Below are 46163 nucleotides of genomic sequence, written 5' to 3' on the forward strand. Positions count from 1 at the left end.
GATGTTTATAAAGTGGTATTGGTAACACTCTAGGCAAATTATTCATCCATTGCCTAGCGGTAGTAGAACTACATCCTGTAATCAAAACTATCTCTTCAGCACCATACATAATGGCATTTGTAGTCAGAGCTTTTTCAATCTGCACTTGCCAAAGACGAGGCAGCATTTCACCCCATTCAATTCGCTGCAAACTACTGCTTGTGGCTAAAACAATCAAGCGATCGCCTGCATCAAGCTTAACATCATACCAGGGCATTAAAGAGTAATTGTCTTGCTGATATTTCTGGTAGAGAATCGGTACAACACTGTAGCCAGATGCTATTTCAGATAAAAGCAAACCATTCAGGGTATCGCCATCTTCAATTTTGTATTCCGTCACCATGACTATTTGCTCATTCAAGTGAAACAAGCTCAGAACATTTTCTCCAAAAGCAGTACAAGCAAAGACTTCTGCCGCCAAAGCCGCGCCACATATAACTTGAGCATAGGGAAACAGAGGGGCGACATTATCACTAAATTGGCGGTCTTGAGAGCGGATAATCAAGGTAGTGGCAGGGTTCATTGCATGAGCCATCAAACCAATTTCTAGATTTTCCATATTATCGTCCCCAACTAAAATGATGCTTTTGGCATGGGAGAGATTTGCCTTAGTGAGTGCTTCGGTAGCATTACCAACGATAAGGGGCATATCGGGTAAAGTTTCTTGGTCGAGAGTGGTAGGGTGAATTCCTACTAACGGCTGGTTGAGTTCCTGCAAAAGAGCAGCTACTTTCTGTCCTAAGCGATTTAAGCCAATAATTATCAGATGGTTGCGTTGTGGGATGGGAGGGCGGGAATTGAAAAAATGAAATCTTGAAGTGACAAGAGCATCAGTCAGCAGCGCATATAATACTCCCACGAAAGCTTGCCCTGTCAACGTCATTCCCAGGCTAAAAAACCGCAACCACCAAGGGATAGCGTCTGAGGGCTTTGATTGTGATGCAAACTCAACACCGCCAAATAAATCTCCGTATCCTCCCAAAAGCAAAATTGCTGTTGCATAGAAAGCTTCTTGGATGGTGATGTCAGGATAATATAATCGGTAAAGAATTATTCCAACAAGCCACAGGATGAGTACAGTAATGGCATAGATTGTCGCAATTCGCCGGATTTGATTTTGGCTTTGGTAGTAAGATTGCCAAAATTGCACTATTTTATCCTTGAGATTTTTCGCTGTGATGCCTTGAACCAACTTTTGCCACTGCCACTTTTGGCTATGAGATTGCGAGTGTTGCTCAGATAAAGCCAGTTCGTATGCAACATCAATGTAAACTAGTGTGTCTCCTACCTGTACTTCTGCCTCTGGATTCCAGCCAAACAATTCTTTGAGTGGTTGAGATGAAACAGGTTTGTGACTCAAGATGCGGCGAGTTGTCAGATTCAGTCTATGTACTGGCTTGCCATTACACCAGCTATCCTTCGCTTGTACCTTATGCTTTATGACTTGCAACAGTTGCCCTTCTAAGGTGAAATATCCAATAGCTTCAGAACCAAGAGCTGTCAAAGCGAAGGCGTGAGCTGAAAGATGAGTAGGTTCAAAGGCAACAAAATTGCCGAGATTTTCCCACAAGAGTTTGTTGAAATTTTGTTTGTCAGAACGTACAATCAAGCGAACGTGCGGATTAAGACGCCGTGCTGCAAAGGCAGCTTCTATATTTATCCGCTCATTTCTGGTTACTAAAAGTATTGAACGACACTGCCTTATACCTGCCCGCTCTAAAACACTTGGCTGGCGACAGTCTCCTATGATTAACTTTTCTAGTAAGTTAGTTACTTCTGGGACTTCCCAATGTTCGGGCTGTACATCCTCTATTGCGCTGACTTTAACATCGTATTCCTTGAGGATTGCAACGCAATGTTGCCCTAAACTTTTGAGTCCGCATACTAAGAAAAGGTCTTGGGTTTTTTTTTGATTGCTGGTAGGAGGGGGATGCACTTTCTGTTGACGGTAGCATTAGATACTGCTAACAGGATGTGTTTAGTAGGGTTTTTACACTTTGGTAATTTCCAACAATTTTACCAGTTGGTTTCAAGATGAGTATCAAATAATAATAAACTGTATCGAATTCTGATACTTGATACCCAACTGAACGCAATTTTTGTTGAAAGCTTGGCTAGTTTTTGGGATTTCCCTGATTGATTGTGATGTAATTTACCAACTTTTTCCAACATATTCAAGCCAAAGTTGGTAAATTAGGGATTAGTTGAGCTAATTCTTCCCTACGCAACTATGCCATTGGATTTATCGCCTCTTTGGATATCACTTAAAACTTCATTACTTGCCACATTTATCACCTTCTTCTTGGGTATAGCTGCTGCCTACTGGATGCTGGGATATCGTGGCAAAGGTAAATCGTTGATTGAGGGTATCTTTATTGCGCCTCTAATTTTACCGCCCACAGTTGTCGGGTTCTTATTGCTGCTATTTTTTGGCAAAAATGGCCCTGTAGGGAAATTTATGGAGGCTTTTGACTTCAGCATCGTCTTTACTTGGTATGGTGCAGCGATCGCAGCCACGGTAGTTTCTTTGCCTTTAATGTATAAAACTGCACTAGGAGCCTTTGAACAAATAGATGGTAATCTGCTGCGAGTAGCTAGAACCCTTGGTGCAACTGAAACCACAATCTTTTGGCACATCAGTTTACCCCTGGCACTACCCGGCATTGTCGCCGCTACAATGTTAGCTTTTGCCCGTGCTTTGGGAGAATTCGGCGCAACGTTGATGCTGGCTGGTAATATTCCCGGACAAACGCAGACAATCCCAATGGCGATTTATTTTGCGGTGGAAGCGGGAGCAATGAACGAAGCTTGGTTTTGGGCGATCGCAATTATGGTGATTTCTCTCTCTGGAATTATTGCAGCCAACTTCTGGCAAGAATTGAGGGAAAAGGGGAGAGGAGAGGGAGCAGGGGGCAGGGGGCAGGGAGCAGGGGAAGAAAATTTTTATACTCCACAATCTAGCTTTGAATCTGGGGGATTGTTTGTCAACATTGAAAAAATACTTCCTAGCTTTGGTTTAAAAGTTGCTTTCACTACTGATGAGCAACCCTTGGGATTGTTAGGGGGTTCGGGAGCAGGTAAGAGTATGATTTTGCGCTGCCTTGCGGGGATAGAAACGCCCACAAATGGCCGCATAGTTTTAAATGACAGAGTTCTGTTTGACTCCGAACAAGGAATTAATTTGCCCAGCCGCGATCGCCGCATCGGTTTTTTAGTGCAGAATTATGCCCTGTTTCCGCACATGAGTGTGGCGCAGAATATCGCTTTCGGCTTGCCCAAAAAACTTTCTGCTGGGAATATTCGAGTACAGGTGGAGGAGCAACTAATAGCGATGCAGTTGCAGGGATTAGGCGATCGCTATCCGCACCAACTTTCAGGGGGTCAACAACAACGGGTAGCTTTGGCAAGAGCATTGGCAAGTCAACCGGAAGCATTACTTTTAGATGAGCCGTTTTCTGCACTTGACACCCATCTGCGTAGCCAATTAGAGCAACAAATGACAGAAACTCTAGCTGATTACCAAGGTGTGACTTTATTTGTCACCCATAATATGGAAGAAGCTTATCGGATTTGCCCAAATCTGTTGGTATTGGAGCATGGTAGAGCCGTGCATTATGGTAGCAAACATGAGATTTTCCAGCATCCTGCTACCGTTAGTGTCGCCCAACTTACTGGATGTAAAAACTTCTCCCGTGCTGTTCTCCAGTCATCACAACAGGTGCAAGCGACTGATTGGGGTTGTACCCTGAAAGTAATTGAACCAGTCAAGAGCGAATTATTTCACGTCGGCATTCGTGCCCATCAGTTCATTTTTACCAACGACTCATCACAGGAAAACACCTTTCCCTGCTGGGTGGTACGAACCAGTGAAACGCCTCATCGAATGACATTATTTCTCAAACTATATTCAGCTGGCAAGAATTCTCAAGATTATCATCTGCAAGCTGAAGTGTTTAAAGAAAAATGGGCGACGATGAAAGACCAACCTTTTCCTTGGTATGTGCGTTTAGATCCTCTGCGCTTGATTTTGATGGAGTGAACGCAGAGATACACATCGGAAATCGGAATCCCAATTCCACAAACACAACCAATATAGTAGACATCTCCGAAAAAGAATGTAGAGACGTGGCTGTGCTATGTCTCTACAAGGGTTATGGATAACGCATATTTAATTTCTGGAGAAGTCTAAGCTAAAAGCCTTTTCAAATCTCGTTTCTAGCCTCTGGGCTGGAAATGCTGCTTTTGGCGGTAGCCCCAACGAGACAGCTAACGGTTTTTTAACAAAGGGCGATCGCTCCAAGTGAGGCTGCGATCGCTATATTCAGGTACTTCAAAATGATATTTAGGTACTTCAACACAATATTTGGGTACTCCAACACGATATTTGGGTACTTCAACACGATATTTGGGTACTCCAACACAATATTTGGGTACTTCAACACAATATTTGGGTACTCCAACACGATATTTGGGTACTCCAACACAATATTTGGGTACTTCAACACGATATTTGGGTACTCCAACACAATATTTGGGTACTCCAACACAATATTTGGGTACTCCAACACAATATTAAGCAATACAGTTCAGTTAAGCTTTTTCCTTCTCTTTCTTCTCTCTGCGTCCTCTGCGCCTTCTCTACGAGACGCTGCGCGTTGGCGGAAGCCTCTCGTAGAGAAGGCGGTTCGTTAAAAAATTGACTTGGATAACAGAGTTTTAGCCTTAACCCAAGCGTATTGCAATATTAAGGACTCAATAGCAATGTATGTAAATTTTATACTTAATATTAGAATGATTCTCAGTAAAATTAGCAGATACATATTAGACCATACTGTATTTTTGGTTGTTTTTGCTCAGGGCAATGGGAATGGCAGATGGCTAGAGTGGAAATATAAGTATGTATTAATTTGCACATATTTTCTTTGAGAGCAGACGCATATATGGCAAGATTGAAACGCGGTTCTACGGTATTGGATAAGGCAACGCGACGGATTGCGGGGATGCGATCGATTAGTGAAACGCTGGAATTTGGTGATAGCTTGAATTTAACGGAGTATCAAAGGCGGATTCAAACCTTGCAAACCAAGCTATCAAGCTACAACACAATGCTTTCTACCTTAGATGAAGCGATGGGACAGATTCAATTATTAGAGGAAGATTTGAGCAGCTATTCGGAAAAGATGTTGATGAGTGTGGGGACACGCTACGGTAAAAACAGTTTGCAGTATGTGCAGGCGGGGGGAAAGCGGCGACGGCGCCAGAGCAATAAGGGTGCATCTAACACTGAACCGGCTACAACCGCGATCGCACCAAATGTAGAGAAGGCAACGACAAATGGCAAAAGTACAAAAACAGCAGTAAATTAGGGCTGTAGACTCATCGGTGCGTAGGCGTAGCCCGTCGTAGACATCGCCTGTCTACAAACCAATGCTTACAGTTGTATCATGTAGAGGCGATCGCCAACATACCATTTTAGTTAAATTTTTACTTCAAGCGCCCAGACTAAAAAAGTCTGAGCGCTTAAATATTAGGTTGCAGAGAAACTTCTGCTAGATTGTTATAGAATTATGCGGGCATCATCTGCATACTTCTGCAAGACTCTGCACACTTACGGCAAACAGCAGCACATTCCATCATTTTCGCGTCATCGCTCATCATCTCACACGCCATTGCAGTGCGATCGCACATTTCCGCACAAAGCATACAAGTGCGTTCCATGAACTCAGAACCGCTCATCATCATATTCATGCACATCATGCACATTTCAGAGCAATCGCGCATCATACTCATCATGCTCATCATGCTCTTGTCCATGTCCTTACCACTTTTGCTCATGCAGTAAGTCATAGTTTCCATGCACATTTTATGACAGTCCATACAAACATCCATGCAAGTTTGCATTTCTGGAGTCATGGTTTCAGTCATCATCATCATCATCGGAAATACCTCCTGATTTTTTGATGCATAAAATAGTGTCCCCGGAAGGACTACTCATCACATTAGTCCTATCCTTTTAAAGAGTCAATGGGGTTTTTAATCCAGAATTTTTAAGCCTACTTTCCCGATATAATTACCGGGAATTGGAACTAATTCTACAGTTATTTAGTGTTGTTTTTATGAGGAATACTATACATTAAGGCTTATAAACCCTCGCTTCAAAGTAGGGTTTAATTTGCCAAGTCAACTTTACGTCGGGGATCAAAAGTTAGAGTTAAATTTAACTCGAAAATGATGTTATCTTTTTTAACAAATGAATGCTTAAATCAAGTATTTGTAAAATTATATTAATCTAAATTTTATTAAATTATATTAACTTGAAGATAGATGGTCTGATAAATTCGTAATTTATAATGGAATTTAAACCGCACCTAAAACAAAAATGCCTCACAAAAAAGTAATTTTCACAACTTACATAAGAGAGGATAAGAAATATATATTATGATGTCGGTTATAAATTTAATTGTAATTTGAGTAAGCGATCGCTAGCTGCTTTTAATGTCTCAGGTCTTTTGCTGAAGCAAAATCTGATCAATGAATGTCCCTTTTCTGGTTGACTGAAAAAACTAGAACCGGGAACTACGGCAACACCGATATCTTTAATCAGATGGTAAGTGAATTCAACATCTGTTTTATAGCCAAATTTGGAAATATCTGCAAGTACGTAATAGGCTCCTTTGGGAACGAAATACGGAATTCCAACTAGGTCTAGAATTTGTAAAATGCTGTCTCGCTTCTGGTGATAAAGTTTGGCTAGTTCTTCATAATAAGATTGTGGCAGTTGCATGGCGGCAACTCCGGCTCGTTGCAATGGTGCGGGTGCGCCAACGGTAAGAAAATCATGGACTTTGCGAATCGCTCCTGTCAATTCGGGGTTTGCTAAAATGTAGCCGACTCGCCATCCAGTGACGCTGTAAGTTTTAGATAAACCGTTAATAGTAACGGTACGTTCTTCCATTCCGGGAAGAGTCGCTAGGGCAATATGTTGAGTGCCGTCATAGAGAATATGTTCATAGATTTCATCAGTGAACGCTAACACATCCCATTTTTGACAAAGTTCGGCAATTAGAGTGAGTTCTTCACGGGTGAAGACTTTACCTGTGGGGTTGTGGGGTGTGTTGATAATAATCGCTTTGGTATTGGCATTGAAAGCTTGACGCAACTGTGCTTCATCAAATGTCCAATGGGGAGGATGCAGTGTCACGTAGCGGGGTATAGCACCAGCTAAAATCGCATCGGGGCCATAGTTTTCGTAATATGGCTCAAATACAATTACTTCGTCACCGGGATCGACTGTCGCTAGCATCACAGATGCCATTGCTTCTGTGGAACCGCAGGTAACAGTAATTTGGGTTTCGGGATCAATATCTAAGCCAAGATACCAACGGACTTTATTGGCGATCGCATGACGAAATGGGCGATCGCCCCAAGTAATGGCATACTGATTAACATCTGCCTCTATTGCCTGATATGCCGCCTGTTTCAACTCCAAGGGACAAGGAAAATCAGGGAACCCCTGCGCCAGATTTACTGCATCGTGTTGCAGTGCTACCCGCGTCATTTCTCGAATCACCGACTCTGTAAACTGTTCTGCCTTCGCTGATATTTTTTGCCGCCCAATCTTACTCACCCCTATACCTCCGTATTTCCGTTATCCGGGAATTTCTGTAAACCAGATAAAACCATAATATTGATAGATTTATCGTAGTATACTCAAATTTCCGATCCAGAGGAAGAAGCAAGGGGGCAGAGGGGCAGGGGATGACAGGGGAGGCAGGATAATAACCAATGCCCAATGCCCAATGCCCCAATACGCTTGGGTTAAGGCTAAAACTCTTTGTCAAATTCAATTTTTTTAACGAACCGCCAAGGACGCCAAGGACGCAAAGAGAAGAAAGAAATGCTTAACTGAACTGTATTGCCCAATGCCCAATGCCCTTATTATCTATATACTTAATTATTGAGATTAATAGTCAATTATTGAAGTACTGATCCAGAATCATCATGAAATCTTTGCACCGTCCCGATCTGTATAGCTGGTCTAATTTCAATCCGGCAAGAAATATTGATTTCAATGGGATTGCCTGGATTCGCCCAGATGGCAACATCTTGATTGACCCAGTAGCCTTATCAAACCATGATTGGAATCATCTAAAATCCCTCGGCGGTGTGGTTTGGATTGTGCTGACGAATTCTGAGCATGTCAGGGCAAGTAAAGAAATTGCCGATCAAACCTATGCTAAGATTGCTGGCCCGATTGCAGAAAAAGACAGTTTTCCTATACCTTGCGATCGCTGGCTATCTGATGGTGAAGAATTTGTGCCAGGACTGGAGGTGATTGAACTCAATGGTTCTAAAACTCCCGGTGAGTTGGCTTTGTTACTGGAAGAGACAACTTTAATTACAGGGGATTTAGTACGGGCACGTAAAGCAGGTAGCTTGACAATTTTACCAGATGACAAGCTGCTGAATCGAGAGGAGGCTGTTGCTTCTGTTCGCAGGTTGGCTCAACTGAGTCGGGTAGAAGCAGTGTTGGTGGGGGATGGTTGGCCCGTCTTTCGGGATGGACGCGATCGCTTAAAGGATCTTGTAGCGACATTGTAAATGATTAGGGTAGCACAGCTAGCTATGCTACCCTACAGCCGATGGTAGTTCAAATAGATAAAAAGGCTCTCAGACGAAAATCAAACAACACCGTATCATGGTAGTTAGTAGCATTTCTGTCTGATACTTTCCTTTTTGCCATAAAAGAATACCAGGTAATTAATATCCTGATTTCCTGACGGCAGAATGCGAAAGCTTTTACTGATTTACCTAGTTGGAGAACGCTGATGTCTAAGGAAAGAAAAAGTAATAAAGAAGCTAAAAAACCTAAAAAAGATCCCAAAGACAAAAAGGAGAAAAAAGAGCCAGGTAAATAGGACGATTTAGGTAAATAGTTCTAGCAAAGACCAAGAGTTGCATTTCCTTACATTGACAATACTTTGTTCAATAGCACTGAATAGGAAAAGTTATTGTCAAAAATTTATTCACCCTTGGTCAAGTATCAAAATCTAATGATTTAAGTTGTGTGTGCGATGTTAGGACGGGCTGTGACGCTCGATAGTGCAGCGTTAGCGACGCAGGAAGGTCTTGACTCGCTAATGCTACCCTATCAGTGACGCAACTTAATCAAGCAGGCTCAAATTTCAGCGAAACGCCGTTCATGCAGTAGCGCTTGCCAGTGGGTGCAGGACCATCATCAAAAACATGACCCAGATGACCACCACAGCGACTACAATGCACTTCAGTTCTGGTCATAAACAACGACTTGTCTACAGTAACGGCGATCGCACCTTCAATTGGATTAAAGAAGCTAGGCCAGCCAGTACCACTATTAAATTTGGTATCAGATGTAAACAGTGGTAGTTCACAGGCAGCACAATAATAAGTGCCTTGGTCGTATTCCTTATCTAGTGGGCTAGTGTAAGGGCGTTCAGTTCCATGTTTACGCAATACATTAAACTGTTCTGGCGTTAAAATCGTGCGCCATTCTGACTCTGGTTTAGTAACTTCAAATCCACTCTGAGAAGTTGTCATTGCTTGTGACCCCCAATTGATATACCTTGATAACAATGCTGTGCCGACTATGACTGCACCAGCCTGTAAAAAATAGCGTTTGTCCATATATCTATTATTTTCTATTTTCCGGTTCACTGGGCAATCTACTCCAGTACGGGATTCCCTACATGAATGACTATAATCAGCGATCGCTCTGAATTGTCCCTGATAAACTGATTAAAATTGGCTAAGAAACAACAAATTATTTTTCAGCCAAATACTAGGTGGGAATCCGATCTATTTCACCTGATTTTTGGACAATAGCAAGTATAGTTTTTAACTAGATCATAACGATAGATAATCAATCATCTTCATCAGAGATGGTTGTGAGATCCTGAGTAGTCCCGTGTTTACCCTGACTCGTCAGAAATACAAATATGCGATTGAGTCGCTTCACGCCACTTAGGGTAATCAGAGTTAGTAAGCCTCCCAATAATCCCATTTGCCACAAACCACAACCAATTGCAGCCCCCAAGCCGGCCGCTGTCCAGACACAGGCGGCTGTAGTTAAACCCTTTACTTTTGGCGTTGCAGATTTTCTCGGAGACTCTTGTAAAATCAATCTAGCTCCGAGAAATCCAACCCCGGTGGCTACACCTTGAATTGTGCGACTCAGTGCATTAGTAGCAGCATAAGGACTCTCGCCCTCAGCCTGCAAAGGAATCATCACAAATAATGCTGCCCCCATACTCACGAGCATGAATGTTCTCATCCCTGCTCTACCTCCTTGCTGACGGTTAAATCCAATCAAGCAACCAACCAGGAGTGCCAAAGATAATCTAAACGCTATATGTGGCCAATCGTTGGCAGCAATAAACATCGGCCCCATTGCCTTATTTCTCCTAGAGATAGAACACAATTTTGCACCTATTGGCAGTGAGATGGATGGCTACCCACTTTTGTAGCTGAAAACTTAAGCACAGCAAATCAATAGGTTTTTAGTACATTAAGGTTAATTTAACAAAAGGTTATGAATAAGTAAATAAGTATACACAAAGCCACCATTGCTGGATTCTTCCTAGAGACAGAAAGGGGGTAGGGAGAGAATAACTATGCTAATGCCCAATCCCCAACTGATTGACAAGGCTTAATATACATCGGTTTGATAGAGATACCGGAGTTTTTTGGAAAACTTCTTGCTCGGTTCAGTAGAATATGTGATACTCTAAAAACTACAAAAAATAAAGCACGGTATTTCTATCGAATTGCCGGAGTTTAAAAGGACAGGATTCATGCAGCTACTATGGTTCATCCCAACTCATGGCGACGGACGTTACCTTGCAACTGCTACAGGTGGACGGGCAGTAAGCTTTCCTTATCTGCGGCAGATTGCCCAAGCGGTGGATGATCTTGGTTATACAGGGGCATTGCTGCCTACAGGCCGCTCTTGCGAAGATGCTTGGATTGTAGCGTCAACGCTGGTATCACTAACGCGACAGATGCGTTTTTTGGTGGCGATTCGTCCCGGCTTGGTATCACCTGGAGTTGCAGTGCGGATGGCGGCGACTTTTGATCGCCTCTCTGGAGGACGCTTGCTGATTAATGTCGTGACCGGTGGCGATCCCGTAGAGTTAGCGGGAGATGGCTTGCATTTGGATCACGATCAGCGCTATGAATTAACAGATGAATTTTTAACAGTATGGCGAGCGATCGCTAGTGGAGAACAAGCCAATCTCCAAGGCGACTATCTTAATATCCAAGATGGGAAACTGCTGTTTCCACCCGTCCAGAAGCCATATCCGCCTTTGTGGTTTGGCGGTTCCTCTCCTGTTGCTCAAAAAATTGCTGCCAAGCACGTAGATGTCTATCTAACTTGGGGCGAACCACCGGCGCAAGTAGCCGAGAAGATTGCAGCAGTTCGGAGACTTGCTTTATCAGAAGGCCGAACTTTGCGGTTTGGGATTCGCCTACATGTGATTGTACGCGAAACCGAGAGTGAAGCTTGGGATGCGGCGAATCAATTGATTAAGTATGTCGATGACGAAGCGATCGCTAAAGCCCAAAAAGCTTACGCCCGAATGGATTCAGTTGGACAACAGCGAATGACTCAGTTACACCACGGTAATCGTGAGGCATTAGAGATTAGCCCGAACCTGTGGGCAGGAGTCGGTTTAGTCCGGGGTGGTGCGGGAACAGCCTTAGTCGGCGATCCCCAAACCGTAGCTGCCAGGATATTAGAATATGCAGATTTAGGTATTGAGTCCTTTATCCTCTCTGGCTATCCCCACCTAGAGGAAGCTTATCGAGTTGCAGAACTTCTATTTCCCCATTTGCCATTAGATAATTTACCCGCAGTGGAGAAGCAACACGTCTTAAGTCCATTCGGCGAGATTGTGGCAAATGAAGATTTCCCTAAGCAAAAGCCTCAAGAAAGAGCAACGTCCATATCCTAGTAATTAAGAACTAGGAGATTAACAGCCATGCTGCACCAACAAATCGACCAAAAAATCTCAGAAAAAGAAGCGTGGGTATTGCGTCGTCAGTTGGGAATACCTAACAATAAACGCTTGTGGGTGCTAGCTTGCATGGATGAGCGATTACCAGTGGAGAAAGCATTAGGAATTGGTGAAGGAGATGCTCATATTTTCCGTAATGCTGGGGGGTTAGTTACAGATGATGCAATTCGGTCAGCGATGTTAACTACACAGTTTTTTGGCACCAAAGAAATCATCGTTATTAATCATACCGAATGTGGCATGATGACAGCATCAGGAGATTTTCTCACTGAGATATTGCATAACCAAGGTATTGATGTGGATCAAGTTAGTGTAGATCCAGCTTTGCCAGAGTTAAAGCTACCAAAAGGCGTTTTTTCCAAATGGATCAAAACGTTTATCGATGTAGATGAAATCTGCACAGAGCAGGTGGAATTACTGCGTAATTCTCCTTTAATTCCCCAAGATGTAGTTATTCATGGCTACATCTGGGAAGTAGAGAGTATGAGTTTGCGCCATCCTTACAAACGTCTGAGTGAGAAAGTCAACACAGCATCAGCTATGAAGACCAAAACCACAAAACATACTGAACCCGTTTTAGAAATTGGGAGTTTAATTGAATGACAAATATTGTAGCGATCGCAGGTAGTCCAACCCATCCATCTAGAACCTATGGTTTTGTCGAATACACAGCCAAGCTTTTACAACAAGAAGGCTTGCATGTAGACATTATTTCAGTTCGGGATTTGCCTGCCGAAGATTTAGTTTTTGGACGTTACGATAGCCCTGCTTTAGAACAGCCAAAAGCTTTATTAGCAAAGGCAGATGGTGTGATTATCGCCACCCCAATCTACAAAGCTGCTTATACAGGAGTGCTAAAAACATTTCTAGATTTGCTACCACAAAAATCATTAACAGGTAAACCCGTTTTACCAATTGCTTTGGGTGGAACGATCGCTCATTTATTGGCAATTGAATATGCTCTAAAACCTGTCTTATCTGAATTAGGAGCGCGGCACATCCTAGCTACTGTTTATGCGGTAGACAAACAAGTTCAACGACAAGCTGATAACAGCGTTCTGTTAGATGAGGAAATTGAGCAAAGGCTCAAAGACGTTCTCAAGGAATTTGTTAAAGCTGTAGAATATGATGCCGCAGCGCCTCAAGAATTGGTTCATGCCAATTAAATAATCAAGTTTATACCTCCGTTTGTTCGTAGCAGAGGGGTAATTTCTACTCATCTGCTACCTTTCTCTAAAAGTTAATCAGAATCATATAAATTTATTCTCAGAAATTCTACTTTTATAGCAATGTTCAAATTAATAGACTACGCCCAAACTTCTCTGCAAACTGGATGTAGTCTATTTAATTAACAACACTGTAATTTATGATTGTTCCCAGAGAAGATTTTATTATATATAATAAATATGCAATTTTTCTCCTAACTCTACCTATAGTAGATGAGTATATTTAACTCATCTACTACTTTCTTGGAAAGGGTAATTACTTCTTGAACAACATCAACCCACCGCGTCATTCGTGGTTGTAAAGTTTCTCAAAATTATAGGTTGGATAAGGCTAATACCTTACCCAACCAAAGCGCGATCGCTCTTAATACAAGAACATCATAACTTTATTCAGCTTTAACAAAGCTCGAAATGCAAGGACAGTTAAGACAGTTAAGGAAGCATTTAATAAAATTTTAATAATTTATCAGTTTTAATATCATTAGATTATTAGCCATAAAGGTTAAAGTTGCAGACTACGGTAAAAAGTTTATTGTAAATGAGTAGCGATCGCTTGAAAAACAAACTTTCTTTTATTTGGCGCTAATTACAATCTGGGGTTGGCGCAACCAGTTGTCGGCATCGCTTTTCATATTAAAGCCACCTTATATTAATGGCAATGCGCTTTTTTGGTCAGGTTAGCCAGTAAATTAGAAGTAGGGCGTAAAACAAATAAACTCAATGAAAGCGATGTCTAACGACAGGCCGCAAGGCGTCTGCGCTTCTGAACTTGCATCTATCGTCGGTGAAGAAAATGCTATTTGCCTTTGGGAAAATATCGAACTCAGTCAGCAAAAACGTATCCAACAGGCTATAGCTTCTGGAAATTCACCCAGTTGTATTGTCTATCCCCGCAGCCAAGAACAGCTAGCCGCAGTCATTACCAAGGCTCACGCAAATAACTGGCGCGTCCTTCCCTGTGGTAGTGGCAGTAAACTTAGTTGGGGTGGTTTAGCAAAAAGCATTGATGTTGTAGTTAGTACAGAACGCATCAACCAACTGATTGAACACGCCGTTGGCGATTTGACTGTCACCGTAGAAGCTGGGATGAAGTTCTCTGATTTGCAAGCACTTTTGGCAAAATCGCGGCAATTTCTTGCTCTAGACCCCACGGCACCAGAGTCAGCCACCATTGGCGGTATTGTTGCCACAGGTGATACAGGTTCTCTGCGGCAACGTTATGGTAGTGTGCGCGACCAGTTACTAGGTATTACCTTTGTCCGTGCTGATGGACAAATTGCCAAAGCTGGAGGAAGAGTAGTTAAAAATGTCGCCGGATATGACTTGATGAAGTTGCTTACGGGGTCTTATGGCACATTAGGCTTTATTAGTCAACTAACTTTTCGGTTGTATCCGCTAGCCGAGGCATCTGGGACGGTGGTACTAACTGGGAAAGCTGAGGCTGTATCTCAAGCGGCTAATATCCTTCGAGGTTCGGCGTTAACACCAGTTCAGGCTGATTTGCTATCAGCTAAATTGGTGTCTAGTTTAGGATTGGGTGAAGGGCTGGGATTAATTGCTCGCTTTCAAAGTATTAGTGAGAGTGTTAAGGAACAGTCAAACCGAGTTTTGGAAGTTGGGCAAAAGTTGGGCTTAGATGGGGCAATTTTTGCCGATGATGATGAAGCTAATCTATGGCAGAGATTGCAAGAACGAATACATAGTACTGCTACAGAATCGGTAATTACCTGCAAAATAGGAGTGTTACCTACTGCTGCTGTGGAGATTTTGACTCAGGTGGAGTTGGGTTTGATTCATATTAGTAGTGGTTTAGGTTTGTTACAATTAGAGAGTAAAAATCAAGTTTTGAAAATCCGCGATGAGCTAGGCTTTGCTGGAAGCGATGCCTATGGCGGGTTGAGCCTACGCACTCAAGCGAGTAGAGGTTTTTTAACAATTCTGTCAGCACCAGTTGGGGTTAAAGAACAAATAGATGTTTGGGGTTATACGGGTAATGCTTTGCCGTTGATGCGCCGTATTAAGGAACAGTTTGATAGTAAAAATATTTTAAGTCCTGGTCGGTTTGTGGGTGGAATTTAGGTTTAAGAAAACGTAGACTCGCCAGAGGCTTGCCGCAGGCTACCGCCAAGGACGCCAAGGACGCAAAGGAAGAGGGGAAAAGAATTAATTATGCAAGTTTCTGAAAATTCTGTTAATAATACGGCTAGTTTAAAGAATTTGAAGGGGTTTGATGAGAGTCATCCGCCTGACCCGAAGTTAATTGATAGTTGTGTCCATTGTGGATTTTGTCTTTCGACTTGTCCCAGTTATCGGGTGCTGGGTAAGGAGATGGATTCTCCTAGAGGACGTATCTATTTAATGGATGCAATTAATGAGGGTGAGATTGCTCTAAATACGGCAACTGTAGAACATTTTGATTCTTGTTTAGGGTGTCTTGCTTGTGTGAGTACTTGTCCTTCTGGTGTGCAGTATGACAAGTTAATTTCTGCAACTCGTCATCAAGTTGAACGTAATTATCCCCGCAGTTTACCAGATAAATTTTTTCGTCAACTGATATTTTCTCTTTTTCCTTATCCCAATCTTTTACGGGTTTTATTAGTTCCTTTGTTAGTTTATCAAAAGTTGGGGTTGGCTAAGTTCTTTCGGGCTACAGGTTTACTAAATAAAATATCGCCCCGTTTGGCAGCAATGGAATCAATTCTGCCAGAAATTACTCTCAAATCTTTTCAAGATAATTTGCCTAGTGTGATTCCCGCTAAAGGTGAGAAGCGGTATCGCGTTGGGGTAATTTTGGGTTGTGTGCAACGGCTGTTTTTCTCACCCGTGAATGAAGCGACAGTGCGCGTTTTAACGGCAAATGGTTGTGAAGTTGTGATTCCCAAATCTCAAGGTTGTTGTGCCGCACTTCCCGAACACCAAGGACAAACAGAACAGGCGAAAGCTTTAGCAAGGCAGATGATTGATAGTTTTGCTAAGACGGATGTCGATTTTGTAATTATCAATGCTGCTGGTTGCGGTCATACTTTGAAAGAATACGGTCACATTTTAGAAGATGACCCAGAATATCGGGAAAAGGCCAAGGATTTTGCGGCTAAGGTTAAAGATGCTCAAGAGTTTTTGGCAACTGTTGGATTAACAGCGAAACTTTCACCACTGACTGATAAACCCTTGAATTTAGTTTATCAAGATGCTTGCCATTTATTGCATGGGCAAAAGATTAGCGTCCAACCGCGTCAGATATTGCGGCAAATTCCAGGGGTGAAGTTGAGAGAACCAATAGATGCAGCTTTATGTTGTGGCAGTGCTGGGGTTTATAATATGCTGCAACCAGAAGTTTCTGAAGAATTGGGTCGACAAAAAGTAGAAAATTTGTTGAATACTGGTGCTGAGTTAATTGCTTCTGCTAATCCTGGGTGTACTTTGCAAATTACTAAGCATTTGCAGTCGCAAGGTAAGAAGATTTCAGTTATTCACCCGATGGAGTTGTTAGATTATTCGATTCGCGGTGAGAAGTTGAAATTGTAGAGGTTTGCTAGCTGCGTTGTGCATTTACTTTTGTCCTCTCTTGGTAAAGGCAGAATGTCCCGGAGATGCTTTACCCCACCCTAACCCTCCCCTTGTAAAGGGGAGGGAACTAGATAGATTTCTTTTTCCCCCCAATGCATCGGGGGGATTAAGGTGGGTAATTCGACTTATAGACTTTTTTCCGAAATAGCCGCTTTATCGTCTGTATAATCACTGAAATGGGCAAGAGCGTCAGGCTGATTTCGGGTGATTTGTGATGAAACTAGATTTAGTTAGATTTTTTCAAGCTTGCAACCCCAGTAAAACTCTGATTGTGAGCAAACCGGAGGATAGACAATATTATATCGATTTCTCTAAAGTGCGTGGTGCCAAGATTATTGAAGAATTAGGACGGACTATCACCCGCCTTTCACCTGAGCAACCCACTTGTCAATTGTTTACTGGACATATCGGTTGTGGCAAGTCCACTGAATTACTGCGGCTAAAGGCAGAGTTAGAGCAGCAGGGGTTTCATGTGGTTTATTTCGAGTCTAGCCAAAGCCTGGATATGGCTGATATTGATGTTACAGATATTTTATTAGCAGTAGCTCGTGAGGTGAGTCAAAGTCTAGAAGCAATCAAGATTAACCTCAAACCAGGATACTTTAAAAATCTGTTTACGGAAATTTCTGAGTTTTTGCAAACGCCGTTAGATATTGGGGTTGAGGCTGAATTATCTGTAGGTATTGCCAAAATTACTGCTAAAACTAAAGACAGTCCTAAACTTCGCAGTCAGTTACGGCAATATTTAGAACCGCGCACTAATGGCATTTTAGAATCAATTAACAAAGAGTTGCTCAAGCCTGCTAGAGAAAAACTCAAGCAGCAAGGCAAAAAAGGACTGGTGGTAATTATAGATAATCTCGACAGAGTGGATAATTCTCAGAAACCTTCCGGTCATTACCAGCCAGAGTATCTCTTTGTGGAACGGGGAGAACAGTTAAACCAGCTAAATTGTCATGTTGTTTATACTATTCCCCTAGTGTTGATTTTTTCTAACGCTTTAGGAAGGTTAACAAATCGCTTTGGAGTAGACCCCAAGGTTTTGCCAATGGTTCCGGTGCAAATACAGAATGGTTCGCAATTCTCACAAGGAATCACGCTGCTGCAACAGATGGTCATGGCGAGGGCTTTTCCTGGTGTCGATTGGGAACAAAGCCAGCATTTAATTACCGAAGTTTTTGATAGTCCTGATACTTTAAAAAGGCTGTGCTTAGTTAGCGGTGGTCATTTGCGGAACTTGTTGATGCTGTTGTTTCGCTGTCTTCAGCAAGAAGACCCACCTCTGTCGAGGGAGTGTGTGGATAGAGTGATTAAACAACGCCGCAATGAGCTAACTTTAGCAATTACGCCTGATGAATGGGAATTACTGCGTGAGGTAGCGCAAGAGAAAAGCTTAAGAGGTCATGAAAGATACGACCTTTTGCTCCGCAGTATGTTTGTATTTGAATACCGTGATGAAGATGGTTCTTGGTTTGATATTAATCCGATTTTGGCAGAAGCTAAGGAATTTAGGTTATAAATCGGCGATGTACACTTACCCCCCTTAATCCCCCCGATGGATTGGGGGGAAACCGGAAAATCTTGTTCCCTCCCCTTTGCAAGGGGAGGGTTAGGGTGGGGTAAAACACTGATTAATCAGCTATTTCAGACTTGTGTGTACACCGTAGCCTTTTAGGAGAGAGATTTTCCAGATACCGTGAAAAAAAAGTCAAGTGCGGGAGCTACATCAGCAAGTCCGGGAGCTACATCAGCAAGTGCGGGAGCTACATCAGCAAGTGCGGGAGCTACATCAACAAGTGCGGGAGCTACATCAGCAAGTGCGGGAGCTATGTCAGCAAGTGCGGGAGCTATGTCAGCAAGTGTGGGAGCTATGTCAGCAAGTGCGGGAGCTATGTCAGCAAGTGCGGGAGCTATATCAGCAAGTGCGGGAGCTACATCAACAAGTCCGGGAGCCGTGTCAGTTGTCATCTTGATAAACTACAGCTTTTTACAACTAGCAGAAATCGTCTGTTGTTCTTCCGTTACACACATTCTTTTCCTATTCCCCGTTTGCTGTTCCTTATCTTTCAATACGGTTCGGTTAACATTTTCATATTTTGAAGATCCCCCCAACCCCCCTTAAAAAGGGGGGCTTCCAAGCCTCTTTTACCCCCTTTTTAAGGAGGTCGCCGTAGGCGGGGGGATCTTAACCGAACCGTATTGCCTTATCTCTACCAATAAATCTAATTTTGCTTAACTACTTATTTATGTTATGAGTAATCAGCGAGAGCCAGAAAATTTAGCCTTTGACAATGAACGTTCATTGCAAACTCTGGTGCGAACAATTACCCTTTCTCAGGGAGAATTTTCGCTGATTTTACTGCGCTGTAACTATGCTGATTTACGTCAGTGTATGGTAGAACGCCTGCGCCAATTATCTCCTGTACACATTCGTGAGATTACTTTACCTGCATCAGTAAAAACGCTTTACACAAATATACGCGAACAACTGGGAGATGAGCAGCCACCTGCATTGATGATTTTTGGTTTAGAGTCGGTTAAAGATATTGATACAGTTCTGACTTCAGCTAACCAAGTACGGGAGGAGTTTAGAAAGAACTTTCCATTTCCGATATTGTTGTGGGTTAATGATTCAGTTCTGCAAAAATTGATTCGATTAGCAACTGATTTAGAAAGTTGGGCAACTATCATTGATTTTGAAAATCCTACTAATGAGTTAGTCAACTTTCTCCAGCAAAAAAGCGATGAAATCTTTGCAGGTGACATCACGCCCAATCCCCAAATGTGCCGGGAACTAGAAACCGCCCGTCAAGATTTACAAAATCGAGGAGAAGGATTAGAAGCAGCACTTCAAGCGAGTTTAGAGTTTTTGCTTGGTTTAAATGATTATCTACATGACGAGATAGATTCTGCTTTAGAACATTATCAACAAAGCTTGGAATTCTGGCGACAAAGTAATTATTTAGAACGACAAGGTATATTACTCGTTAATATTGCTTCAGCTTATAACCGTCAAGCTGAAAAAAATCAGACAGAAAATCAACGCTATTGGCAAGAGTCTAAAAATTACCTTCAGCAAGCTATTGAGATTTTTGAACAAGCACAACGTTCAGATTTAGTTGCAAAACATATTACTAAGCTGGGTGAAGTGCTACAACGTTTACAAGCATGGTCAGAGTTGCAAAGCCTTGTAGAAAAATCTCTGCCGCTACATCAAAATTATGGCACGCCGTTGCAGTTGGCTAAAGATTATGGTTTTTTGGCAGAAGTAGCTTTAGAACAGTCACATTGGGATGAAGCTCATCAACTCGCAGGGCAAGCATTACAAATATTAGCTGAGATACCTAATTTACAATCAAATAAATTTAGTTGGTATCGGTTTATTTTAGCTAAATCTCAACAGGGTTTAGGTCAATTTGAACCAGCAATTAATAGTTTAAAAGCTGCTAAAGCTGAAATTAATCATCAGTATAACCCGCAATTATATATATCTCTATTAGAAAGGTTACGCTCACTTTACTTTGAACAAGGTGAATATCTGAAAGCTTTTAATATTAAGCAAGAACAATTACAAATTGAACAACAGTATGGTTTTCGTGCTTTTGTTGGTGCATCTTATCTCAACCCGCAGCGACAGGCAATTAATTCTGCACAGTTGCAAGTAGAAAATCCTGAAACCATTGCTCAAGAAATTGCTGCTTCTGGTCGGGGACAAGATGTTAAACGTTTGCAAGAAAGAATTGGCGGGACTGAGCATAAACTGACTGTAATTCATGGTCAGTCAGGAGTGGGTAAAAGCTCGATTTTGCAGGGTGGATTAATCCCGGCGTTGCAACAGGAAGCAATTGGTGAGCGAGATGCTTTACCTGTTTTGTTGCGAGTTTATACAGATTGGGTGGGGATGTTGGGGCAGAGTTTGGCTAAGGCTTTTGAGGAAGTCAGAGGGAATCAATTATTTGCTAATCTTGATTCTTCAGCAGCTATTTTAGAACAATTACGGAGAAATGCTGACCGAAATTTGTTGACAGTTTTAATGTTTGACCAGTTTGAGGAGTTTTTCTTTGTTTATCCAGACCAAAGTCAACGACGAGCATTTTATGAGTTTTTGCGAGTTTGTCTAGATATTCCTTTTGTTAAGGTAATTCTGTCTTTGCGGGAAGATTATTTACATTATTTATTAGAATTAGATCGTCTATTTAATTTGACTGCAATTAATAATAATATTCTCGATAAAAATATTCGCTATCATTTGGGTAATTTTTTGCCAGCCGATGCTATGGCTGTTGTGCAGAGTTTAACAGAACGTTCTCACTTTTATTTAGAGCCTGCACTGATTGATGAATTAGTGCGCGATTTAGCAGGGGAGTTGGGGGAGGTTCGCCCAATTGAGTTACAAATTGTGGGGATGCAACTGCAAACTGAGAAAATTACAACTTTAGATAAGTACCGTCAATTTGGTACAAAAGAAAAACTGGTTGAACGATTTTTAGAAGAAGTCATCCATGATTGTGGCGCGGAGAATGAACAGGTTGCTCGACTGGTTTTATATTTACTCACAGATGAAAATGGGACTCGTCCCCTCAAGACTCGCGCTGAGTTAGCCGCAGATTTGGTAGTAGAAGCCGATAAACTAGATTTGGTGTTAGAGATTTTTGTGGCATCGAGGTTAGTGTTGCTGTTACCAGAATCGCCGGCTGACCGTTATCAACTGGTGCATGATTACCTTGTGTCGTTTATTCGCCAACAACAAGATAATGGAATATTAGCAGAACTAAATAGAGAACGAGAACAACGCTTGCAAGCAGAGGAAAAAATTAAAACGGCAACGGAAGAAATAAAAACTGTTGAGGTAAAATTACAACGAGTCCAAACCACTCTCGAACAAGCGGAAGCAAAACTTGCACAAGCACAGAAAGCAACAGAAGAAGCAGAAGCAGCAGGTAAAGAAGCACTAAAAGGAACGGAATTAGAACGGGCAGGTGTTAATGCTTTAAGACAGTTTGAGTATGCTGGCGAGTTAGAATCGCTAGTGGCAGTAATGCACAGTGGGAAAGAGTTAAAAACTTTGGTAAAAGATGGTCGCCCTTTAGAAAAATATCCAGCTATCAGCCCTATTTTTGCTTTGGATAGTATTCTCAATAAAATTAAAGAACGTAACCAGTTTCAAGGGCATCAAGACATAGTCCATAGTGTGAGTTTCAGCCCGGATGGCAAAACCATCGCCACGGCATCTTATGACAAGACAGCGCGGTTGTGGACGCTCAACGGGCAACTGCTACAAGAATTCAAAGGGCATCAAGGCATAGTCACAAGTGTGAGTTTCAGCCCGGACGGCAAAACCATCGCCACGGCATCTTATGACAAGACAGCGCGGTTGTGGACGCTCAACGGGCAACTGCTACAAGAATTCAAAGGGCATCAAGGCATAGTCACAAGTGTGAGTTTCAGCCCGGACGGCAAAACCATCGCCACGGCATCTTATGACAAGACAGCGCGGTTGTGGACGCTCAACGGGCAACTGCTACAAGAATTCAAAGGGCATCAAGGCATAGTCACAAGTGTGAGTTTCAGCCCGGACGGCAAGACCATCGCCACGGCATCATCTGACAAGACAGCGCGGTTGTGGCCTGTGGATAATTTAGACCGGTTGTTGGTGCGGGGTTGCAATTGGCTGCATGATTATTTGCAGAATAACTCGAATTTGGGTGAGAGTGACAAGCGTCTCTGCGATGATATTAAGTAATTCGTAATTCGTAATTCGTAATTCGCCTCCAGCGAGAAGCAAGCTACGCATTAATTAACGCGTAGCGAGCAAGATGCTTTCAATCCCACACCCGTCGCAAATTCAAGACAAAACCCGGCAACACCGCTTCACCCGACAACTCAGCAGGATTCTCCAACACTTCCACATCCTTAGCCAGTCGATAAATTTCCACCCGTCGCTGCTGCGGATCGATTAACCAACCAAGTTTAGCGCCATTGTCGATATACTCCTTCAATTTATCTTGCAGGGACTTGAGGGTATCTGAACTAGAGCGTAACTCAACCACAAAATCGGGGCAGATATTAGCAAACGTTCCTTTTTGTGCCGAAGTAAGCGCCTGCCATCGTTCTCTACTCACCCAAGAAGCATCGGGGGAGCGAGTCGCACCATTGGGTAAAATGAAGCCTGTAGAAGAGTCAAAGGCTTCACCAGGTTCGCCCGCATTACGCCACCACAAATACAATTCTCCCGAAATACTGCTATTTCGCTCTCCAGTTTCCCAGCCTGTTGGTGGGTTCGCTATTAATTCTCCTTGTGCGGTTCTTTCCAGTCTCAAGTCTCGGTTGGCTGCAGCTAAAGCAGCAAACTGTTCTTGGGTAACATACAACCCAATCGACTTAGGCAACTCAATCAATAGGGTTTCGGTTTCTGGACTAGCGGGTGTTTGTACCATCTTGATCTCTTACCAATAGGGATTCGGTAAATGATGCTTACCCTATTAACTAACAAATTCTACAAGCTTTCTTAGCGTTCGCCTCTGGCACTGTGCGATCGCCTAAGCGTCTCGAACGCGATCGCAATTGCAGATAATTATAAGCCAATACTCTTGGGTCAAGGCTAAAACTCTTTTTTTAACGAACCGCCAAGAACGCCATCGCGTAGCGTCTCGTTAGAGAAGGACGCAAAGATAAGAAAGGAAGAAATGCTTAACCCAAGCGTATTGAATTATAAGCGATCGCCATCTCTTCTCTAACCCCCTTCTCTTCTGTTAGGACGATGAAGTAAATTATTTGCCATGCAATCATCAGCTATGAAACAAAACGTCAGCCGAGGTTTTTCATGGCATTAGAAGGGGTGATTTTAGATATTGATGGCACACTGGTTTTAAGTAATGATGCTCATGCAAATACCTGGGTGGAAGCATTTGCAGCTTATGATTTGGAAGTGCCATTTGAAACAGTTAGACCACTTATGGGTATGGGTGGAGATCAACTGATTCCCAAAGTAGTGCCAGAATTAAATGGTGAAGAAGGAACTGGCAAAGCGATCGCTCAACTACGCAAAAAACTATTATTTGACAAATATATACCACAAATCACTGCTGCCAATGGGAGCAGAAACTTAATATTAAAGATGCAAGAATCAGGATTACATCTGGTTGTCGCTAGTTCAGCCAGTTCTGAAGAACTCGATACCATGCTCAAAATTGCCCAAGTAGATGATTTGCTAACGGAAGTCACTACATCCGATGATGCCGAAGCATCTAAACCTGCTCCTGACATTGTAGAAGCTGCCTTGAACAAAGGGCAAATGACACCGGATAAAGTAGTGATGCTAGGTGATTCGCCCTACGATATTGAGTCTGCTGGCAAAGCAGGGGTAGCTGTGATTGGTTTGCGCTGCGGTGGCTTTAGCGATGAACAACTATCGGGAGCGATCGCAATTTACAACGATCCAGAAGATTTGCTACAGCACTATGACTCTTCTATTCTGGGCGCAAATGCTTAAATATTAAAAGAAGGAAGAAGGGTATGCGATCGCAATCGATTCATTAACGAAGCTGTGCAATATTATACTAATCAAAAAGCCTTAATCAATCTCAGAGAATACTTAAAAGAAGGAGCTATCCAATAGGCGGAACTTGATTTGGAGTTGGTGAAGTTTTGAGGCGATGTCTGGCGACAAGCCGCCTCTCTACGAGACGCTGCGCAACAGCTTACGCACTTTCGCCAATTTAATATTTGCCCCGTATGCCAGCCACCGACGCATCGAACGGCGGCATACGTTGATTGTGATTCTTCTGTTCTGGCTCAAGCCTTAGTGTAATTCTTGATTACCTTGGCTAAATCTGGCACTGCTTCTTCTACGTGCTTTTTGGCTGAACCGCGAAGTTTTTCATAGGTTCCTCGCACGATTTGGCGGTTTGAGTTCTTGACTCTCGCATCAGTAACACTCAGTAGTGCGTCTGCTGTATTAGAACGATTCGCACTCAGATATTCAACTGGGTTGCCTTTCTCTACGCCTTGACTCCAGATAGGATCGAGAGCTGTAAAGCATTGCGGCAAAATCTGCTCAACCACATAGGGAATATACCCTGGCTTAACCCCTTTCAGGGCGGCGAATGCAGTTTTCAAAGCGATGCCGCTCATCCCTGACTTGGATGCAAGCTGTCCTTCGATCATATTGCAACAGTCCTCTATGACCATAGCCTTTTTGGTCGGGTTCAAAAGTCCGTCGCTAAGTCCCATTTCACTCTTCCTTATCTAAGTACTTAATTCTATTCGACTAATTTTTTTAGCAAGCAGGAAATTACAGAAAATGGTATCAGAGTTAGAGAATGTTGTGGATAAACTGATACGCTTTTAGGCTGCATAGTTCAGAAGAGGCAGGGGGAAATGACCATTGGTGTCAATTTAAGCTCAAAGGCTTGCCCCACATACGCTTTACCCCACCCTAACCCTCCCCTTTACAAGGGGAGGGAACTAGAATCTCTTGTTTCCCCCCAATGCATCGGGGGGATTAAGGGGGGTAATTCAACTTGTGTATACACGGTTTTGGCTTTAGACAAAACCGGGGTGGGGTGACGCGGTGAGTAACGGTAAGTGAATGAACTTAATATCACGTCTTGACAAGGGGGTTACTCTGCACTTTGCTAGCAGACTTAAAGACAAAACTTAGGTTATCCCATCCTCCTGAGACCTAAGTTGCGTCTCTGGCTGACTTGAGCCAGCAGGTAGAACTTCATGTCTAGTTCCCGAAGCTCCATTTGGAGAATCTGGAGGATTTGAACCTCCTCGCTTCCCAGGTAATATAGCCTGAGCCAAGCTTTTAACCAAAATATACAAAATTGGTACTAAGAACAAACTCAAGAACGTCGAAAGCATCAGCCCCCCAAACAGGGCTGTTCCTAAAGACCAACGGCTGCTGGCTCCAGCCCCTTGAGAAATCACCAGAGGCAAAAATCCTAACAGTGCGGCAAAGGATGTCATTAAGATCGGTCGCAAACGTTCTTGCCCCGCTTTCACCGCCGCCCTTGTGTAGCTCATGCCCTGCTCGTGCAGTTGATTGGCAAATTCCACGACTAGAATCGCGTTCTTGGCAGCTAGACCAATCAAAGTTACCAAACCTACCTGGCAATAGATATCATCCACCACTTTGGGGAAGAGGCTACCTGCCATGAAAATATTGGAACGTAGCCAAATCGCTGTCATTGCTCCCAAGACTGCTAGGGGAACTGTCAGCAAAATAATAATTGGGTCAATGTAGCTTTCATACTGAGCCGCCAGCACCAGAAAGACAATAACGATCGCTAAACCAAAAATCAAGCCTGTAGCTCCCCCAGATGTTTTCTCTTGGAGATAAGTGCCTGTCCACTCATAACCAAAACCTTGAGGTAAGTTTTCTGCTGCTATTTGCTCCATCGCCTTAATTGCCTGTCCAGAACTAGCACCAGGAGCCGGAGCGCCCTGTACTTTGATTGACCTGTACAAGTTGTAATGGGCGATGGTTTTCGGCCCCACGAAGGGAGTAATTTTCACCAAACTGCTCAACGGAATCATTGCCCCACTGGCAGAGCGAACATAAAGCTTGCCAATATCATCTGGATTCGAGCGGAACACCCCGTCTGCTTGGACATATACCCGATACTGTCGCTGTCCCTGCACGAAGTTATTCACATATTGCGACCCCAAGTAAGTTTGCAACGCCCCAAAGATGTCGTTAATTTCGACATTGAGAGCTTTGGCTTGGTTGCGGTTTACCTGAATATCAAATTGGGGAGTATCTGCGGTGAACTGAGTGAAGACTCCTTGGAGAGCAGGATTTGTACGTGCCGCCCCAATCACTTTTTGAGCAGCCTCAATTAAGGTTTCAATCGGCGCACTGCCGGTTTTGTCTTGAATGATAAACTCAAAACCACCCGTAGTACTTAATCCTCTCACTGGAGGAGCATTTACTGCGATCGCTCTGGCTTCTGTAATTGTAGAGAGCTTTTTGTTCAGTCTCTGAAGTATGCCATAAACAGATTGAGATTCTTCAGTTCTCTCTTTCCAGGGTTTCAGGTTAGCAAAGGCAATGCCTAAATTAGAAGCATTGCCATCGAAACCAAAGCCACTGATCATAAAACTAGCTCTAACTTCGGGAGCCGATGTGACTTCTTTGACCACCTTGTCCATCACAGATTCGGTGTATTTCAAAGAAACCCCGTCAGGCCCCTGGACAATTACAAAAAAGTAACCCTGATCTTCCTCTGGAATAAATCCGGTAGGCACTGCTCTGTACATCAAAACCGTTGCTAATAAACCAGTGGCAAAAACCCCAATTACAATCGGCTTGACATGGGTAAGGTAGCTAACAAACCCGACATATCGCCGCGTGAACCAGCTAAATCCCCGATTAAATTGCGTAAAAAACCACCCCAAAGGCCCCCGTGGAGTCTGAGCAGGGCGCATGAGAATGGCTGCCATACTCGGAGAGAAGGTTAAGGCGTTGAAGGTGGAAATGGCAATGGAGCAAGCAACGGTTAACGCAAATTGTTTGTAAACAATCCCTGTCGTACCCGGAATGAAGGCAACTGGAATAAATACCGCCATGAGTACAAGTGAAGTGGCAATGATTGCCCCAGTTAACTCCTTCATGGCTTCGACAGCGGCCTCAAAGGGTCTCATACCCTGCTCTAGTTTGACTGCAACTGCCTCAACCACAATAATGGCATCATCCACGACGATCCCGATCGCGAGAACAAAACCAAATAAGGTGAGTGTATTAATTTGAAATCCTAAAACCAACAGAGCCGCACACGTCCCAATCAAGGAAACGGGGATCGCTACAGTCGGAATGATCGTAGTACGCCAGTCTTGTAAAAAGACAAAAATTACCAAGACCACTAGGATAATTGCCTCAACCAGAGTGTGCAGAACTTCTTCTAAAGAAATTTCTACAAACGGAGTGGTATCAAATGCCAACTCTGCTTTGAGTCCAGGTGGAAAATTTTTCTTTAGTATCTCGATCTGTTCTTCAACAGCATGAGCAACCTTGAGGGCATTACTACCAGGAAGTTGATATATCCCCAAACCCACGGCTGCCTTGGGCGCATTTCCTGGAATAGTGAATTTGGCATCAGCCAGATAGTTCTCTGCTCCCAGTTCAACTCGACCGACATCTCTGACTTTAACTAGAATGCTGCTAGTGGGGTTATTAGTAGTGCTATTAGTGCCAGCTGGACTTACCTTCAGCACCATATCCTCAAATTCAGCCGCATCTTTAAATCGACTGGTTGCCCGTAAAGCAAATTCAAAGCTTTGATTATCTGGTGCTGGTTCCTTACCAATCGCCCCTGCACCCACCTGAATATTTTGTTGTTGCAGGGCAGCTGTCACATCTTGCGGAGTTAGTTGATGTTGGGCAAGCTTGTTGGGATCAAGCCAGAGACGCATGGCATATTTACGTTCCCCAAAAACCCTGGCACTTCCTACACCAGGAAGCCGTTTGATCTGATCGAAAATATACAGATCGACATAGTTGCTGATAAAAATGTTGTCATACTCATTATTTTCTGAGTAAAACCCATAGACAAGCAGCAAACTGCTCGATGCCGTTTCAACAGTCACACCTGTTTGTTGAACAGTATCTGGCAATTGAGGTGAAGCCAGTGCTTCTTTATTTTGAACGTTTACTTGAGCAATATCGCTATTGACATTAGTTGGAAACGAGACAGTTATATTGCTCGAACCATCATTACCCGTATTAGAAGATATATAAGATACATCTTTAACACCATTAATTTGTCGCTCAATAATGTTGGTGACAGTATTTTCTGTTGTTTGAGCATCTGCACCAATATTGTTGGAGCTAACAGTAATTTGCACTGGGGCAAGGTCTGGTAGCTGAGAAATGGGAAGAATCGGTATACAGATGCTTCCCAGCAGCAAGATGATGAACGTGCAGACCGTCGTCAGCACTGGCCGTCTGATGAAGGTATTGACAAACATAAATCAAGGAATAAAAGAAAGGTTTCAGACTGGTTCGGAACGTAGTAGCTTTTTATTAATATAAGGATTTATTAAGGCTTAATGTTAGATATTTTCTTTTTCCTATACTCCGTATGGGAATGCATGTATTTATGCTAATGACTCACACAAGTCTGAAATAGCTGATTAACTGAGGTTTTAGCATCAGTTTTACCCCACCCTAACCCTCCCCGTATGTATTGGGGAGGGAACAAGAAATCTTGTTTCCCCCCTTAATAAGCTACGGTGTACACACAAGTCCTAAAAACCTAGCTTGATAAGACTTTCCTCGTTTTTCCTCGTTTTTCCTCGTTTCTCGTTCCCAGTCTCCGACTGGGAATGCATTCATTGAGTCTCTGACTCAATGCCAGACTGGAGGCAGAGCCTCAACGAGGGGCATTCCCATACAGAGTATGGGAACGAGATAGGCGAGAGAACAATGGAAAATCAAACTTTCTAATCAACTGAAAAATGCGGTAATGAATCTAAATTTCTAATTATCTTTGCCATTACTCGAAAAATTTAACAATTGATCGTCATTGACCCAAATTGCTTGTTGAGGTACAGAGATAGAAATTCCAGCTTCGTCTAGGGCAACTTTTAGGCGGCGGCGGAGTTCCCGTGCGACATCCCATTGTTTGAGGGGCTGTGTTTTAATCCAGACACGAATAATCAAACCGCGATCGCCAAATTGATCTATTCCCAAAACTTGCGGCGGTTCCAAAATTTGACTCTGCCATTGCATTTCTTGATTCATCTTATCGGCAATAGTAGCAATCAAGTTCAAAGCCTCTTCTGTATTGGCTTGGTAAGCGATGGGAATTGTTAAATCGGCTCGTGACCAACGACTAGAAAGATTGGCAACAATTTTAATTTCACTATTGGGAATTGTGATCAAACGCCCTTCAGAATCCCGCAGTTGGGTCATCCGCAGATTCAGATTTTCTACTAAGCCTCCCACGTTTCCCACATTAATCACATCGCCTAAAGCATACTGGTCTTCTAAAATGATCAAAAAACCGTTAATCGCATCTTTAATTAAGTTTTGCGATGCCAGAGATAATGCAACACCAACTAAACTAGCACCCGCTAGCAAGGGAACGATATCTATCCCCAAAGATACTAGCGCGATCAAGAAACCTACTCCTACCCAGATAGCAGTAGTGATACTTTTAGTGACACCAGAAAATGTGGAAACTCGCAGTTGCAACCGTGCAGAACTTTCTGCTGTGAGGAAAGCACCACTGCTAATCAGAGTGGAGGCGAAGCGGTCAATCAGGGCGTAGGTCAAACGAATTGCTACATAAGTTGCCAAGCATACGACACCTAATCGCACAGGAAATTGGGCTGCTATGAGAATTGCTACCTGAAAACCTCGTGTATAGGGAAATAGACCCAAAATAAAGAAGGTTCCACCTCCCCAAATTCCGGCTTGACTGAGCTGAAACAATCGTCTCTTGGCTTCTTGGAGATGTTGCTGTTGCCGTTGATTTAGTTGTGTTGTAATTGCTTGATCTGCTGGTTTTGGGTAGTTGAAGAGTTCCCTTTGGGGTTGGGAGGCAATGGAGTTTTCTAAATCCTTTTGGGTACGCCGTTGCCAGCTATATACTCCCCAACTCACGACAATCATTGCCAGTCCGATGCCCGCAGCAATTTTACCTTGGTCGATTAAATATTGAATTTGCCTTTCTTGCTTTGCTTGTTGCAAGTCTTCTTGTAATGATTCGGCGACTTGATTTGCCGATGTTGATATATCTACCTGTCGCAGTCCGGCATCTTCAGAAGTAACGGTCATCAGATATTGACCGTTGATATAAATTACTGGTAATTCGTTTACTTTGCGAACATCTACCTTGACTGGTGTGTTTGCTGGTGATTGAAAGTAATTTTGGCCAATTTTCTCTAACTTCTTTTGAATATCTTCTGAACGCTCAGGAAAATTGGTTCTTGTTGCCGCTATTTGAAATAACCGACGGCCATCTAAATAAATCCAGCCCGAAACAACTCTGTTATCTGAATCATTACTAATACTGCTGGGAGCTTGCAGTTGCGGTACAAAAGGAATCTGGGCTGTGGCTTTTGGCACAGATACAACGCCTATAGCCATTGAACTGGCGATCGCCAAAAATTGAAAGCGCACTCAAACACCTCCTTGAATAAAATCTACTGGTGACTACTTCTATCGCTATCCTCCGCAATAACTTTGGGTAGATGTACCTATCTAAAGTTGAGGTTTTCTCTTTAGACGATGAAATTTTCATATTTTTTTGTTTCTATTCTATCTTTAGAGAGATGACAAGATACTGAAAATTAACATGTAAGGCTGATTAGAGTATGACTCTTACCAAAGATAAAACAAAAAGGAAGAAGCTGGGGAGGAAGTTGACATTAGGGTAATCAAACGTCAAGCTAGTTTTGAGGACTGTTGACTAGTGATTTGCTTTCATACGAGCAAAAATCGCCAGTTGTACAATAACCTAGTAGAGTGCGTAAAATTTACGTAGCTTTTTTAATTTTTTGAGGTAACTTTTGATGACCGCAACTTCTCCCCGATTAAAGCACGAGGTTAAAGACCTCGGCCTAGCAGCCTTGGGAAGACAGCGCATTGAATGGGCTGGACGCGAAATGCCAGTTTTGAAGCAAATCCGCGATCGCTTTGCTATCGAAAAGCCCTTCGCTGGTTTACGCCTTGTAGCTTGTGCCCACATTACAACAGAAACAGCACATTTGGCGATCGCTCTGAAAGCCGGTGGTGCAGACGCGCTTTTAATTGCTAGCAATCCTTTATCAACTCAAGATGACGTAGCCGCTAGCCTCGTTGTCGATCATGAAATTCCCGTCTTTGCTCAAAAAGGCGAAGATAACGCAACTTATAACCGCCACGTCCAAATAGCTTTAGATCATCGCCCCAACATTATTGTTGATGACGGTAGCGATGTGGTTGCAACTCTAATACAAGAACGCCAACACCAAATCGCTGATTTGATTGGTAGCACCGAAGAAACCACAACTGGGATCGTGCGCTTACGCGCCATGTTTAGAGAAGGCGTTCTCACCTTCCCCGCAGTCAACGTCAACGACGCCGACACCAAGCACTTCTTTGATAATCGCTATGGTACTGGGCAATCAACCCTAGATGGCATTATCCGCGCCACCAATATTTTGTTGGCTGGTAAAAACATTGTCGTCGTCGGTTATGGCTGGTGTGGTAAAGGTACAGCCCTCCGCGCCCGTGGGATGGGTGCTAACGTCATTGTCACCGAAATCGACCCCATCAAGGCAATTGAAGCCGTAATGGATGGCTTCCGCGTTCTGCCAATGGCAGAAGCTGCACCCCAAGGTGATATATTTATCACTGTGACTGGTAACAAGCACGTCGTTCGTGGCGAACACTTCGATGTCATGAAAGATGGTGCGATCGTTTGTAACTCCGGTCACTTTGACTTGGAACTTGATTTGAAATACTTGGCTGCCCAAGCTAAGGAAATCAAAGAAGTTCGTCCTTTCACCGAAGAGTATAAATTGAAAAATGGTAAATCAGTTGTCGTTCTCGGACAAGGACGCTTGATTAACCTAGCTGCGGCTGAAGGACACCCCAGCGCAGTAATGGATATGAGTTTTGCCAACCAAGCTTTGGCTTGTGAATTCTTGGTGAAGAATAAGGGTAAGTTGGAACCTGGTTTGCACTCAATTCCTGTTGAAGTCGATCAAGAAATTGCGCGGTTGAAATTGCAGGCTATTGGGATCACGATTGATAGTCTAACTGCCGATCAAATTGAGTACATCAATTCTTGGACTTCAGGAACTTGATACATTGATTAATTAATTAATTTTTTAGGGATAGGCTTTAGGCTTATCCCTTTTTTTTGGGTTTCGCGCCGCGTATGAATTTTAAAGTTCAAGGAGTTTCTTTAGGTGTTGTTCCATCCGTGTTATACAGAAAAATTCCGTTTAATACTCTAAATCAGGATATTATACGGAAAAATTATTGATAAAATCAAGCGATATATAGACAATCAGAACACTACAAAAGAATCGTCGTGAACGAAATCATCCCGCATCTTGAAGTCCGTGAGGTGATAACAGTAAAGAAACTTCTTTGAAGCTGTCCGAAACCAAACATCGTAACCGACCGTACAAAGGAGCTATTATGTCCAAAAAGATACTGATCATCGTATCGAACGCTTACGTCATTGGTCCGCACAACAGAAGGACAGGTAATTTTTTGCCCGAAGTCGCACATCCTTATGCTGAATTCGACAGAGCAAAATACCAAATCGACTTCGCAAGTCTTACTGGAGATACTCCGTTTCTAGATGCGCTCAATCTTGCTGACGACCCTGACAATCTGTCTTTTTTGGTGGGAAAAGGATGGGCTTCAATGCAGAAAGCCAAGAAGCTGTCAGACGTTGACGTCAGTCAGTATGACGCCATCTTCGTTCCTGGCGGTTTGGCACCGATGGTCGATATGCCCGAACATCCGCTACTTAAGAAGGTTGTTAAAGAGACTTACGAGCGAAATGCGGTTGTTGGAGCCGTTTGCCATGGTCCGGTATCGTTGCTGAACGTCAAGCTGAGTAACGATGCTTATTTGCTCGCTGGAAAGAATATTAGTTCATTTACGAACGACGAAGAAGAAAACTACGCTAAAGTCGATGTGCCTTTCGAGTTGGAAACGGCTCTTACCCAACAAGGCGCAATCTTCCACAAAACTGGACCTTGGCAGGCATTCAGCATTGCCGACGGGAATCTCGTCACCGGACAGAATCCCGCTTCTGCCAAAGGCGTTGCAGAAAAAATGATCAAACTCCTGGAAGCTCCCTAGCGGCTGAAATGCCTGCGCCTGTATCTGCTCTATCACCCGTTCGATGATTAGCTTCTCAAGAAGCCCGCAGCGATAATAGCTGTGGGCTTCGCTTTAAGGGTTTTCCTTCTATCAGAATTATCACCAGAGCAATAATTTGTTGGCAAACATCCGCGTTTTGGCATTTCAACAACGAATTAACACCTGTCCCAATACAGCGGCGGCGTTTGTGGGTGACAACTCATCTCAAACCTGATGCAATACTTTTCGGATAAACCCAACAATCTCTCTTTTGGTCTGGGGGAAAGGTTACTGGGTTTGGGGTAAAGGTAAATTCAAACCCTTTCCCTTTCCCCCTAACCGAAAAGTATTAAAACCTGATGAGGAAAAACTACGGGTTTCAACCTAGACGAGGTTTATAATTAAAAAGCAATATTTAATCTTTTCATAACTTAAGGTTAACCACAATTTATCCAGTATCAGCTCTAGACTTTTTGAAGTAAGCATTGTACAAAAAAGCTAGTTAGTACAGGATGTAAATTACATGAGTCGAAAAGCCAGCAAAGTGTTTAAACAGTCTGGGGTGATTCCTTACAGAGTGAACAATGGTAAAGTTGAAATCTTGCTTATTACAACCCGTGACTTTCAACATTGGGTGATTCCGAAAGGAGATATTCCTAATGGGATGAGTCCGCCTGCTTCCGCAGCCAAAGAGGCGTGGGAAGAAGCAGGGATAATTGGGCAAGTAGATGCAAATGAACTGGGAACTTACAAGTACCGCAAGCAAGGCAAAATTTACTGCGTCAAGATGTATTTACTATCAGTCGAAATGCTGAGTGAAGATTATCCAGAAGCAAGTAAAAGAAAACGGCAGTGGGTAGAAGTGAATAAAGCTATCAGGCGCATCAAGTTTAATTCACTCAAACGAATTCTTAAAGGTTTTTTCCAGGTCAAATCTCAATTTTGCGCATTACGATGTTAAGTAGTGGCCGGAATAAATCAAACTGTATTATGCAATATAAAATCAATTAAATGTTTGTAGCCAAAGGCTCCAACCCTTGCTACAAACCTTTGTTTATTCATGCCCACTGACTTAAATCCATAATAAAGCTATCCAAGTTTTTATACCGACAATTCCATCAGCCTGCAATTTCTTAGATGTTTGGAAACTAACAATTGCCTTCTTAACTGACTCAGAAAAACGCCCATCGATGGCATCAGTATATAATCCAATATCTTTTAATTGCTGTTGTAATTGTTTTACTCTTAGCCCAGAATCTCCTAGCTGCAATCCATTAAATCTATTCAAATCGGCTCGACCACTAACACCAGTTACACCAGATATATCACCTTCATATTGATGGATTAAGTATTGTCCTTGCCAAGCACCAGGAATAGTTGGGTTCCTAGTTCCGTAGTGGGCAATCCATAACGGATAACTAGCAAAATCAGATGGATTGCCAAGTTCTTCTTTCCAGAAATTGGGGTAAGTATAAATAATCGGTTTGATTGGTTTTTTTGTTTGTTGTAAAAGCGCTTTTTCCACCTCTGCTAACCACAACTTCGCTGCATTAATTACTGCTTGGCTATTTACTTTATCAGTTACCTCTACATCTAGAACTGGTGGTAAGTCTCCTGGTTCTAATTTCCCCAGCGTTTTTAAGAATTCCTTCGCTTGCTGAACCGGGTCAGATGTATGGGGGTGAAAGAAATGATAAGCACCCCGAATAATACCAACAGCTTTCATGGTTTGCCAATGATGAGCAAAGGCAGAATCTTTGATGCTTACTCCTTCTGTGGCTTTGACAAAGGCAAAAGTTTTACCAGAGTTTTTTACTGCCGTCCAATCGACTCTGCCATCTTGATCGGCAACATCAATTCCTTCCATAGAATTTTTTAACCTTTTTGATGAGTACAATCCTGAACTTATCAGAGGCTTTGATTAAATTTATGCTTTTTCTGGGTATTTGAGTAAATTACAGAAATTTACTAAGGTTGAGTGTTAACGGCTCGTACTGGAGTCACTCTAACTTTGCCTGTACAAGGCTTGATTTGTTCTGTAAGGGTAAAGTGCTCGTAAGCATTTGGAGGTGTGATTTGAATTTTACTAGACATTGGGCAGTTTTGATCTGGAGAACTAATGTGGTTGTAAGCTATCTGAAATGAGGCTTGTTTTCCAGGAGCTAGAGTTACTTGTTGTCGAGGTTGCTTACTCGAAAAGTAAGTATCCTGGGAGCGAATAACTTTAATCCCCTGCAAAGGTTGATCTTTTGCATCCAGTAGTCCCAATCCCGGATAACCGTTGAGGGTGCAAGGGGATGAGGCGTTATTGGTAAAGGCGTAGGTAAGTGCAACATTCCCAACGCCAGCATCTTCGGAGACTCGGCGCACTGACAATTGACTAGTTTCACAGCGCGTCGGATTTGTGGCAGTAGTGGCTTCAGGGGTAGAATGCTCTATAGGTTTTGCAGTCGGTGTAGGTGTTGAGTTTAACACAGCTTCTTTCGTCGGCTGCTCAGTGCTTGCTGGCAAGGCTTGCGGCTGTTTTGTAACAGAGGAAGAACCGACACAACCAGTTGTCATCGCGGTTAGGAGCAACAACATACTGCTTTCCACAATTAGAATTCGCATATCTTCTTTTTTTGTAGTGAACTACTTACACTGATGCTTCATATACATTGTAAGTTTCCAAATTTACAATCGAAGCTAATTTGAAGGGAGCCAGTATCCGAAGTGAAAGTACTTTCTAAGGCTACGGTGTATACACAAGTCGTATCACCCCCCTTAATCCCCCCTTATAAAGGGGGGAAATGAGATTTCCGGTTCCCTCCCCTTCACAAGGGGAGGGTTAGGGTGGGGTAAAACCTGTCTTCTTCAGCTATTTTGCTATATAAGCAACAGATACCTCGAAGTCATGTTGAAGTACTCCGAAGTCGTGTTGAAGTACTCCGAAGTCGTGTTGAGGTACTCCAAAATCGTGTTGAGGTACTCCAAAATCGTGTTGAGGTACTCCGAAGTCGTGTTGAGGTACTCCAAAGTCGTGTTGAGGTACTCCAAAGTCGTGTTGAGGTACTCCGAAGTCGTGTTGAGGTACTCCAAAATCGTGTTGAGGTACTCCAAAGTCGTGTTGAGGTACTCCGAAGTCGTGTTGGAGTACTTCAAACTTTGCCGCACCGCAATCAAGTACACTAAAACAGTCGCTACACAGTTTAAGGTTTTTGGCGTTAACTGAACCCTATTGCTGCATAATCCCTTCGCATTTTGCTAAGGATTTCTTGTCGTGAGTTTGTCTTATACCAATTCTGTATGAAGATGCACAGAATATTAAACGAACCGCCAAGTACGCCAAGAGCGCCAAGAATAGAGACTTACTCATTTAGTGCAGCTTCACATGAAATTGGTATTACATCCACTCCTTTAGCGAACTCTCCCGTCCCACAGGCTAAATATTCAACCGAATTAAATATTATCTGTTGCCTCAATCAAAGCACTGCAAATTCCTGGTTCACTCATTGAATGTCCGGCATCAGGAACCACTATAAATTCTGCTTCTGGCCAAGCTCGATGTAATTCCCAAGCTGATATCATTGGGCAAACTACATCATAGCGCCCCTGAACAATTACAGCCGGAATATGGCGGATACGGTCTACATTTAAGAGTAATTGATCTTCTGTTTCCAAAAATCCCTTATTCATAAAGTAATGGCATTCAATCCGTGCGAAAGCTGAAGCAAATTCACTCTCGCCAAACTTTTGCATCAGTTCTGGGTCTAAGAAAAGTCTACTAGTACTACCTTCCCAAATTGACCAAGCACGCGCTGCTGTTAATTGAATTTCTAAATCTGGATTGGTCAAGCGTTTGTAATATGCTGCGATTAAATCATCACGTTCATCTATGGGAATTGGTTTGAGATATTCTTCCCAAGCATCAGGAAAAATATAGCTAGCACCCTCTTGGTAGAACCAGTGTAACTCTTTTTGTCTCAGCATAAAGATCCCACGCAGAATTAATCCTGTGCATCGAGAGGGATGGGTTTGACTGTAGGCTAATGATAAAGTGCTACCCCAACTACCACCAAAAACCGCCCACTTTTCTATACCTAAATGTTGGCGCAGTTTTTCGATATCACTGACTAAATCCCAAGTGGTGTTTTCTCGTAATTCTGCATGGGGCGTACTTTGACCACAACCGCGCTGGTCAAACATGACTAACCGCCATTTTTCTGGGTGGAAATATTGCCGATAAAAAGCTGGACATCCACCACCAGGGCCCCCATGCAGCAAAACGATGGGTTGACCTTGCGGGTTTCCTGACTCTTCAAAATGGATAGTATGAAGGTCACAAACCTGTAAACTACCTTCTAAGTAAGGCTTGATCGCTGGGTAAAGTTCTCGCATTTTCGATATTTTATCAGTAATGTTGTCATGCGATCGCTATGTCTTGGTGTAACAACTTCGCTTCTGTAAAATGTGGCTTTTAACCGCCCTTTCATCTAAAAATTGCCAAAAGCCCTCACCCTAAATCCCTCTCCCAAAATTGGGAGAGGGACTTTGAAATTTTCACCTCGGAACTGGTACTTGATTAATTACCGATGCAATTACTGCATCCATTTGTAAACCATCCAGCATCGCTTCTGGTTTCAATATGAGACGATGACGTAGCAACGGTGATGCAACTGCTTTTACATCATCTGGTGTTACAAAATCTCTTCCCGCTAACCACGCTAGAGCTTGAGATGTCTGCAACCAAGCACCGGTAGCGCGAGGTGATGCACCCAAAGTCAAATCAGGATATTGACGCGATGTTCTCACCAACGCCAACAAATAATCAACGATCGCTTCTGATACTTTAACTTCTTTGACTGCTTGTCGTGCTTGCAAAATGTCGGCTACTGTTGCGATTGGTTTCAAACGGCTAATATCCAAACGCCGTGCTGCAAAACCCGCCTGACGATTGAGTAACATTTGCTTTTCAGCAGCTTGATCGGGGTAATCTACCACCAGCTTAAATAAAAATCTGTCTAACTGTGCCTCTGGTAAAGGATAAGTACCCTCAAATTCCAGGGGATTTTGTGTCGCAATTACCCAAAATAAATCTGGTAAAGGCAAACTTTCACCATCCAATGTTACCTGCATCTCTTCCATCGCTTCTAGCAACGCCGCTTGTGTCTTGGGCGGAGTACGGTTGATTTCGTCTGCTAGCAGTACTTCAGTAAATATTGGCCCTTTTTTTAAAGTAAAATTGCGGCTATTCAAGTCAAAAATATTTGTACCAGTAATATCTGAAGGTAAAACATCAGGTGTTAATTGAATCCGCCGAAACTCCCCTTGAATTAACTGCGCCAACACTTTTACTAAAAGGGTTTTACCAGTTCCCGGTACTCCTTCTAAAATTACGTGCCCACCCGCTAGCAGTGCTACTAAGAGTTGCTGTATTAAGCCAGATTGTCCAACAATTACTTGATTAATACCTTGACCAAGACGAATTAAGATAGGATGCGTTTCACTCATATTTTTTATTGATAAATAACCAACGCAGAGTACAATTACAAAAAAATAATTACGAATTATGAATTACGAATTACGAATTAATCTAATGGTTCGCCATTTCCCCAACCAGCTTAACAGGTCTCGTTCACTGATGGGTTGTTTGCGAGATTGTAGCTTTAAAACTGCATCTAATTCTGCTGCACTTGCACCTGTTTTTTCCATCCAGAAATCGATCAAGGCTTGACGTTCTAAAAGTACTTGCCCTAATCCCAAGACTTTTTGGAGTTCTAGTTGTTCTTGTTTACCCACCATTTCAACAACAAAGTCGGTGGTATCAGCTTTCTGCAACACCCCGGCTAAAGCTTGGATGTATGCCTCGCTATTATTTACAACTGGTGTATCTAAAGCTACTGGCTTTCCAAAGCGGCGATTCTGCGCCCAAACTAGCACTAATAGCAGGATACCTACCTGTATCAAGATTGGAAGTAAAGGAGTTTTGGCAAAAAAGCTAGATAAATCTCCTTCGCTTTCTTTCTTCCTGATATCGGCATCTTTATAGCCGTGGATGTATTCATCGACAAAGACTGTGTTACTTTTTTCAGTAACCAAACTAGCTAAATACTTGAAATTACTTAAATAATCTTGGTAGGCGTTGGCAGCTAAATAAGGAGTGGTAGAAAAAATCACCTTTCCTTTTTTGTAATTTTCTTTCCAGACAACAGCACCAAAGCGATCGCCTAAATTAACTTGCTGGGAGTTAGCTTTTTTATATCGTCTACGTGTATCAATTTTAATATCACCTTCAGGAGATTTTTGCATAGTGCTAAACTCCGCTTCTGTAACCCGCGTCTTTGCACCCAAAATTACCAAAGTATTCCCTTTCTCTACCCATTCCCGCTCTTGACTATCCAGTGTGGTTTCTCTGGGATAGCCGCCTACCTGTAGCAAGGTAATTGGGCTGTTCTCTGGCTGAATATCACTAAAAGGCTTTTGCCAGCGCTGAATAGAAATTCCCTGTTGTTGCATAAAAGCGTACCAAGCACCATAGCCATCAGAGTTACGGTTGTAGGTAGAGCCAGTGTTAATTTTAGTATTATTGGGAGCCGCGAACAAACTAAGTAAAACGATCGCAGCGAGTGCGATCGCTCCCATCCAAGCAAGGCGATTTGGACGTTTCATTTTCGACTTTCATAGCCTTTGAATATCACTGTTAATACTTACTTATTTTTCAGTTAAAGTCAAAATATACTTTCTTTAGTTTCTTGTAGCGATCGCCTGTTTGATGAATGCTTCTAAATTTTGGGTAGCAGTGGGATTGTCAAACAGAACCTTGCTTGAGAGTTTTAGGGCTTCACGAACTGAGTATCGCTAATCGAGAAAACCTAAAGAATTGCTGTGGTTGATTATTCTAATGATGGACTAAACATCCAATCTTTATAGCAAGTTGCTAATTCCATGCTGAAGTAGAACTAAAGTTCCCCTTCTAATTGTTGGGCTACCAGTCTGGCAAATAACCCTGATTGGGCAATCAATTCCGAAAAATTACCGGCCTGTACAATCTGACCCCCGGTCATTTAGTTGCACCCGGCTCAAGATTATTTGCAAACCCATCCAGACCAGAGCGATCGCTTCGTTCTTTGTCATATCAAGTCCGGTTAATCACTTTGCTTAGGAACCGAAGTAGATGAAGAATACACAAATTTTAGTATTGCTATATACATTGAGCCGACAAGATGTGAAGAGTATGTAAAGATGAGTATTTAAGTATAAACATCTAAGTAAGATATTAAATATGTAGTTATTTGCAAGCTATAGAGATGCTCCAATACTTTTCGATTAAGGGTAAAAGGGAAAGAAAAAACCTTTAACTTTTCTCCCAAACCAAATTCCTCTTTTAAAACTGCAAAAATCGAGAAGTATTGTGTGATGTTCTCTATTTTGACGCTAGACATTCACGAATAATAGCCCACAAGGAGGGCATAAAAATCTCTTTAGGAGATCAAGAGTCAACCCTATCTATAACGGTGGTGCAGGTAACAGTACCTTGAATGTTAGCGGTTCAACGGGCGATAATACTCTCAATGGTGGTGAAGGTAATGATATCTTGATTGCTACTGATTCAGCAGGTAATAACCTACTTTATGGGGGCGATGCCAGTTATTTCGGCACTGAGTCCGATCGCGATACCTTGAATGTTAGCGGTTCAACGGGCAATAATACTCTCAATGGTGGTGAAGGTAATGATATCTTGATTGCTACTGATTCAACAGGTAATAACCTACTCTATGGGGGCAATGGGAATGACAGTATCTATGGAGGATTAGGTACTGATACTTTTGCTTATAATAGTTACAACGAAGGTGTTGACAGTCTTTATAACTTCAAACCAACTAAGGATCGGATTCAGGTATCGATTACTGGTTTTGGTGGCGGGTTATCAATAGGTTCACTTCAGACAAGTCAGTTTACAATCGGAGCATCTGCAACCACGAGCGTTCAACGATTTATCTACAACAGCGCTACAGGTGGGCTATATTTTGACCATGATGGCAGTGCATCTGGCTTTACTCAAGTAAAATTTGCACAATTATCTGCTGGATTGTCACTAAGCAACGACAATTTTGTGGTTGCTTGATCGAAATTAGCGCTGTATCCCCTAGTACCGCAAGGCGGAATTAAAAATTAAAAATTAAAATGAATACAGCATAAGGGTTTCGTTGATTTGGAATGATTGGTTTATTTCCGCCGTGTTGTACTAGCTATCTAATTGGTATTTCAGAGCTTGAAACTCAAGCACTGTGAGAAGTTCCTGATGTTGATTAACTAAATCTTGGATGACGCTAATTGGATCGTTGTAAAGGCGATGTTTGCGTTGGCGAGGGGCTTCTGCCAAAGCTAATCTTTACTGAATTTCCCTTGGGGGCGATGGCGAGGCAACTTCAATACCGTCTAATCAAGAAATAAGCTACTAACTACAATAAGCCAGATTGCTTAATCCAGGAGTATTTACTAAGTCAGTATTGACTATCCAACCATTACCAGATAATTCTCCAGGGAAACTTCTGGAAAGGTCGATTTCTACCCAAATGTAATTTTCAGATTTATATGACTTAACTATATTACCTGTAACCAAGTTCACAAACACAACTGTCTTTGGATAAAGTGTTGTAATAAAAGGTTCTTTTGTACTTGGTTGGCGGCGTATAGTTTCCTGTCGTACAATTTGCCGACATACACTGCCAATAGTAGGTTTACTCGAAACATTTTGAGCGTTTTTATTCGGCTGACAAAATTTCAGCACAGCAGTTTGAATAAACCCTGAAGTCGGAGCTTTAATTCTGACAAATCTATCTCCACTAACTGGGATATATGCTAAAGTAATCCTTGTTTTTGCCGACAATATTCTGATAGTATGGGATGATGTTGAAGGTTCTTTGAAAATTGGAGTATTTACTTTAGTTGCACGACAATTTGACTGTGCATAATTAAAGGGAGTCTGCGCGATTTGAGCAAATACAGGTACACTCAGAGCCAACGTAGCAATATTTACGAGAGTAAAAATATACAATAACTTCTGAAATTTCACGTTTTTTCCTCAATATCAGTTATGAAAGACTGTACATTAGATTCGGAAATTATAAACTCTGATGTTAAAATAACCTACAAAAATCATTTTTAACTATAAGAATATCATATAATGACTTATTACTACTAATTACCAACTACGCGCCATCTCTTAATTATGAATAAATCCCAGAATCGTGGAATAGTTGAACAGTTTGTTAATACAGTGATGGGGGTAAAACCTGGGAATCAACAACAGTCTCTAAACACATCAATAGCGACTACACAAAAACTAGATATCAGAGCAGTTTTAGTTTATACACTAGGGACGATACTACAGATATTAGTCATGATTCTCGTGTTACTGGGAATGGAAAAATTAGTAATATTCATTGATAATAATTCTTCTTTTTCCAGTTGGTTTAGCACCTTATTGACTGGATTGTTTTTTGCTCTATTAAGTATCCGTTCTCGAATTTTTTCTCTTTTAGATAATACCCGTTCTCGTCAGACCTATGACCAGGTAATCAGACCAAGATGGTCGCCTCCACCTTTAGCATTTCCCATAGTTTGGATGATAATTGCCGTTTTGCGGGTAATTTCTTCTGTATTAGTTTGGCAGCAAATGAATCACCATTTTTTAGTATTGCCTTTAATTTTGTTTGTGGTACATCTGGCTTTAGGGGATACTTGGAATACGATTTTTACTGTAGAACGGAGATTAGGTGCTGCTGTACCTGTAGTGATTTTAGGCCCTTGGTTATCTGCTGTAGTGGTGACGGCAATTTATTGGCAAACTAATCCTATAGCGGGAATGACTTTATCATTTTCTTGTGTGTGGTTAACTGTAGCTGCTGTATTGGTATTTAGAATTTGGCAATTAAATGGATCTGAGCCATTGTATCCTTTAAAACTAACAACTGTGGATAAATAAATACCCAAAATTAACCTTGATATGAAAGCCAATTCAAGATACATAAAAAACGGTAGAGCAGTTAACAATAGACCTATTGCAAAAATCGTTGAATCACCCCTCCCCAACCCTCCCCTTGTGAAGGGGAGGGAGCAACATTTCAAGTTTACCCCCGTTATAAAGGGGATTAAAGGGGGTTGATTCGACTTATGCAAGAGGTCTAATCTACCGTTTTTTAAAATCTTTAAGGGAGTTAGCTTCTAAACTAATTTTATCTAAATCTTTTTTCTTAATCATAATGAGAAGCATCGCTAAGTTCTAAATAGTGCCGAAAGTAACACCCTGTTGTTTGAGCCACTTCCGGTATGCTATGGAATAGCGATCGCTCGGTAAATGTACTTCTGATTGCAAATCTAAAGGTAAGCGTCGGGGTTGCTGGGATTCGACAATGGCAATATCTTGACTAGCAACTTGATTTTGAATATCTAGATACACTTCCACTTTTAGTTCGCGGACACTGTTTACCATTAACCAATATTGCACCACGCACTCATCTTCATCGACTGGCGTAATTGTATAGAAGATATTTAAACGACGATCTCCAGGCCCAAGTTTAAAGTATGCCACTAGCGGACGGAAAATGCGGTAATCGTAAGTGTTGAAAATCAGTGGTGCAGAAAGAGGATTACCGGAATTAAAATCTAGTTCCCACAAACCACATTTGAAACTAATCCCATCTGGAAGAGACTCTAATTCATAGTGCGTCAACTCAGGACGACTGGCGTGGGCAAATAATCCCGAATGCATAATTGGGAAGTGTGCCGGATCGATGAAATTTTCCAGCACCCGCAGAGGGCTAGAGTGATAGTAGTAAGGGCCACAGAAAATCTTTTGATAGACCGGATCGTACCACTCAGAAAACGGAGCGATGTCTTGTTTTGGTGTGCCTAAACAAACCCAGAGCAGATCGTAACGCTCTTGAATTTGGTAAGTTTTAACACAAGCTTGGGCGGGGGGTGATTGGTCGGGATTAGCCGGAACTAGTACACATTTTCCCTCGCTATTAAAGGCTAAACCGTGGTAAGGACAAACAAGAGTCTCTTTGTTGACATATCCTAGAGAAAGACGAGCGCCACGATGAGGGCAAACGTCTTGCCAAGCTAAAACTTTGTCGCCATTATGCCAAAGCACTATATTTGAGCCTAATAAGCGCTTGTGCAGAACTGTTCCAGGTTGGAGGTCTTGCGATCGCGCTATTACATGCCAATCATTCAGCAAAATCTGGTCTTGCACCATGAGTATCGACACCCGTCAGGTCAAATACCTATATCTTAATCATCCTATGGAATAACTATCAAAGCACTTTTAGGATTTGTTAACAGATAAATGTGCGATCTCTATGTATGCAAAAACTCAAAGTGGCGGAAAATTCAGTTTAATGCATAAGTCCTAAAAGATATGCCAACTGAGGATTAGCTCGGAAAAACTTAGGCGAATACTTTCTTTTCTACGTGAGCATACTGACGAGTAACTTGATGAGTGCTGTAATTGAGCGTCAGACAACCTAATTACCCCCCTTAATCCCCCCTTGTAAAGGGGGGAAACAAGAAAAATCTGGTTCCCTCCCCTTGTAAAGGGGAGGGTTAGGGTGGGGTAAAGGATGTACTTCATTTAGATGCAAAATGCTGTATGCCATGATTGTTAATTTAGAATAGGTTGCATCGCCCCTGGAGTTAGAAAAGTCTATTTACCAGAGGGAAGCTTTAGTTCGATATTTAATTTGTTCCCTATTTCCATAACATTGTTTGCAAAGTCTGTCATACCTGCGATCGGGGCAGCGACTAGAGTAGCAGCAGTTAGTAAAGCTAGTAGACGCTTTTTGAGTTTGGGTAAGTTGCGTTCTTTTTCTGGCTTTTGAATTTCTACTTCTACATCATCAATATCAATGATCATGTCGTCGCGGGTTTCTGGTGGGAATTGGGCGGCAGTTTGGCGCAGGTTGCCGATCAGTTGCATTAGTTCTGCTACGCTTGCGCCGCTTGTTTGGTTGAAGTTAGAGGCTTGCTGACTGGCGTTATCTTTGACTTGGTTCGCAACGTTGGCGATGTTTGCGCCTTGAAAGTTGTTTGTGAATTGAGGATTTTCTGACATAGCATTTGCCTCGGCTTTATTATTATTATTAATTTTAATTTCTCTGCTGACAGCTAGTTTAGCAATATCTCGCATATCTTCATAAGCAGTCCTATCATCTAAATCATTATCTGCTTTTTGTGATTTTCGACGCGATTCTAGTGATTCATAGCCATCTAAAAGTTGACGCAAATCGAGTTTTAATCTGAGTTTGCCGATGGTGATTGTACTTTCACCCATAGATTCTTGTCCGAGGAGTTCTTGGTAGTCCAGGGGTGGATGTTTGGGATGGTTGGGGACGGGAACCAATTCGGTGATTTCGAGATTGGGAAGACTTTTGTGGATTTTTTGGAAGACATCGCGGAGGATGCCGAGAAATAAGCGGC

At 42.4% G+C, this 46163-nt stretch carries 36 protein-coding genes and 1 pseudogene (1 of these 37 only partly in view); 17 read left to right on the plus strand and 20 right to left on the minus strand.

What is annotated here, in order from left to right:
* Positions 1-1975: the 5' portion of a TrkA family potassium uptake protein gene (locus HWQ43_RS20630; protein WP_292737520.1), read on the minus strand. The gene continues 74 nt to the left of window position 1, outside the view; 1975 of the gene's 2049 nt are visible here — the first part of the coding sequence; the start codon lies at positions 1973-1975; its stop codon lies beyond the left edge, outside the window.
* 294 nt (positions 1976-2269) lie between these two features.
* Between HWQ43_RS20630 and modB the strand changes: the two genes are divergently transcribed.
* Complete coding sequence (modB, locus tag HWQ43_RS20635) at positions 2270-4078, plus strand: molybdate ABC transporter permease subunit (protein WP_292737522.1); 1809 nt, start codon at positions 2270-2272, stop codon at positions 4076-4078.
* A 238-nt stretch (positions 4079-4316) separates the two neighbouring features.
* Here the strand turns inward: modB and HWQ43_RS20640 are convergent, their stop codons facing one another.
* A complete protein-coding gene (locus HWQ43_RS20640) occupies positions 4317-4544 on the minus strand; it encodes a hypothetical protein (protein ID WP_292737524.1) in 228 nt (75 codons plus the stop codon).
* Between the two features lie 435 nt (positions 4545-4979).
* On the opposite strand from HWQ43_RS20640, the gene HWQ43_RS20645 reads away from it, so the two are divergent.
* The gene (locus tag HWQ43_RS20645) at positions 4980-5405 is read left to right on the plus strand and encodes a hypothetical protein (protein ID WP_292737526.1); all 426 of its coding nucleotides are present in this window, start codon (positions 4980-4982) and stop codon (positions 5403-5405) included.
* Positions 5406-5604: 199 nt separating this feature from the next.
* Here the strand turns inward: HWQ43_RS20645 and HWQ43_RS20650 are convergent, their stop codons facing one another.
* A complete protein-coding gene (locus HWQ43_RS20650; RefSeq protein WP_292737529.1) occupies positions 5605-5976 on the minus strand; it encodes a four-helix bundle copper-binding protein in 372 nt (123 codons plus the stop codon).
* A 511-nt stretch (positions 5977-6487) separates the two neighbouring features.
* The gene (locus HWQ43_RS20655) at positions 6488-7666 is read right to left on the minus strand and encodes an aminotransferase class I/II-fold pyridoxal phosphate-dependent enzyme (RefSeq protein WP_292737531.1); all 1179 of its coding nucleotides are present in this window, start codon (positions 7664-7666) and stop codon (positions 6488-6490) included.
* Between the two features lie 374 nt (positions 7667-8040).
* On the opposite strand from HWQ43_RS20655, the gene HWQ43_RS20660 reads away from it, so the two are divergent.
* The gene (locus HWQ43_RS20660) at positions 8041-8640 is read left to right on the plus strand and encodes an MBL fold metallo-hydrolase (RefSeq protein WP_099102462.1); all 600 of its coding nucleotides are present in this window, start codon (positions 8041-8043) and stop codon (positions 8638-8640) included.
* A 567-nt stretch (positions 8641-9207) separates the two neighbouring features.
* On the opposite strand, the gene msrB is transcribed toward HWQ43_RS20660, so the two are convergent.
* Together msrB and HWQ43_RS20670 are read right to left on the minus strand one after the other, a co-directional pair.
* The gene (gene msrB, locus HWQ43_RS20665) at positions 9208-9702 is read right to left on the minus strand and encodes a peptide-methionine (R)-S-oxide reductase MsrB (RefSeq protein ID WP_292737596.1); all 495 of its coding nucleotides are present in this window, start codon (positions 9700-9702) and stop codon (positions 9208-9210) included.
* Positions 9703-9937: 235 nt separating this feature from the next.
* A complete protein-coding gene (locus HWQ43_RS20670; protein ID WP_292737535.1) occupies positions 9938-10465 on the minus strand; it encodes an MgtC/SapB family protein in 528 nt (175 codons plus the stop codon).
* 403 nt (positions 10466-10868) lie between these two features.
* Here HWQ43_RS20670 and ssuD point away from each other — a divergent pair, with 403 nt between their 5' ends.
* The 6 genes from ssuD (at position 10869) to HWQ43_RS20700 (ending at position 18404) form a co-directional block, all read left to right on the plus strand.
* On the plus strand, positions 10869-12029 hold the full coding sequence (ssuD, locus tag HWQ43_RS20675) for an FMNH2-dependent alkanesulfonate monooxygenase (protein WP_292737537.1): 1161 nt from the start codon (positions 10869-10871) through the stop codon (positions 12027-12029).
* A 27-nt stretch (positions 12030-12056) separates the two neighbouring features.
* Positions 12057-12695: a carbonic anhydrase gene (locus HWQ43_RS20680; protein ID WP_292737540.1), complete on the plus strand. Its 639-nt coding sequence runs from the start codon at positions 12057-12059 to the stop codon at positions 12693-12695.
* The gene (gene ssuE, locus HWQ43_RS20685; protein ID WP_292737541.1) at positions 12692-13258 is read left to right on the plus strand and encodes an NADPH-dependent FMN reductase; all 567 of its coding nucleotides are present in this window, start codon (positions 12692-12694) and stop codon (positions 13256-13258) included. Before HWQ43_RS20680 ends, ssuE begins: the two co-directional genes overlap by 4 nt.
* 780 nt (positions 13259-14038) lie before the next feature.
* On the plus strand, positions 14039-15397 hold the full coding sequence (locus HWQ43_RS20690; RefSeq protein ID WP_292737544.1) for an FAD-binding oxidoreductase: 1359 nt from the start codon (positions 14039-14041) through the stop codon (positions 15395-15397).
* 90 nt (positions 15398-15487) lie between these two features.
* Positions 15488-16843: a heterodisulfide reductase-related iron-sulfur binding cluster gene (locus tag HWQ43_RS20695; protein WP_292737547.1), complete on the plus strand. Its 1356-nt coding sequence runs from the start codon at positions 15488-15490 to the stop codon at positions 16841-16843.
* Positions 16844-17099: 256 nt separating this feature from the next.
* Positions 17100-18404: a P-loop NTPase fold protein gene (locus HWQ43_RS20700; protein ID WP_292737550.1), complete on the plus strand. Its 1305-nt coding sequence runs from the start codon at positions 17100-17102 to the stop codon at positions 18402-18404.
* A gap of 152 nt (positions 18405-18556) precedes the next feature.
* Here the strand turns inward: HWQ43_RS20700 and HWQ43_RS20705 are convergent, their stop codons facing one another.
* Positions 18557-18853: a hypothetical protein gene (locus HWQ43_RS20705; protein WP_292737552.1), complete on the minus strand. Its 297-nt coding sequence runs from the start codon at positions 18851-18853 to the stop codon at positions 18557-18559.
* Positions 18854-19136: 283 nt separating this feature from the next.
* Here HWQ43_RS20705 and HWQ43_RS20710 point away from each other — a divergent pair, with 283 nt between their 5' ends.
* Positions 19137-22628: a hypothetical protein gene (locus tag HWQ43_RS20710; RefSeq protein WP_292737553.1), complete on the plus strand. Its 3492-nt coding sequence runs from the start codon at positions 19137-19139 to the stop codon at positions 22626-22628.
* Positions 22629-22707: 79 nt separating this feature from the next.
* On the opposite strand, the gene HWQ43_RS20715 is transcribed toward HWQ43_RS20710, so the two are convergent.
* Positions 22708-23322, minus strand: coding sequence for a Uma2 family endonuclease (locus tag HWQ43_RS20715; protein WP_292737555.1), 615 nt, complete (start codon positions 23320-23322; stop codon positions 22708-22710).
* A 386-nt stretch (positions 23323-23708) separates the two neighbouring features.
* On the opposite strand from HWQ43_RS20715, the gene HWQ43_RS20720 reads away from it, so the two are divergent.
* Positions 23709-24377, plus strand: a complete 669-nt coding sequence (locus HWQ43_RS20720; protein ID WP_292737557.1) for an HAD family hydrolase — start codon at positions 23709-23711, stop codon at positions 24375-24377.
* Between the two features lie 302 nt (positions 24378-24679).
* Here HWQ43_RS20720 and HWQ43_RS20725 read toward each other — a convergent pair whose 3' ends face one another.
* The 3 genes from HWQ43_RS20725 to HWQ43_RS20735 form a co-directional block, all read right to left on the minus strand.
* Complete coding sequence (locus HWQ43_RS20725) at positions 24680-25117, minus strand: hypothetical protein (protein ID WP_292737559.1); 438 nt, start codon at positions 25115-25117, stop codon at positions 24680-24682.
* A gap of 426 nt (positions 25118-25543) precedes the next feature.
* On the minus strand, positions 25544-28858 hold the full coding sequence (locus tag HWQ43_RS20730; RefSeq protein WP_292737561.1) for an efflux RND transporter permease subunit: 3315 nt from the start codon (positions 28856-28858) through the stop codon (positions 25544-25546).
* A 511-nt stretch (positions 28859-29369) separates the two neighbouring features.
* Complete coding sequence (locus tag HWQ43_RS20735; protein WP_292737563.1) at positions 29370-31016, minus strand: mechanosensitive ion channel family protein; 1647 nt, start codon at positions 31014-31016, stop codon at positions 29370-29372.
* A gap of 392 nt (positions 31017-31408) precedes the next feature.
* On the opposite strand from HWQ43_RS20735, the gene ahcY reads away from it, so the two are divergent.
* From ahcY to HWQ43_RS20750, 3 genes are all read left to right on the plus strand, one after another.
* The gene (gene ahcY / locus HWQ43_RS20740; RefSeq protein WP_292737565.1) at positions 31409-32686 is read left to right on the plus strand and encodes an adenosylhomocysteinase; all 1278 of its coding nucleotides are present in this window, start codon (positions 31409-31411) and stop codon (positions 32684-32686) included.
* 340 nt (positions 32687-33026) lie between these two features.
* Positions 33027-33701, plus strand: coding sequence for a type 1 glutamine amidotransferase domain-containing protein (locus HWQ43_RS20745; RefSeq protein WP_292737567.1), 675 nt, complete (start codon positions 33027-33029; stop codon positions 33699-33701).
* Between the two features lie 523 nt (positions 33702-34224).
* On the plus strand, positions 34225-34662 hold the full coding sequence (locus HWQ43_RS20750; protein ID WP_292737569.1) for an NUDIX hydrolase: 438 nt from the start codon (positions 34225-34227) through the stop codon (positions 34660-34662).
* A gap of 111 nt (positions 34663-34773) precedes the next feature.
* Here the strand turns inward: HWQ43_RS20750 and HWQ43_RS20755 are convergent, their stop codons facing one another.
* Complete coding sequence (locus HWQ43_RS20755) at positions 34774-35568, minus strand: GH25 family lysozyme (RefSeq protein ID WP_292737571.1); 795 nt, start codon at positions 35566-35568, stop codon at positions 34774-34776.
* A gap of 101 nt (positions 35569-35669) precedes the next feature.
* Entirely contained in the window at positions 35670-36311 is a 642-nt protein-coding gene (locus tag HWQ43_RS20760) for a DUF4232 domain-containing protein (RefSeq protein WP_292737572.1), read from the minus strand.
* Positions 36312-36563: 252 nt separating this feature from the next.
* Here HWQ43_RS20760 and HWQ43_RS20765 point away from each other — a divergent pair, with 252 nt between their 5' ends.
* Complete coding sequence (locus tag HWQ43_RS20765) at positions 36564-36872, plus strand: hypothetical protein (RefSeq protein WP_292737574.1); 309 nt, start codon at positions 36564-36566, stop codon at positions 36870-36872.
* Between the two features lie 267 nt (positions 36873-37139).
* Here the strand turns inward: HWQ43_RS20765 and pip are convergent, their stop codons facing one another.
* The 3 genes from pip to HWQ43_RS20780 form a co-directional block, all read right to left on the minus strand.
* On the minus strand, positions 37140-38078 hold the full coding sequence (pip, locus tag HWQ43_RS20770; protein WP_292737576.1) for a prolyl aminopeptidase: 939 nt from the start codon (positions 38076-38078) through the stop codon (positions 37140-37142).
* 162 nt (positions 38079-38240) lie between these two features.
* On the minus strand, positions 38241-39191 hold the full coding sequence (locus tag HWQ43_RS20775) for a MoxR family ATPase (protein WP_292737578.1): 951 nt from the start codon (positions 39189-39191) through the stop codon (positions 38241-38243).
* 63 nt (positions 39192-39254) lie between these two features.
* Positions 39255-40349 (minus strand): DUF4350 domain-containing protein, encoded by a 1095-nt coding sequence (locus HWQ43_RS20780; RefSeq protein WP_292737580.1) that lies wholly within the window; start codon positions 40347-40349, stop codon positions 39255-39257.
* 865 nt (positions 40350-41214) lie between these two features.
* Here HWQ43_RS20780 and HWQ43_RS20785 point away from each other — a divergent pair.
* Positions 41215-41805, plus strand: coding sequence for a calcium-binding protein (locus HWQ43_RS20785; protein ID WP_292737582.1), 591 nt, complete (start codon positions 41215-41217; stop codon positions 41803-41805).
* A gap of 120 nt (positions 41806-41925) precedes the next feature.
* Here HWQ43_RS20785 and HWQ43_RS20790 read toward each other — a convergent pair whose 3' ends face one another.
* Together HWQ43_RS20790 and HWQ43_RS20795 are read right to left on the minus strand one after the other, a co-directional pair.
* A complete protein-coding gene (locus HWQ43_RS20790; RefSeq protein WP_292737584.1) occupies positions 41926-42063 on the minus strand; it encodes a hypothetical protein in 138 nt (45 codons plus the stop codon).
* Between the two features lie 75 nt (positions 42064-42138).
* Positions 42139-42756: a hypothetical protein gene (locus tag HWQ43_RS20795; protein ID WP_292737586.1), complete on the minus strand. Its 618-nt coding sequence runs from the start codon at positions 42754-42756 to the stop codon at positions 42139-42141.
* A 156-nt stretch (positions 42757-42912) separates the two neighbouring features.
* Here HWQ43_RS20795 and HWQ43_RS20800 point away from each other — a divergent pair, with 156 nt between their 5' ends.
* Positions 42913-43668, plus strand: a complete 756-nt coding sequence (locus HWQ43_RS20800; RefSeq protein ID WP_292737588.1) for a TspO/MBR family protein — start codon at positions 42913-42915, stop codon at positions 43666-43668.
* A 297-nt stretch (positions 43669-43965) separates the two neighbouring features.
* Here HWQ43_RS20800 and HWQ43_RS20805 read toward each other — a convergent pair whose 3' ends face one another.
* Both HWQ43_RS20805 and HWQ43_RS20810 read right to left on the minus strand, forming a co-directional pair.
* The gene (locus HWQ43_RS20805; protein WP_292737590.1) at positions 43966-44943 is read right to left on the minus strand and encodes an aromatic ring-hydroxylating dioxygenase subunit alpha; all 978 of its coding nucleotides are present in this window, start codon (positions 44941-44943) and stop codon (positions 43966-43968) included.
* Positions 44944-45390: 447 nt separating this feature from the next.
* Positions 45391-46163: pseudogene (locus HWQ43_RS20810) on the minus strand (Ras family protein); the annotation flags it as partial.

This window comes from Nostoc sp. JL31 (assembly GCF_017114965.1).
Classification (GTDB): Bacteria; Cyanobacteriota; Cyanobacteriia; order Cyanobacteriales; family Nostocaceae; genus Nostoc; species Nostoc punctiforme_A.

Excerpts from the sequence above, each read along its gene's own strand:
- modB (WP_292737522.1), top strand. The coding sequence starts at position 2,270 with ATGCCATTGGATTTATCGCCTCTTTGGATATCACTTAAAACTTCATTA.
- HWQ43_RS20645 (WP_292737526.1), top strand. The coding sequence starts at position 4,980 with ATGGCAAGATTGAAACGCGGTTCTACGGTATTGGATAAGGCAACGCGA.
- HWQ43_RS20650 (WP_292737529.1), bottom strand. The coding sequence starts at position 5,976 with ATGATGATGATGATGACTGAAACCATGACTCCAGAAATGCAAACTTGC.
- HWQ43_RS20660 (WP_099102462.1), top strand. The coding sequence starts at position 8,041 with ATGAAATCTTTGCACCGTCCCGATCTGTATAGCTGGTCTAATTTCAAT.
- msrB (WP_292737596.1), bottom strand. The coding sequence starts at position 9,702 with ATGGACAAACGCTATTTTTTACAGGCTGGTGCAGTCATAGTCGGCACA.
- HWQ43_RS20670 (WP_292737535.1), bottom strand. The coding sequence starts at position 10,465 with ATGGGGCCGATGTTTATTGCTGCCAACGATTGGCCACATATAGCGTTT.
- ssuD (WP_292737537.1), top strand. The coding sequence starts at position 10,869 with ATGCAGCTACTATGGTTCATCCCAACTCATGGCGACGGACGTTACCTT.
- HWQ43_RS20680 (WP_292737540.1), top strand. The coding sequence starts at position 12,057 with ATGCTGCACCAACAAATCGACCAAAAAATCTCAGAAAAAGAAGCGTGG.
- ssuE (WP_292737541.1), top strand. The coding sequence starts at position 12,692 with ATGACAAATATTGTAGCGATCGCAGGTAGTCCAACCCATCCATCTAGA.
- HWQ43_RS20690 (WP_292737544.1), top strand. The coding sequence starts at position 14,039 with ATGAAAGCGATGTCTAACGACAGGCCGCAAGGCGTCTGCGCTTCTGAA.
- HWQ43_RS20695 (WP_292737547.1), top strand. The coding sequence starts at position 15,488 with ATGCAAGTTTCTGAAAATTCTGTTAATAATACGGCTAGTTTAAAGAAT.
- HWQ43_RS20700 (WP_292737550.1), top strand. The coding sequence starts at position 17,100 with ATGAAACTAGATTTAGTTAGATTTTTTCAAGCTTGCAACCCCAGTAAA.
- HWQ43_RS20705 (WP_292737552.1), bottom strand. The coding sequence starts at position 18,853 with ATGACAACTGACACGGCTCCCGGACTTGTTGATGTAGCTCCCGCACTT.
- HWQ43_RS20710 (WP_292737553.1), top strand. The coding sequence starts at position 19,137 with ATGAGTAATCAGCGAGAGCCAGAAAATTTAGCCTTTGACAATGAACGT.
- HWQ43_RS20715 (WP_292737555.1), bottom strand. The coding sequence starts at position 23,322 with ATGGTACAAACACCCGCTAGTCCAGAAACCGAAACCCTATTGATTGAG.
- HWQ43_RS20720 (WP_292737557.1), top strand. The coding sequence starts at position 23,709 with ATGGCATTAGAAGGGGTGATTTTAGATATTGATGGCACACTGGTTTTA.
- HWQ43_RS20725 (WP_292737559.1), bottom strand. The coding sequence starts at position 25,117 with ATGGGACTTAGCGACGGACTTTTGAACCCGACCAAAAAGGCTATGGTC.
- HWQ43_RS20730 (WP_292737561.1), bottom strand. The coding sequence starts at position 28,858 with ATGTTTGTCAATACCTTCATCAGACGGCCAGTGCTGACGACGGTCTGC.
- ahcY (WP_292737565.1), top strand. The coding sequence starts at position 31,409 with ATGACCGCAACTTCTCCCCGATTAAAGCACGAGGTTAAAGACCTCGGC.
- HWQ43_RS20745 (WP_292737567.1), top strand. The coding sequence starts at position 33,027 with ATGTCCAAAAAGATACTGATCATCGTATCGAACGCTTACGTCATTGGT.
- HWQ43_RS20750 (WP_292737569.1), top strand. The coding sequence starts at position 34,225 with ATGAGTCGAAAAGCCAGCAAAGTGTTTAAACAGTCTGGGGTGATTCCT.
- HWQ43_RS20755 (WP_292737571.1), bottom strand. The coding sequence starts at position 35,568 with ATGGAAGGAATTGATGTTGCCGATCAAGATGGCAGAGTCGATTGGACG.
- HWQ43_RS20760 (WP_292737572.1), bottom strand. The coding sequence starts at position 36,311 with ATGCGAATTCTAATTGTGGAAAGCAGTATGTTGTTGCTCCTAACCGCG.
- pip (WP_292737576.1), bottom strand. The coding sequence starts at position 38,078 with ATGCGAGAACTTTACCCAGCGATCAAGCCTTACTTAGAAGGTAGTTTA.
- HWQ43_RS20775 (WP_292737578.1), bottom strand. The coding sequence starts at position 39,191 with ATGAGTGAAACGCATCCTATCTTAATTCGTCTTGGTCAAGGTATTAAT.
- HWQ43_RS20780 (WP_292737580.1), bottom strand. The coding sequence starts at position 40,349 with ATGAAACGTCCAAATCGCCTTGCTTGGATGGGAGCGATCGCACTCGCT.
- HWQ43_RS20800 (WP_292737588.1), top strand. The coding sequence starts at position 42,913 with ATGAATAAATCCCAGAATCGTGGAATAGTTGAACAGTTTGTTAATACA.
- HWQ43_RS20805 (WP_292737590.1), bottom strand. The coding sequence starts at position 44,943 with ATGGTGCAAGACCAGATTTTGCTGAATGATTGGCATGTAATAGCGCGA.